This window comes from Bradyrhizobium sp. 76 (genome assembly GCF_023073025.1).
In the GTDB taxonomy this organism is placed as follows: domain Bacteria; phylum Pseudomonadota; class Alphaproteobacteria; order Rhizobiales; family Xanthobacteraceae; genus Bradyrhizobium.
The window spans coordinates 1-42,586 of record NZ_JADPIS010000162.1 but is presented as its reverse complement, the minus strand read 5'-3'; the positions used below and the strand labels follow the sequence as shown (position 1 = coordinate 42,586).

31 protein-coding genes and 3 pseudogenes are annotated in these 42,586 nt (G+C 59.7%); 11 read left to right on the top strand and 23 right to left on the bottom strand.

The window, feature by feature from the left end:
• A partial coding sequence (locus tag IVB48_RS40890) for a hypothetical protein (RefSeq protein ID WP_247408879.1) occupies positions 1-211 on the top strand: 211 nt, incomplete at its 5' end.
• Between the two features lie 1,106 nt (positions 212-1,317).
• On the opposite strand, the gene fni is transcribed toward IVB48_RS40890, so the two are convergent.
• From fni to IVB48_RS40850, 8 genes and pseudogenes are all read right to left on the bottom strand, one after another.
• Positions 1,318-2,352 (bottom strand): type 2 isopentenyl-diphosphate Delta-isomerase, encoded by a 1,035-nt coding sequence (fni, locus tag IVB48_RS40885; RefSeq protein ID WP_247408881.1) that lies wholly within the window; start codon positions 2,350-2,352, stop codon positions 1,318-1,320.
• A 99-nt stretch (positions 2,353-2,451) separates the two neighbouring features.
• Positions 2,452-3,353 (bottom strand): annotated as a pseudogene (locus IVB48_RS40880) (hypothetical protein).
• Positions 3,350-4,897: a hypothetical protein gene (locus IVB48_RS40875; protein ID WP_247408878.1), complete on the bottom strand. Its 1,548-nt coding sequence runs from the start codon at positions 4,895-4,897 to the stop codon at positions 3,350-3,352. Before IVB48_RS40875 ends, IVB48_RS40880 begins: the two are co-directional and overlap by 4 nt.
• A 250-nt stretch (positions 4,898-5,147) precedes the next feature.
• The gene (locus IVB48_RS40870) at positions 5,148-6,146 is read right to left on the bottom strand and encodes a polyprenyl synthetase family protein (protein WP_247347536.1); all 999 of its coding nucleotides are present in this window, start codon (positions 6,144-6,146) and stop codon (positions 5,148-5,150) included.
• 148 nt (positions 6,147-6,294) lie between these two features.
• A complete protein-coding gene (locus IVB48_RS40865) occupies positions 6,295-7,632 on the bottom strand; it encodes a cytochrome P450 (RefSeq protein WP_247347509.1) in 1,338 nt (445 codons plus the stop codon).
• A 5-nt stretch (positions 7,633-7,637) separates the two neighbouring features.
• Positions 7,638-8,473 (bottom strand): annotated as a pseudogene (locus IVB48_RS40860) (SDR family oxidoreductase).
• Positions 8,460-8,768: a ferredoxin gene (locus tag IVB48_RS40855; protein ID WP_247347507.1), complete on the bottom strand. Its 309-nt coding sequence runs from the start codon at positions 8,766-8,768 to the stop codon at positions 8,460-8,462. Before IVB48_RS40855 ends, IVB48_RS40860 begins: the two are co-directional and overlap by 14 nt.
• 1 nt (position 8,769) lies before the next feature.
• Positions 8,770-10,059, bottom strand: coding sequence for a cytochrome P450 (locus IVB48_RS40850; protein ID WP_247347535.1), 1,290 nt, complete (start codon positions 10,057-10,059; stop codon positions 8,770-8,772).
• Positions 10,060-10,476: 417 nt separating this feature from the next.
• On the opposite strand from IVB48_RS40850, the gene IVB48_RS40845 reads away from it, so the two are divergent.
• Positions 10,477-10,917 carry a hypothetical protein gene (locus IVB48_RS40845; RefSeq protein WP_247347505.1) on the top strand — a complete coding sequence of 147 codons (441 nt, stop codon included), beginning with the start codon at positions 10,477-10,479 and terminating at the stop codon, positions 10,915-10,917.
• Between the two features lie 317 nt (positions 10,918-11,234).
• On the opposite strand, the gene fdxB is transcribed toward IVB48_RS40845, so the two are convergent.
• The 9 genes from fdxB to IVB48_RS40800 form a co-directional block, all read right to left on the bottom strand.
• The gene (fdxB, locus tag IVB48_RS40840) at positions 11,235-11,519 is read right to left on the bottom strand and encodes a ferredoxin III, nif-specific (protein ID WP_018457679.1); all 285 of its coding nucleotides are present in this window, start codon (positions 11,517-11,519) and stop codon (positions 11,235-11,237) included.
• A 13-nt stretch (positions 11,520-11,532) separates the two neighbouring features.
• Positions 11,533-11,733, bottom strand: a complete 201-nt coding sequence (locus tag IVB48_RS40835) for a CCE_0567 family metalloprotein (protein ID WP_018457678.1) — start codon at positions 11,731-11,733, stop codon at positions 11,533-11,535.
• Between the two features lie 7 nt (positions 11,734-11,740).
• Positions 11,741-12,211, bottom strand: a complete 471-nt coding sequence (locus IVB48_RS40830) for a NifX-associated nitrogen fixation protein (RefSeq protein ID WP_018457677.1) — start codon at positions 12,209-12,211, stop codon at positions 11,741-11,743.
• Positions 12,212-12,221: 10 nt separating this feature from the next.
• Positions 12,222-12,617, bottom strand: coding sequence for a nitrogen fixation protein NifX (nifX, locus tag IVB48_RS40825; protein ID WP_247347502.1), 396 nt, complete (start codon positions 12,615-12,617; stop codon positions 12,222-12,224).
• Between the two features lie 22 nt (positions 12,618-12,639).
• On the bottom strand, positions 12,640-14,022 hold the full coding sequence (gene nifN / locus IVB48_RS40820) for a nitrogenase iron-molybdenum cofactor biosynthesis protein NifN (RefSeq protein ID WP_247347500.1): 1,383 nt from the start codon (positions 14,020-14,022) through the stop codon (positions 12,640-12,642).
• Positions 14,023-14,031: 9 nt separating this feature from the next.
• Complete coding sequence (gene nifE / locus IVB48_RS40815) at positions 14,032-15,666, bottom strand: nitrogenase iron-molybdenum cofactor biosynthesis protein NifE (protein WP_247408880.1); 1,635 nt, start codon at positions 15,664-15,666, stop codon at positions 14,032-14,034.
• 119 nt (positions 15,667-15,785) lie between these two features.
• A complete protein-coding gene (gene nifK, locus IVB48_RS40810; RefSeq protein ID WP_247347533.1) occupies positions 15,786-17,345 on the bottom strand; it encodes a nitrogenase molybdenum-iron protein subunit beta in 1,560 nt (519 codons plus the stop codon).
• An 80-nt stretch (positions 17,346-17,425) separates the two neighbouring features.
• Entirely contained in the window at positions 17,426-18,928 is a 1,503-nt protein-coding gene (nifD, locus tag IVB48_RS40805; RefSeq protein ID WP_018457672.1) for a nitrogenase molybdenum-iron protein alpha chain, read from the bottom strand.
• Between the two features lie 2,068 nt (positions 18,929-20,996).
• Positions 20,997-21,290, bottom strand: coding sequence for a hypothetical protein (locus IVB48_RS40800; RefSeq protein ID WP_247347497.1), 294 nt, complete (start codon positions 21,288-21,290; stop codon positions 20,997-20,999).
• Positions 21,291-23,316: 2,026 nt separating this feature from the next.
• Between IVB48_RS40800 and IVB48_RS40795 the strand changes: the two genes are divergently transcribed.
• Together IVB48_RS40795 and IVB48_RS40790 are read left to right on the top strand one after the other, a co-directional pair.
• Entirely contained in the window at positions 23,317-24,384 is a 1,068-nt protein-coding gene (locus IVB48_RS40795; RefSeq protein ID WP_018457668.1) for a cytochrome-c peroxidase, read from the top strand.
• A gap of 838 nt (positions 24,385-25,222) precedes the next feature.
• A complete protein-coding gene (locus IVB48_RS40790; RefSeq protein WP_247408877.1) occupies positions 25,223-25,387 on the top strand; it encodes a hypothetical protein in 165 nt (54 codons plus the stop codon).
• Between the two features lie 357 nt (positions 25,388-25,744).
• On the opposite strand, the gene IVB48_RS40785 is transcribed toward IVB48_RS40790, so the two are convergent.
• Positions 25,745-25,954: a hypothetical protein gene (locus IVB48_RS40785; RefSeq protein ID WP_247408876.1), complete on the bottom strand. Its 210-nt coding sequence runs from the start codon at positions 25,952-25,954 to the stop codon at positions 25,745-25,747.
• Positions 25,955-26,270: 316 nt separating this feature from the next.
• Between IVB48_RS40785 and IVB48_RS40780 the strand changes: the two genes are divergently transcribed.
• Positions 26,271-28,130: a hypothetical protein gene (locus tag IVB48_RS40780; protein WP_247408875.1), complete on the top strand. Its 1,860-nt coding sequence runs from the start codon at positions 26,271-26,273 to the stop codon at positions 28,128-28,130.
• Between the two features lie 219 nt (positions 28,131-28,349).
• Positions 28,350-29,891: a hypothetical protein gene (locus IVB48_RS40775; RefSeq protein WP_247408874.1), complete on the top strand. Its 1,542-nt coding sequence runs from the start codon at positions 28,350-28,352 to the stop codon at positions 29,889-29,891.
• 125 nt (positions 29,892-30,016) lie between these two features.
• On the opposite strand, the gene IVB48_RS40770 is transcribed toward IVB48_RS40775, so the two are convergent.
• The 3 genes from IVB48_RS40770 to IVB48_RS40760 form a co-directional block, all read right to left on the bottom strand.
• On the bottom strand, positions 30,017-30,226 hold the full coding sequence (locus IVB48_RS40770; RefSeq protein WP_247408873.1) for a hypothetical protein: 210 nt from the start codon (positions 30,224-30,226) through the stop codon (positions 30,017-30,019).
• A gap of 130 nt (positions 30,227-30,356) precedes the next feature.
• Complete coding sequence (locus IVB48_RS40765; RefSeq protein WP_247408872.1) at positions 30,357-31,289, bottom strand: hypothetical protein; 933 nt, start codon at positions 31,287-31,289, stop codon at positions 30,357-30,359.
• A 366-nt stretch (positions 31,290-31,655) separates the two neighbouring features.
• The gene (locus IVB48_RS40760; protein WP_247408871.1) at positions 31,656-33,062 is read right to left on the bottom strand and encodes a hypothetical protein; all 1,407 of its coding nucleotides are present in this window, start codon (positions 33,060-33,062) and stop codon (positions 31,656-31,658) included.
• Between the two features lie 1,289 nt (positions 33,063-34,351).
• On the opposite strand from IVB48_RS40760, the gene IVB48_RS40755 reads away from it, so the two are divergent.
• From IVB48_RS40755 to IVB48_RS40740, 4 genes are all read left to right on the top strand, one after another.
• Positions 34,352-34,573 carry a hypothetical protein gene (locus IVB48_RS40755; RefSeq protein ID WP_247408870.1) on the top strand — a complete coding sequence of 74 codons (222 nt, stop codon included), beginning with the start codon at positions 34,352-34,354 and terminating at the stop codon, positions 34,571-34,573.
• Positions 34,574-35,039: 466 nt separating this feature from the next.
• Positions 35,040-36,947, top strand: a complete 1,908-nt coding sequence (locus tag IVB48_RS40750; RefSeq protein ID WP_247408869.1) for a serine protease — start codon at positions 35,040-35,042, stop codon at positions 36,945-36,947.
• A complete protein-coding gene (locus IVB48_RS40745; RefSeq protein ID WP_247408868.1) occupies positions 36,929-38,263 on the top strand; it encodes a metallohydrolase in 1,335 nt (444 codons plus the stop codon). Before IVB48_RS40750 ends, IVB48_RS40745 begins: the two co-directional genes overlap by 19 nt.
• Positions 38,264-38,366: 103 nt before the next feature.
• Positions 38,367-39,521, top strand: a complete 1,155-nt coding sequence (locus IVB48_RS40740; protein ID WP_247408867.1) for a patatin-like phospholipase family protein — start codon at positions 38,367-38,369, stop codon at positions 39,519-39,521.
• A gap of 79 nt (positions 39,522-39,600) precedes the next feature.
• Here the strand turns inward: IVB48_RS40740 and IVB48_RS40735 are convergent, their stop codons facing one another.
• Both IVB48_RS40735 and IVB48_RS41510 read right to left on the bottom strand, forming a co-directional pair.
• The gene (locus IVB48_RS40735) at positions 39,601-40,740 is read right to left on the bottom strand and encodes a hypothetical protein (RefSeq protein ID WP_247408866.1); all 1,140 of its coding nucleotides are present in this window, start codon (positions 40,738-40,740) and stop codon (positions 39,601-39,603) included.
• Positions 40,741-41,181: 441 nt separating this feature from the next.
• On the bottom strand, positions 41,182-41,415 hold the full coding sequence (locus IVB48_RS41510) for a hypothetical protein (protein ID WP_346659034.1): 234 nt from the start codon (positions 41,413-41,415) through the stop codon (positions 41,182-41,184).
• Between the two features lie 956 nt (positions 41,416-42,371).
• Between IVB48_RS41510 and IVB48_RS40730 the strand changes: the two are divergent.
• Positions 42,372-42,586 (top strand): annotated as a pseudogene (locus tag IVB48_RS40730) (IS5/IS1182 family transposase); the annotation flags it as partial.

The following is a 42,586-nucleotide window of genomic DNA, read 5'->3' as shown; positions in this document are numbered from 1 at the left end:
GTCGGTTGTCCTTGCCGCTGCGGCCCGGATCTCCCGGCTTGCCAAGACAATGCGGCTCCATCTTCGCCCATTGGGCGTCAGTCAAAACGAATCGGTCCATCCCAAGCTTGAATCACAACCAAGCCCCGATGAGAATCCTGAATCCCAACAGACCCTAGAGCGGGCGAAGAGCACGATCGCGGATTGCCTGATGGTCGGTGCTGCCGGTTAAGAAATAGCGACCGCCCCTTTCTCCCCGTCCCCCGCGGGCGCATCTGGCCGCGACGAGCTCGAAAATTCGCGCCGAATGTTGATCAGCGCTACGAACGTACGCCGCATCGATGCTGATGACGAACTCTTTGCGCCGAGCTCCGGGAAGCTGCATCTCAAGGTGCCATCGGTCATCCGTTTGGGACCTCGCACGCCAGTTTCCTGCATGACCTGGTCGTCGAGCCGCTTGCCGATCCTGATCGTACCTTGCGCACGATCGCATGCGTCTCAGTCGGTTCAGTGGGCAGGAATCGGCCAGCACCTTTGGCGCCTGCCGGTAGGGCAGCATGCTTCCTAGCCGCGCCATCAGTTCCATCAGCTCCGGTGTCGTTCGATCGGCCCTGGATGGCATTCCCGGCACAGCATCCATCGGGGATTGCGAACCTCAATGGTGCCGCAGACGGTTCGGATCCGGCGTGTCGTGTAGTCGGTGACCGGTCGGAGTGTATGGCAGTCCGGGCAAAACCGGCGAGAAGGGCATATGTCTCCGCCTCATGATTCACGACCGCGCTCTGCAGCGCTGCCATGATCTTCTAGCTATCGGTTATCGACAAGCAGATGTCGAGTCGAACAGGCTCTCTCAGCTCTTGTCTATGCGGACCTCCTTCCGGCATGTGTCGTCAAATTCGTTCCGGCCCTCGATCATTCCACCGCCATCGCTTTGTCTCAAAACGATGCTGACGGGACTGCTAGAGCCTAACAACTCTTGTTTGACACCACAGAAATTACCGGTCTCCTCACGACGGATCGCCCATGACTCGGGGTCGATCGCTACTCCTTCATTGCAATGGACTTGCACCATCTACTCCTTGCCGGTCTCCCGGCGCACCTAGTTCCGGCCCCGTCAGAGGCTCAGCTCGTTCGGCGTGGCCGATCACCCCGATCAAAGCATCGACATAGGCGCCGGACGCGGCTTCACTCTCGGCTGTCCAGTCGGGCATGGCGGGGCGCCTCCCTGATCACGAAGCAGCACCCGAGCAAATCCGCCAGCACCGCGAATCCCCCGCATCCGCGACTTTCTAGCTGAGTAAGACTAGGCGCCCGCCGCAAGTCCGGGCGACGCCGCCATCAACCGGCGGGCAGATGCGCCGATGGCAACAAGCGCGCGTGACGCAACGCCGCCAGATCAGCCGAGCCGGTGCAGAAGCAGGCGACGGCCAACTGGCGGATGACGATCTCGAAATGCGCGACAACCGCCTCGGTGGATACCGTAGCCGCGCGCAGCACGCCGGCCGCCTGCCCGGCGATGTCCGCGCCCAGGCGAATGGCCTTGGCCACGTCGACGCCGTCGCGGATCCCGCCCGACGCGATCAGCTTCACCGTTGGCAGCGCCTCACGTACCGCCTGCAGGCTGGCTGGGGTCGGAATCCCCCAATCAGCGAACGCCATTGCCACTGTGCGGTCGGCGGCATCGCGGGCGCGCTCGCCCTCCACCGCGGCCCAACTGGTGCCGCCGGCGCCGGCGACATCGATCACCGCCACGCCCGCCTCGACGAGCGCACAGGCCACCGAGGCGGACAGGCCCGACCCCACTTCCTTGGCCACGATCGGCACGCCCACGCTGCGCGCGGCGCGAGCGATCTGCGCCAGGACGGCGCGCCAGTCGCGGTCGCCCTCCGGCTGTACCGCTTCCTGCAGCGGATTGAGATGGACGATGAGTCCATCGGCCTCCAGCGCATCCACCGCGCGGCGCGCCAGGTCCAGGCCGTCGGCCTCGCGCAGTTGCGCGGCGCCGATATTGGCCAGCAAGGGAATGTCTGGGGCTAGGCGGCGCAGCGCGCGCGTCAGCCCCTGGGAGTTGCGGGATTGCAGGCTCACGCGCTGCGAACCGACGCACATGGCAATCCCCAAGGCTTGCGCTGCCTCGCTCAGATGCCGGTTGATGGCCTCGGCGCGTGACATGCCGCCGGTCATGGAGCTGATCAGCAGCGGGGCACGCATGGTCTTGCCCAGCAGCGAGGCGCGCAGGTCGATCTGCGTCAGGTCCAACTCGGGCAATGCGCAGTGTTCGAAACGGACGTACTCCCAGCCGGCGGCGACCGTGGCCGGCGCCGTTCGTCGATCCAGCACGATGTCCAGATGGTCGTCCTTGCGCCGGCTCAGGCGGTGTCGCTCATGCTCGCTCCGTCCGTCGCGTCGGGCGACGGCGTTGCGTCGGATCGGACCGACGGCAGCGCGCGCACGCCGCCGCCTCCCGCGCGTTCAGGCCGGCGCACGCTGGCCTCCCCCGCAGCGTCGCTGCGGTAGCGGCTGCTCGAGGTCTGGTAGTACTGCGCGCGGATGGCCGCCATGGCCTCGATCAACGGTCCCCACGGCGCGGGAAAGCGTTCTTCCGCCATCACCCGGTGCAGCATGCGCGTATGGCCGGCCAGCTCGTCGTTGAGGAACTCCACCGCAGGCATAGCCGGATAGCGCTGCAGCAGCAGGATCGCCGCGTTGTCGGCCTCGCCGGCCGACCTGTCCTTGTCGCGTCCATGCAGATCGTTGTGCAGGCGCCCTATCGCGCAGATGAGCCGCAGGACCTCGCGAAACTCCGGACGCGCGCGCAAGGTCGCCATGTCCAGCCCCCACAGCAACGACAGGCAACAGAACACGTTCGTGTAGGCGATCGAATCGATGCCGTTGTGCAGGTACTCGGCGTAGGACCAGCGTTCCGCCCCTACCGCCTGCGCGTGTCCGCCGCGCAGCGCCGCGCAGTAGCACCGGGTATCGTCAAGAAGCTGAACATAGTCGCGACGATCGTAGGCGAGCGCGGCCAGCGAAGCGCGCAGCACAGCGCAGCCCTCGAATCCAGGCAGCGCGCACGGCACGCCCTGCCCCAGCGCCTGCTCCACGGCAGCGAGCTGCTCCGGCGCGATCAGGCCAAGGTCGTTGCAATCGTCGAGCCAGAACAGCAGCGCCAGTTCGCGATAGAACGCCACGATCAGCGTTTCGTCGTGCGGATCGCGGCCGGTGCGGGCGCTGGTGTCGCGCAGGCTCGCCTGGATGCGCTGCAGGATGTACTGGCCGCCCCTGACCGCTTCCACGGCATGCTCGTCGGCGAACCCGGTCAGGGAACGCCCCCACTCCAGCACCTGCTGCAGCGCGCGTTCGGTCTGGATCATGGCGCCGCTCCTGCTCCCTCGGCCGGGACGCGCCGCCCCCAACCAAGCGCCAGCCACAACCCGGCGAGTTCGGCCACGCGCACGACCCGGGTGGGGCAATACAGTTCCTTACCGATCCACAGCGGCGTCTGCGGCAATGCATGCGCCGCATGGCGGGCGAGCATCCACTCGAGCGCACGCGCCACCGCCTGCGCGATGCGCCGGCGCCCTGTCGGCTCTTCGCTCCGGTCCATTGCGTACAACGCGAACAGCGCATAGGCGGTTTCCTCGAATGTGGACGCGCGACCGGCGCCCCAGCCGCCGTCGTCGCGCTGCGCCTGCAGCAGCGCCGCCAGCGCGCGCTCGTCGCGCCACTGGGGCTTGCCTTGCGCCAGCGCAGCGACCGCATGCGCGGTGGGATACAGCCACGAAACGTGCCATTTTTCGTTGTCCCATACACCATGCGGGTTGCGATTGGCCTCGACGTAGGCACTGGTCCCGGCGGCGGGCTTTCCCAACAGTCGCAACGCATGCAGAGCATGGATGTTGGTCGACACCGAGGCATTGCGCTCGCCGGGGAAGGTGACGAACAGCTCGCCGAGTTCGAAATGGCGTAACACATCGACCGCCGGGTCGCGGCCTGCAAGGCGCAGGACGCACAGCGCAACGGCGGTGTCGTCCGCATCGGCCGCGAAGTGCAAGGCCGGGCCCAGACCGCGCACGCCCAGGCGCGCGTCGAGCTGCGCGACGATCACGCGCACCGCCTCGGCGAGCGCGGGATGCGCGAACAGCCCGGCCAGATGCAGGGTGTACAGCGACCAGCATGGCTCGAACACATTGATCGGCCAGACGTTGGGAACGACACCTTCGATGCCGCTGCGCGTCGCCCGCGATGCCGCTAGCAGATACGCGTCGGCGCGCCCGACCTGCGGCGTGCTCCCCTGTGTCACTGCGTGCGCACGACACGCGGCGGTGGCCGCCGGACTGATGCCGATGCTGCCGTCGTCATCCGGGCATGCGGTGGTCAGCGAGGTTCCCCAGGCTTCCCAGGAGTGCAGCAACGGATGGCCGCTCGGCAACGTCGCTACCGCCCCCAGCTTGACCAGGCACGCTTGCCGCAACGGCAACAGCGCCGGGTGGCGCGGAAACGCCACGCCGCCCAGTAAGGATGCGGCCTCGCCGCACAACTGCGGCAGGATCAGCTCCGCGGCGATGGGCGCGTCTTCCGGCACCGTATGCGCGTAGGGATCGGGCTCGCGCTCGAGGAACCGGGTTGCAGCCTGGACTGCGTCGGCAGCGCCGGGAAGAGGATCACCGTGCAATGCCAGCAACGCCGCCCAAGTGGGCGCATGGCGGAACAGCGGGAAGTCCGCGCTTCCCCATCCGCCATCGGCCTGTTGCTGCGCGATAAGCCATGCGTATGCGTCCTGCCGACCGGTGACGTTGCCGCGGAACTGTAGAGCTCGCGCCGTGTCATAGACCGACGGGCCGACGCTGCCGCCGTCGCTCATCTCGCTCAGCAGGTGGCGCAATTCGGAAAGGATCTGTTCGGAAAGCGCGTTCACTCGGGATGTTCCTTCTGCAGACGGTCCGGGCAGACACCGCGCACGTCGCCGCGGGCCCGTCGCGGCCCCGCGCATGCGGCAACGCGCCGATGCTGGCGCCGATCCGCCGCATAGGCTTGCGCGCAGCGCGCCGGGGCCGTGCTGGGCAACCGCTGCGATTGGCGCCGCGGACTCGGACACAGTGCAGCATGCACCGCTGCCGCCGGCCGATCGCAACGGCACAGGTGCGACTCCACGTAGACGGGCGCGTTCATGCGCATGGCGCGTGCTTGAACAGATACGCGTTGGCCCGCTGCAGCATCTGCGCCAACCGTTCCGCACGCGGCCCCAGTGGGGCGATGGCCTCTCCGGCGTCGCGCAATAAATCCAGCGCGAACTGGCGCGCTGCCTGCAGCCCCATGATCGACGCGCAGGTCGGCTTCTGCGCCGCCGCGTCCTTGCCGGGGGTCTTGCCCAGCGTCGCGGTATCAGCTGTCGCGTCGAGAATGTCGTCGACCACCTGCAATGCCAGGCCGAAACAGGCCGTGTAGCGATCGAGCGCACAGTACAGCGCAGCGTGCACGGCATCTTCGGCGATGGTGCATAGCGCGCCCATGCGAACGGACGCGCGCACTAGCGCTCCGCTCTTCATCCGGTGCATCGCCACGATCCTGTCCAGCTCGACGTGCTTTCCGACCAGCGACAGATCCATGGCCTGCCCGCCTGCGGCACCCTCGGCGGACACCGCCTGCGCCAGTTCGCGCACGAGCGCGATACGGTTGTCGCCCGGCACATCCAGCCTCGCCAGGGTCAGGAAGGCGTGCGCCTGCAGCGCATCGCCGACCAGGATCGCAGTGGCTTCGCCGAACTTGACGTGTACGGTCGGAAGGCCGCGGCGAAGCACGTCGTCGTCCATCGCGGGCAGGTCATCGTGGACCAGGGTACAGGCATGCATCATCTCGATGGCGGCGCCGATGTCGTCGAGCATGTGCGCCGGCGTGTCGGCCAGTGCGCCGGCAGCCAGACAGAGCAAGGCGCGGGTGCGCTTCCCGCCATTCAAGGTGGCGTAGCGCATCGCCGCCATCAGCTCGGCCTCACCATCGTCTTCGGCGCAGAGAAGACGCGCCAACGCCTGTTCGACCCGCTTTGCGCCGTCCTGCATCCAGATCTCCGGCAGCAGCCTGCCGGATGCGCCGCGCACCTGCGCGCCCAATCCGCCGAGCGCGGAAACGCCAGTTCGGTCGTCGTGTAGCGTAGAACCGGTCTGCATGTTGTTCATGTCCTTGTACCTGACACGGCGACGGCGAGCGCCGAGCCGCCGCGGTGTTGCCGGCGTCGCACCGAGCGCACGCGCCCAGTGCAGCAATGCCGCCCGTCGCCGGCGCCGCTGCCTCGCCACACGGGGATGCGATGCCAGCTCATGAGAAGCCGATGCGGATTGTCATGGACGGATGTGCGGTTGGGTAATAGCGCCGGCCTTTTTCGACGCCGCTGAGCAACCGCGGCCGCACCCCGGCCTTGTGCATGGTCAGCGCCAAGGCAATGCAGAACTGCACCAGTTCCAGCCATACCAAGTGGTAGCCGATGCAGACGTGTGGGCCGGTACCGAACTGCAGCATGTCCAGCGGCTGGATCGGCTCCGTGCGTTGCAGCCACCGCGCCGGGCGGAACTGATCAGGCGCCTCGTGCAGCAACGCCGAGGTCGAGAAATGGAGCAGCGGGATGCACAGATGGGTGCCCGCGGGAATGCGCCGTTGGCCGAGTTGCAATTCCTGCAGCGCGCGACGCGGCAGGAGCGTGGCCGTCGGATGCACGCGCAGCGTCTCGCGGAACAGCGCCTCGGCGACCGGACACTGCGCCAGGTCCGCGTGCCGGGTCGGCACCGCGCCCACGCGTTGCGCCTCCTCGACCAGGGCGTCCCACAGCACAGGCTGCCGCGCCAGCTCGATCACCATCCAGGCCATCGTCGAGGCAGTGGTGTCGTGACCGGCAAGCAGCAGCAAGCGGATATTGGCGACCAGGACGTCATCGGACATCCCATCATCGCTGCGATCGAAGGCGCTCACCAGGTCGTTGATCAACCCGGTGCGCGCGGCATGCGCGCGCACGTCGCGGACGAATTGGCGCAACTGCGCGTCGATCCAGTCGCGGGCGGCGCGGCCGCGCCGCAAGGGCAGTCCGGGCAGGTCGACCGGGGGCGCGACGATCAACTGCACCAGTTGCCGGTACTTGCGATGCCATTCCGGCAGGTCCTGCGCGGGGATTCCCAAGAGGCTGAAGATCAGCTTGAGCATCAGGTCGCCGGTTTCGCGCAGGATAGTTACGTCGCCGCGGTCGCGCCACGCCTGCACCCGCGCTCGGATGACGGGCACGAACAGGTCGCCGATGCCGGCCTGGGTCAGCCCCTTGGGCAGGAACGCCGCCTTGATCGCATCGCGCGCCTGCCGGTGCGCGCCGCCGTCCTGGGTAACCAACGTTCCGCCAAGCAATTCGGGCGCGATCTCTTCGATCAGCGCCGAGGACACGTCCTTGTGCCGGAGCAGTGCGAACGCATCCGGATCCACGCAGGTCATCATGTGTCCGGCAGGGCCGAAATCCAGCCAGAAGTGGCTGCCCAGCATCCCTTCCGCGCGCCGCAGCAGGCGCGGCAGGTCGCAGACGATGGCGGGAAGATGCCCCACCAGGGGGAAAGCGCCGGGCACGACCGGGATGTCGTGCCGCAGCCGGTGACGACGGTCCAGCGGGTTGAGCAGCATGTCCGTCAGCAGCGCGGCGCCGCGGCCGCTTCGGCGGTGTGCCGGCAGGCCGCGCGGCGCGGCTGTTGCCACGCTCGGCGTACGTCGGCACATGCGCCAGCATGCCGCCGTAGATGCACACGACCTGGCCGGCGATGAACGCAGCATCGTCGTAGAGCAGGAATGCCACCAGCGCGGCCACGTCCCTCGGCGCAGCCGACGCGCGGCAGGAGCTGGTGCCGCCGCAGATGCTGTTGCATGCACTCGTCCAGCTTGGCGAGGAGACGCTCGGTCATGACGAGACCCGGCGCAATCGCGTTCCAGCGGATCTGCGCATGACGGTACTGGGTGGCGAGCGAGGCCCACAGCATTTTCATCGCCGCCTTCGACGCGCCGTAGGACGTCTGCGCGGGGTCAGCGCTGAGCCCCTGCCACGACCCCATGTTGACGATCGCGCCACCGCCGCGAGCGATATGGCCTGCGGGCAGCAGAGCAGCGTGCCGCGCAGATTGGTCGCCATGGTCTCATCCGAGAGGGCCAGGTCCAGGTCGAGGATCGCGCAGTGGCGCGGGGTCAGATGCATGTCGCTCGCGTTGTTCACCAGCAGGTCAACCCCACCGAAGTGCCGCTCCGCCGTTTCGAGCAGCGCTGCCACCGACTGCGCGTCCGCGATGTCCATGGCCACGGCCAGCCGCGTGGCCCGCTTCGGCCGCGATCTGCGCGGTGCAGGCGATGCCCGCCGAGCCATCAATGTGGGCCACCACCACTCTGCCGCCCTCGCGCGTGATGGCGAGGGCGCTGCCTTGCCGATGCCGGCGCCAGCGCCGGTCACCACGGCCACCTTGCCTTCAAACCGCGCCATCGTGTCCTCCTGGATTGCGTTGTTCTTTCGCGGCATGCAGCTCGGCCTCCCCCGGAGAAGGCGCAGGGTCGGCGCTGGCGCGCTCGTCATCGCCAACGTCGCTTTCGATGACCCGAATGGCGGCGACTGGGCATTGGCTGGCCGCGAGCCGCACGGCGGCGTGCAGCGCCTGCGGGACCGTCGCCACGCACACTTCGGCCACGCCGTCCGGTTCGCGCTGGCGAAAGGCGCCCGGCAGCGTCAGCACGCACTGCCCGGTGGTTGCGCACAGATCCTGGTCGACCACGACGCGCATCTCAGCCCCCCTGCCCACGCAGCCGCACCGGCAGCGCGCGGAACGTCCTAAGGAACTCGGAGGGCTCCCGGGTCGGCGGCTCGGCCAATGCCAGCGTGGGGAAGCGCGCCTGGATCCGCGGCAGGCTCTCTGCCAACTGCACCCTGGCCAGTTGCGCACCGACGCAGAAGCGGATGCCGTGGCCGAAGCTCAGCATGATCTTTCCGTCCGTCGACATGCCGGGACTGGTGCCGTAGAACCGCGCGGGATCAAAGCGATCGGGATCGGCGAAGGCGTCCGGGTCGCGATTGCCGGCCGCGATCAGCACGCGCACGTCCGCGTTCTTCGGGATCACCACGCCGCCCAATTCGATGTCGCGCTGGGCAATACGCATAGTGGTGCTGAACATGACGGGCGAATCGCGGCGCAGGACTTCTTCGACGAATGCCTGCACCCCCACGGCGTCTCCCTGAAGCCAGTGCCGCTGTTCGGGATAGGCCAGCATCGCCAACACCGCATGGTCGATGGTCGCAGCAGTGGTTGAGAAGCCGCCCAGCAGCATGCCCCAAAGCATGCTGATCAACTCCGCATCCGACAGCGTGTCGGCATCGTCGTCGTGTGCGCCGACCAGCATCGACACGATGTCGTGGCGGGGATCGGTGCGCTTACGCTGTATGAGGTCCCCGAAGTAGGCCTGCACCCTGGCGCTGGCCGCGTCCGCCGCGGCGAGCTGGGGGTCGCTGGCGTGCGGGCCCAGGCCTTTCAGAATGGGGTCGATGACGGCGGCGAGCCCGAACATGTCGTCCTGGGGCATGCCGAACAGTTCGGCCAAGACCAGCATGGGCAAGGCCAGCGCGAATTCCCGATGCAGGTCCACCGGCTCCCCGCGCTCCAGCGCGGGCGCCATGCCGTCCAGGCGCGCTGCGACGTTGCGCGCGATGCTCGGCCGCAGGTTCTCGATCTGGCGCATGGTGAAATCGCGCGAGATCAGCCTGCGCAGACGCGTATGCGCCGGTGGGTCCTTCATCGCTATTGTAGACGCCAGCAGATTGAGTGACCGGCTGGTCGCCGCACGCGGAAAATAGCGCGCCAGTTCGCCCGGCGCTGGTGCCCGAAACGCATCGCCCGTGGCCTTGAGCGCCCAGTAAATATCGGCGTGGCGGCTCAATAGAAAGAGGCCCGACGCCGCGCGATGCACCGGATCGTGCTCGCGCAGCCACCGCATAAACGGATATGGGTCGTGGGTGCGCGCTGGCGACGCCAGTTCGGCGAAGGCGTCCCGGCATGCTGCCGTGGTTTCTTGCACGTCCATCTTCCTTATCTGTTGGCTGGCTGATCCGACCGGCGCGCGCCAGGCGCTCGGGCAAACTGCTGAGAACATCGGGGCGATTTCGCCGAGGCCCCCTTCCCATAGAATGCTGTCTGATGCGGATTTGACATTTTGCTTTTCTTTCTTCGTTCCATCGATGGCGGTGTCATCCACGAAATGAAGGTCGGTCGGCGGCTCCCGGCTCGCAACGAAGGAGCTTCAAAACTCGTGCCAATCTGGCCGACCCAGCAGAAGGAAAAGATTGTGATTGCTTTCAGCGGATTAGCCTGAGGCCAGACAAGAGCTCGCGAACTAGGCCAGTGTCGCGGACCAACAAAGGCGACAGAACAGTGTCGGATAGTCGCCAGACGCCAGACTGGCGACACCTTCTTTATCAGTTCTCCTGAATGACGATTCCAGTTGCTGGAATATATGCGGCCTCTCGCAAGTGGACTGCTGTTGCAGGCAGGCCATAATGAGATCCGCGCACACGCGTTCCCAATGAAGGTTTGGGGCACGAAGCCCGCTTTTTTGCACAGGGCTTACGGTATGCTGATCCACTGTTTCGTCATCACTATCGCGAACCTTGCAATCGAGCCAGAAGCGTCAGGCAAACGCGGGATCTCTGCCTTCGTCGCCACGCATCTGCTCGAAGCGCTAACAAAGACAGTGCTCCAGATCGACTTCACGTCCGTCGTGATGACCGGGACTGTTAGGTTCTTGCTCTTCGGGGGAGCGCTCCACGTCGATCTCGCAACGTTGGTAAGCCGCGCCGTACCCCGAATCGAGCTTGCCACCTTCGCCACGATCGTCGACGTTTATCCTTGGCTTTCTATTCTGGCAGCCCGCTGGTCTCCTTAGTTAGTCGCTGCCGCTGTCTTTGGCGCTGGTGTTTGGCGGCCTCATCAGCCTGACCGATGCGGTGGCGGTCATGGGTACGCTCAAAATGTAAAGGCACCTGAAAGTCTCGAGGTCGAGATGCAGGGCGAGTCACTTTTCAACGAGGTGTCGGCATTGTCGTTTTCACGATCCTGCTGGCCTTCGCCGCCGGCGGTCCATGCGAGGTCGCGGCCCGATTCGGCAACTGCCGGCTTCACGCCAGAACAGGTCGGATCTGGGAGTTCCCTACCAGCTTGTATCTGACAACTCACTCGTCGATCTCGTCGGAGAAAGCTGAATCAACCAGGTGGTGTGTGGGTCTGACAGTTTGTTGGGCACACCCGGGCGCAGGCGCTGCAGCCGATGCAAGCGCCTTCGTCCTTCAGCACCATGACCTTCTTTTCGAGCTCATCGTCGTCCTCGTCGAGATCGATGATCTCGCCACCCTCGCTTAGCCCCTTCAGCGTCATGACCTCACGGCCGCAGATCTTGTAGCAGCGGCCGCAGCCGATACACTTGTTGGGATCGATAGAAACCAGGTAGTCCGGCCTCCAATTGCGACCGTCGCGGGTCCTGAATGACATGGCTAACCGTCCGCTATGTTTTGTCCAGCGCCTCGAGATATTGGCGCTTGCTTTCGAGCTCGCTGAAGGCAGCGTGGGCCTTCTGGGCCACGCTCAGGATCGACGACCAGTTGACCGGCAGCTCCTCGGAGAGGTCGTGGAGGTCCATCTTGGCCTGGGTCGCCTTGGCCGACAGCTTCTTTATTTCCGCTTTCAGAGTTTCGATGTCGCTCACACTTGCCTCAACAACTCGCCACTTCCGGGAACTTACGGATCATCTCAACGCCACTGTTGACGAATTTGTCGCCTTGATTGGCGAGATCAGAGAGATGGTCGAAACCAAAGCGATGCACGTCGCGCAGCTGCTTGCTCACGACAACGAGCCGGCCGCCGATCAGCACGATCCGACCGAACCCTTCGTGATGCATCTTCAGCATTGGCGAGATCATCACACCGGTTGCCTTCTCGATAGAGAGCGCAACGGCGTCGAAGAACAGCTCCAGCCGCCATGTCGTGTCCGGGTCGGGATTGCCGACGATCGGCAGCGCACGGCGCTTGCGCTTGTCGAGAACGTAGGGTTCGAGCAGCTCAAGATCCTTTTTGCCCTCCCAGGCGCCGTGGGTGTCCTGGGCGCGCCAGATCTTGATGAGCTCTTTCAGAAATGGCCATTCCGCGGCGGCGGCGGCTGGAGTGACTTCAGACGGATCGGCCATCTTTATTCCTTCAGGCTTCGAAATCCACCGTACGATCCCGGCTTTTGGTGAGCAGCTTCCGCAGCCAGGGCGGCGGCGACCCCTTCAGCACGGTTTCGAGTTTGGCGCAAAGGTCGTGGATGGGCTCTGGCTGCAGCACCTTCATCGGATGGATGTTCCTGGCGACGACTCGCGCAGCACCCGAGCCGCCAATCGCCGCAACATAGAGGATTGCGCACTCCCTGATCGCCTCGATCTTCGGCGCGAGCTTATCCTCATTGCCGTCTTCGGTGAGGTCACCGTCGAATTGGATCGCCTCGATAAACCGATGCCCGTCCGGGCCTACCTCGTAGATCACGATGTTCTTGGCCCAGCCGAAGTGGGCATCGACGTGCTTCAAGTCCTGAGTGGCGAATGCAACTTTCATCCGGGTTGTTTTCTCTCCCTGCTCAATGCAACTGGGGTGGATGGAGCTGTGGGCCGCCGCAGCTTGATCGCCAGGTGTCGGGCGTCGGCCCATGGTTCGCTTCGCGGTCGGTGATGATCAGATTGGCAATGTCAAAGATCAGATCGCGCGTGCCGCGATAGCCAACCATCGTGAGGTGCGCAGCGCCAAGGCGATCGAACATCGGAAAGCCTACCCGGAAGAACGGGACATTGAGTCGCGAAGCGGCCTGGCGACCATGTGAATGCGACATCAAGAGGTCGCAGTCACGCGACCTGGCAAGCTCTTCAAGGTCCTCCAGATCGCCGATCAGGACGTCCTCGGTCCTGACCCGCTGGAGCACCGGTGAGTTCGTCGTCGTCACCGCAGCACTTACCTGTGCGCCGATCTCGTGGAGCAAGCTGGAGAGATCGAATAACAAGTCCGGCTCGGCGCCGATCGCGAGCTTGCGGCCGCCGATATGGAAATGTGCATCCAGCATGGCGTCTGCCAGCTGTCCACGCTGCCGGCGATATTTCCAGGGCACCGACCGGCCGCTGATCTGGCTCAGGAAGGCGATGAATTCGTCATTTGGGATAAGGCCACAGAGCCGCTCGAACAGGCGGAACGGCGCGCCTGTCCGCACCTGCATGGCCTCGGCCGCACGGCGCATCTGCGCGCCGATCGCGATCGTCCAGGCCACCTGCCCCATGGTCGCAATCTCGTCCACTCCAATGCCCCCGATCGTGGTGGGCGTGAATTCGTCGGGGATGTGACCGTCCAGCGAACCGGCGACGTCCGGCAGGAACGAGGGCTTGAGCCCAAAATCCTCAAAAATCGTGCGCAGCTCGTCGAGATCGCCGGGCGTGAGGTGGCATCCAGGTAGCACGTTGACGCGGGAGATATCGCGCGGTCTCGCCGTGTCGACGGGAGCCACAAGCATCTCGATCATCCGCGCCACTGTCTTGCCCCAGCCATCCTGAAAGGCATCCTTGAAATCCGGGGTCGAGACGTAGACAAGGGGGAGCTTTTCGAGCTTCGGATGCTTCTGTCGGATCAACCGGATGAAGGCTTCGACGTCATCGCCGTTGGTCTCGGTGACGCCAGTCGAATTGATACCAATGATCTCAGGCTCGAGCCGATTGTAGATGTTGAGGATCGCCTGTTCGAGATTCTCGTGGCCACCGAGCACGGTGGCAACCTCGCTCATGGCCGTCGTCTGCATCGGCACGGCTTCATTGAAATGGCGCACGAACAGCGTTAGCCCGAAGGAGGTGCAACCTTGCGGACCGTGCAAAAGCGGCATCGCGCCGCGCAGTCCCAGGAAGGCAAATGAGCCGCCGATCGGCTGGCTCATTTTGAGCGGATTGACCGAACAGGCTTTCTTCGAGGTAGTGACGACCGCCATGCCGTTCCCCTACTCGGCCGCCTGCAGCGCAGGGGGCTGCAAATCGGAACGAATGTCCTTACAAGCAACGCACCGTGCGGTGGAATTGGTGCATGGCTTGGCGAGGTTCAGGCCATGGGCCGCAATCGCGCTCTCGCCACCGCTGGCCTCATTTTTATTGGAGAGACTTATCGTATTGACGCCGTTCTTGCTCGCGTCTCGAACTGGATCAGCGGCTTGCGCATACATCTGCGCAAACGTCCTTGCCTGACGCATTCGGTCGAACTCATCCCATGGCGCGGCTTGGCGGAGCTGATCCCATATCGGATTGTAGAGCGCTTTCTCGATCTCCTCCATGAGTTTGACAATGCCGATATAGCCCATATAGGCGTGGCAGCGCTCCTGGTTGATATCGAGCCACGGCATCGCCGCCTTTAGTGCGACGAATTGCGACTTGCCGCCCGAGAGCATGATGTCGGCTTTTGCGTCCTTTAGCATCTTGTAGATCTCGCGAGGCGACATGTCCTCGATCATGTGGGCGTGCTGGCCCATTAACTCCTTGATACGTTCCTTGTCCTTCTTGGTCGATTTCTTCACGGACGTGCCGACGATCTCGAGCCCGGCCTCTTGCAAAGCGGACACCATCGACCAGGATTTCACGCCACCGGTGATGAGAACAACCCTCTTTGCGGCAAAGCGTGGCTTGAAACGTTCAATCGCAGCCCAGGCTTTGGTCTCTTCGCGTGCGATCAGGGCTTGCGTGCGTTCCATCAGCTCAGCCGGCGCGCCGCGTTCGATCAGCATGCGCGCGATCTGGCGTAGTGAATCGCTGGAATCCTCAATACCGTAGAACGAGCCTTCAAAAAACGGGATGCCGTAGCGCTGCCTCATCTTGCGTGCGACGTTGATCATTGCCTTTGAGCAGACCATCATCGCGGCTTTGGCTCGGTGCGAATAAGCCACCTCGCGATACTTGCCGTCCCCCGAGATGCACGACAGGATCCGGATTCCGAGCTCATCGAGCAGCGGCTTGACCTGCCAGAGCTCGCCGGACAGGTTGTATTCGCCGATGATGTTGATGTCATAAGCAGTGGTGTAATCGGGCTCTCCGGTACCAATGACGTGCTCCAGCAGTGCTTCGCCTGCGAGCTTGTTGCCAAGGTTCTTCGACCCCACAAATCCCGGTGCATTGATGGGAATGACCGGTTTGCCAAGTTTGGCGGACGCTGCCTTGCAGACCGCATCGATGTCGTCACCGATCATTGCGGGCACGCATGTCTGGTAGACGAAGATGGCCTGCGGGTCGTATTTCTCTGTGATCTCCTTGACTGCCCTGTACAGCCGCTTCTCGCCGCCGAACACGATGTCGGTCTCGCTCATGTCCGTGGTGAAGCTTCTGCGCCACAGATCGGAGCCGGAGGAGGCGGAACCGCGATTGTCCCAAGAATTGCCCTCACAGGCGATTGGACCATGCACAAGATGGGCGACGTCGGTGAAGGGCTGCAGTGCGACTTTGGCGCCATCGAAGGCACACCCACCGGCGACGCCGCCCGGCTTCAGCTGCTTGGTGCATCCATTCTTGCGCTCGACGTTCGACTTGCTCGCATTCCTGGCGCAGCCCGGTTCGTTAAAGACGTCCTGTATGGTCGTGGGAAGCGAAGTCATGGTGTCTCTTTCGGGGATGTCAAGACATTCGCACAGACCAAGAGGATGGCCCGGCGGATAACCCGGGATCCCCGCCACAGCGCTGCTGTTCCTGCGGACGATGAGGCGGGGCGCTCGCCTCAACGTATGATGTCGAAGCTGTAGTCCGTCTTGCCAACTGAGCTGGTTTTTCTATCGATCTCATCAAAGATCTTGTCGAGAATCTTGACCAGCACATTCATGCTACCCTGATAGCCCCACACTGGATAACGATGGTGATGATGGCGATCGAAGATGGGAAACCCGATGCGGATTAGCGGCGTTCCAGTGTCACGCTCGAGATACTTGCCGTAGGTGTTACCGATCAGGAAATCGACTGGTTCTGTGAACAGGAGCGAACGCATGTGCCAGAGATCCTTGCCCGGGAAGGCGCGGCAGTTTTTACCGAACGGCGAGCTCGCGAACAGCGCCTGCATCTTCTGCTCCCAGCCCTTACTTCCGTTGGTCGAGAGCACGTGCGTCGGCTCAGCGCCAAGCTCCAGCAAGAATGCGGCCAGGCCATAGCAGAGGTCGGGATCGCCGTAGATCGCGAACTTCTTGCCGTGAACATGCGCGCTAGAGTCAGCCATTGCGTCTACCAGACGCCCGCGCTCCCGCTCCAGCGCATTGGGAATTGCCTTGTTGGTGATACGCGACAGCGTCATCAGGAAATCGTCCGTGGCGCTGACACCCAGAGGGTGATTGAAGGAGACGACCTCCTGGTCGTGCCCCTTGATGAAGGGCAACGTCTTCTCCGTACAATATTGCTGCATGGAAATGGTTGCCTTCGCATGTACTGCGTTCGCGGCATCCTTTAGTGTCGTGCCGCCATCATACATGCGGAACTCGCCGTCGGTGGGGGTATCGAACACATCACTGTTATCCGCGAGGATCGTGTAGCCGATCCCCATCAGCTCGAAGATGCGCTTTATCTCACGGATGTTCCCGACAGTGTAGCCGTCGAAGCCACCGATGAAGTTGATCCAGTTGTTCGCTTTGCGCTGGAGTTTAGGCGCCGTGCCGGCTTTGCCATCCCAGAAATGCTCGAGGATGCCTTTGAGCGTGTTGTCGTAGCCGGTAATGTGGCTACCGACGAATGCAGGAGTGTGAGCGAATGGTACGTCGTAATCCGCGGGGACTGAACCTTTTTCCTTTGATGTTTTGATGAAGGCGTTGAGGTCGTCGCCAATGACTTCCGCCATGCAGGTCGTGGCGACCGCGATCATCTTCGGCTTGTACATGTTGTAGCTGTTGGCGAGCCCGTCGGTCAGGTTGTTGAGCCCCCCGAACACAGCCGCGTCTTCCGTCATGGACGAGGAGACGCACGAAGTCGGCTCCTTAAAGTGCCGCGACAAATGGCTGCGATAATACGCGACGCAACCCTGGGAGCCGTGGACGAACGGCAGTGTGCGCTCGAACCCGAGCGCGGCGAACACCGCACCTAGCGGCTGGCAAGCCTTCGCCGGATTGACGGTTAGCGCTTCGCGGGCGAAGTTCTTCTCGCGGTATTCGGGCGTCTTGGACCATTCTCCGATACGGTCGACTTCGGCGGGATCGTGCGGATTCTCAAATAGCGCCTTCTTATTGGCCAGCATCTGCTGGTATTCGTCTCCCCGGAAAAGCTCGGAGTGGTCGAGGATGTGTTCGGCGTTCTGTGTCATCATGGCACTCTTCAGGTTCTTGTGTTCGTTCTCCTGCCCTTCCCTCCTCTGCGGAGGAAAGGGCCCGAGCGTCGGCTTTCCTATTCCGCCGCCATGAGGCTCGGCCGCGGAGCGTCCTTCCAAGGTGCGGTGGTCTTCCCCCAGATCGGGGAGTTGATTGCCATGTCCATGTCTCGGGCGAAGATCGCGAAGCCGTCATAACCGTGGTAAGGACCCGAGTAGTCCCAGGAATGCATTTGGCGGAACGGCACGCCCATCTTTTGGAAGACGTATTTTTCCTTGATACCGGAGCCGACGAGGTCGGGCCGGATCTTTTCGACGAAGCGCTCGAATTCGTAGCCGGTGACATCGTCGTAGATCAGCGTGCCGTCCTTGACGTAGTGCTGGGCGGTGCGCTGATAGTCGTCGTTGTGACCGAACTCATAGCCTGTGCCGACAACATCCATGCCGAGGTCCTCATACGCGCCGATGACGTGGCGAGGACGTAGGCCGCCCACGAACAGCATTACGGTCTTGCCATCGAGCCGCGGCCGGTACTTCGCGGTCACCGCATCGACCAGCGGCTGATATTTCGCGATGACGCGCTCGGCGCCCTCCTTGATCTTATCATCGAAGAAGCTTGCAATTTTGCGCAGCGACTCCGCGATTTTGGAAGGCCCGAAGAAGTTGTACTCGCACCAGGGAATCCCGAATTTTTCCTCCATGTGCCGTGAGATGTAGTTCATCGAGCGATAGCAATGCAATATGTTGAGCTTCGCTTTCGGCGTCGCCTCCAATTCAGCGAGAGATCCATCCCCGGACCACTGGGCGATGACGCGCAGGCCCATTTCTTCGAGCAGGATCCGTGACGACCAGGCGTCGCCGCCGATGTTGTAGTCACCGATGATGGCGACGTCATATGCGGTCGGCTGAAATTTAGAGCTGGCTTCTGGGGCGCTCTTGTCGAAGATCCAATCTCGAATGGCGTCGTTCGCGATGTGATGGCCGAGCGATTGTGACACGCCACGAAAACCCTCGCACCGCACAGGCACGATGGTTTTGCCGCCATATTCCTTTGACTTTTCTCTGGAGACTGCCTCGATATCGTCACCGATCAAACCAATCGGACATTCGGACTGAATGGTAATGCCCCTGTTGAGAGGAAACAGCTCCTGTAGCTCGTCGATGAGTTTGGTGACCTTTTTATCTCCGCCGAACACGATATCCTTTTCCTGGAAATCGGAAGTGAACTGCAGTGTCACGAACGTGTCGATGCCGGTCGTGCCGACGTAGTAGTTGCGCCGCGAGCCCCATGAGTACTGACCACAGCCGACCGGACCGTGGCTAATGTGGATCATGTCCTTGATCGGCCCCCAGACCACGCCCTTGGAGCCCGCGTAGGCGCAGCCGCGGATGGTCATTACGCCCGGAATGGACTTGATATTCGACTTGACGCCACAATCGGACTTCCCCGCCTCGTGAACACTCAGATGCTTGGCGCGCCTTTTGGCGGTCTTCTCTGGGTAGACCTTCAACACCTCATCGATTAGCTGCTTGTTGCGCGCCTTGATCTCTGCGACGCTCTCGGTAGTTGCTCGGCTCATACAAATTTCCTTTCGATTGTCGTCTCAAATGAAGAAGCGGCGCTTTTCCGGTAGACCGACGGATTTCCGATCCGGCGTTGAGGTGTAAAGCGTGCAATCTCGCTGGCCGGTCCTACCGGACGCAACTCCGCGGGGTTCTGGATCATGCCGCAGCGATCGATCAGAATGTTGCAGCTCATCTCGGCTAAGCGCTTGCGAGCGCCATGTGTGACGCTGTTGATTTGTCGACGGAATCGGTGACCAAGACGCGTCTCGGTGATGTCATGCCTGCCCTCCAGCCTTGGTCATATCGGCTTCTTTACTCGCTCGCGTGCCATCAGGGGCGGCCTGCCCCTCTGCATGTCGATGCAAAGGGCTAACAGCCGCCTGTTGCGCAGGGGTTTGCAACGAGTGTGCCAGCGCTGGTTGAACACGAAAAACCCACGTCTGTAGAGCTAGATAGCTGGCAGGATGCGGATGTTATAAACCCGACCCTACGTGGCACCGACAGGCGTGCCCGCTAACGCTCTGTCTGAAACAAAACAATCACTTGCGCTCTCCGCCAGCGAGATAGGTAGAGTCTTCCCGCGCGCCGGCGTCACTCCGGTGCGCAGCTTTGCTTGGCGCCCCATCGAGCGATCGCAAACACGATCGGCTCGAGAGAGTTCAGCGCACGTAGATGCGCCCATGGTGTTTGCGATCGATACTGAGCAAGTGATGTTGAGCGCTGCAGCACCTCTTCTGGATGACTAAGAGAACTCAGGTGTCAGCAGAAGGCGTTGTTTCACTTACAGGCGATCTTTCGCTTCGCTCGTCATTCCAGTTGATCTCTCGTGGAGACGCGCTCTAAGTGGCGACACCCGATCTCGTGGAGAGCATTGGGGCTGATCGATTCTCAACCCGCGATAGCCTTAAAGGCGCAAGCTCCTGGCCCTTGCTCAATCGGGGTAAAGAGGTCGGCGTTCTGCGTCATTCGGCAGCCCAGTTGCAGCTCGCTTCAGCATCTCGGGAAGGCACGCCCCGACGCAATTCGGCGCTTGGATCGCTCGCCCGTCGACTTTTTTCTAACGCCGCTTGCGGGAGCGTGACGCGGTGAGCCGACGCCGGCACGCGGCACCGAGTGCAGCGACAACGAGGCCTGTCTGATGATGAGCGCGAGGCGCTGCTCCCACTACAGACGGACACCACTAGAGCGGCTCCATCAGCGCGGGCTGCCCTCAAATTCGCGTTGAGCGTTCATCCTCCGTCAATGAAGCTTCGCATATTCTCCGTTCGGCAAATAGGGCCCGTGGATAGCCTACTTTTATCTACTTCCCGGCGCGAAATTGATGCTTTCCAGCCTTAGGGCCAACGGCATGGGGCAAAACAAACCCGCCGGCTGGACGGCGGGGGCCTGAAGCGAGCATGATGGGTCCGAGATCTACGGAGCGGCTCGGCTGCTCATCGTCCGGCCGATGTTGCGGAGGTTGAGATTACACCGAGGGCGAGCCAGCGCTGCATTCCGGCGTCATCCTTCTACCAGCATGGATTGAAGCCGTTTCGCCGCTTAACCACGCTGATGCGTCCATCGCGTGCGCCATTCTTGGCATCGCGGAACCAGCGCTTCTTCTGTTCGCGCTTGCGCTCAGGGCTTTTGCTCGGTCGATTGGGGATGCATACCCCCCAATGCTCTCGCAGCGGCCTCGTTCTGGCAGAGTAGAATCCGGCGTCAGTCGCCACCAGCCGCGGCACGCCCCCTGGTAGGTGCGATGGCCGTGATCAACAGATCGCCATTGCGCCGCCGGACATAGAGTTAGTCGACAATCTTGCAGCTTGATCATCTTGCCGAACTCATTGGGCTTGCCGGCTTGTCCTTACGGATGATCTCGGGCCGGCGGCTCGAACACGCTGAGAACCTTATCTTCCACATGAGTGTCGCCGTGGAAGATGCGCGCCCAGGCTCTTGACGGATCACCCGCAGCACCAGCGGCAACATCCGATCGAGCTCCGCGCGGAGTCCCCTCCAGTGCGATCTGCTGCAGAATGTCCGTCGCCCTCTTCACTCCTTTGGATATTTCTGCGCTTGCGGAAATAAAGCGTAAGACACGAGTCACTTCCAAAAAACAGATTCTGGCCAATCTGTGAACTCCAATTCGAAGCTACGTAGGCCAGTAAGTTTGGTGGTGAATTTAAGGGTCTTCCCTGAAAGGGCTGCCAATGAGCCAGATGCGAACTTGAATACTGTCGTGCCGGAAGTTGCGACCGCAATGCCTTGCTCCCCTTCCATGCTAGAGAAGCCGGTCGCCTCGGAGAGTTGCCCAATTGCAACTCCCTCCAGCGCGCGGTGAAATTCCAGGGACGCTAGGTACGTTCCTTTATCAGCAGCCCACTCGCTGACCGACACTGCTGTAATCCCCGCGTCACGCGAGAGACCATCCGCGATCCGGCAGCCATATTGAACCGTGAGAATGACCCGCTCGTTCCGAACTCCGACCGGCTCTCGATCGGCGGCAGTGATCGTGCACGCGTACCGCCTTGTGTCCGCAACCGCGCTCGCGCTTAGCCCGAGCAGCTCGAGAGCGGAACATAATGCAAAAGCGATAGCGGCTCTTCTCATTCGGCTACACCTAGTCTGGAGTATCGTTCGCCTGCTCTGTACAACCTGACGCTACGGCCGATTCAAGCTTCTTCGATCGCTCTGTCGGATGAAAGCTACTCATGGTGACCGCGGTTTCGCAGAAACGGCGCAATCGGTGTCCCCCAGCCGTGGTCCTGGATGGCCGGCCCGAACGGTTTCATTATCGGCGCTCACCGTGCGCCGCGGGCCAGCACATCGGTGAAAAGGCTGAGGACCGACGCATTTCAGCTCGGCGGCGGCCATGATGGCGCGGCGGTCCGCGGCGACGGAGCCTACGTTTCTGACGCAGGCGCATGCGTTCTATGAGCCGACGCCATTTTGCGCGCCAATGACCTGCGGCTCCCGAATTTTGCTTGACAGTGTCAATGTAAAAGGAAACGTGGTCGCTAGGAGCCGTTCAAAGGCAGATTGCCGCTCAAGCAGGCGATCTTCGAGAACCTTACGCTCGAGATCACTCAGCTCGCTTTTAAGCCTTCTTCGACAGCGCCAAATGTCATTCCGCACGTGTCGGATCTCATTCAATCGATCGTCAATCGCAGCCATCACCGACGCCATATCTAACTTGAACCAGCCATGGACAACTGGTCAATCACGTCCTTCCCTCAGTAAGACGCGGATGAGATCTCACGACCTGGCCATCTGCGGACATGATGTAAAGATCTCCTACCAACATGTCCTCTTGTACGGAAGTCTTTCAACGCAAGAGCACGAAGTGACCATTGCTTCTGCAGAAGTTCAGCGATTCTTGCGACCAGCGCGCAGGATTTCAAAAGCTGCCACTCGGCCGTGAGTGGGTCGAAATGGTTATCTTATCCCAACCCACACGCGGCCCGATCAGGTGTCAGGCCGGCACTTCAGCTGGTCTCGAATGGGAATATCCGAGTAAATCGGACGGTCGTACCGTCAAACTCTAGTCTAGGTAACAGATTTGAGATGGGCAATTGCTCTGCCAGCGAACCCCAGGTGGGATTCAAGACAAGCCATGTTCAGGCTTCGGGGCTCGTCTGTTACAAACGAGCGCGATTTCGGAGGCGGCGCGCAAAGAGCCGACCCGAACTGAGTCGGCGAGCCTTCAGTCGGCAGGGCGAGGCGAAATCGTGAGCGATGCGCACCGCCGGGCGCCTCGGCTCAGTGTTTCGCCGTAGGCCAGCGTAGATCTTTGTACCGCCGTGCCACGTGTGGCCGGCAAGCCTGGCAATCGGATCTCATCACAAAACTTCCTGAGCGATGATGTCTAGCCGGGACTGGCGCTTGTCGCATCTGTGACACTGTATGTATTCATCAAAGCAAGACATCCGACGTTGTTCGGCAGCCCGGACTCGTTTTGTACCTAAATCAGCAGCTTGCATGTCAGATGCAAGACTGGCATGGGGGTTGCTATTGTCCAGCGACACCGTGAGCGCTGAGCGCGACCAGCGGTGCAACACGGATAGATCAACTTCGCTGGAGCGTATTGGCCACCCAATCGCTCAATGGAGAACCGATGCGGCCACCGGACAGATTATCCTTTTTCGGCACGCTTATTGTTGTCAGATCGGCCATCATTCCGAAGGTTGAGGCGCTAGTCTGATCTACCAAGGTCGTGATCTAAGCTCAAAGCGAATTCGCGAATCAAATAACGGCTTAAAGCCTCTTGGGCGAACGCCGGCAGCGAGCACCTCGAAATCGAACATTTGATGCAGCCTCGCTTCACAGGATCCGGTGCATGCTGCGCCGGCCCGTTGAGGGAACAGAGTGTGGCATCGCTTTCGACTGTTTCCTTCGTATCAATCAGAACTGATGAGGCGGGTGTATGAACAAATCGATCCGGGAGCTTCGGCTTGTGGCTGAAGCATCTGTTTTGGCGATTGGCCTGTTGATGTCGTCAGGAGCTAGCGCGGACGATGATCTGATGAGAACCGCCAGGCAGATCTTCCATCCGATCCCCTCAATCATTCCTGCGGTAAAGGACAATCCAGTCACGCATGAAAAGGTCGAGCTTGGCAAAATTCTGTTCTTCGATCCGCGGCTATCGGCAAGCGAGATCATTAGCTGCAATACGTGCCACAATCTCGGCAGCGGCGGAGTCGATGCCGGTCCGACCTCAGTCGGTCACGGCTGGAAGGTCGGCCTACGTCGGGCCCCAACCGTCTACAACGCGGTGTTCAATTCGGCGCAATTCTGGGACGGACGCGCCGCGGACCTCAAGGCGCAAGCAACTGGCCCTGTGCAGGCGAGTGCCGAAATGAATGCGACTCCGGATCATGTGCTCGACACCTTGAACTCAATGGCCAGTTATGTCGTCTTGTTCAAAAATGCTTTCCCGAACGAGGCGAGACCGGTCAGCTTTGAAAACTTTGCGAAGGCAATCGAGGCTTTTGAAGCCACTCTCATCACACCTGCGGCCCCGTTCGATCAGTATTTGGAGGGCAATACACATGCTCTCGATGATCAGCAGAAGTCAGGGTTGGCGCTGTTTATGGAGAAGGGATGCTCCTCTTGCCACAATGGAATCAATGTCGGTGGACAGGCCTACTTCCAGTTCGGCGTGATGAAGAAGCCGGACGCAACCCTGCTTCCGCAAGCCGATAAGGGCCGATTCGCGGTCACCAAGGCGGTCGGCGACGAATATGTCTTCCGCGCTGCGCCGTTGCGGAACGTTGCTTTGCGAGCCCCTTACTTCCATTCGGGCCAGGTTTGGAGCCTGAAGCAAGCTGTTGCCTTGATGAGTGAAATCCAGCTCGGCGCCAAGCTTAGCGATGGGGAAGAAAACGACATTGTCGCGTTCCTGAATTCGCTTACCGGGCGGCTACCTAAGATCGAGTATCCGATACTACCCACCCGGACGAACACGACGCCAAAGCCTTCAATAGACAGATAGGATTAACAGCACCGGCCTCATATCTTGCCGAATGATAACAGATGCGACGCAAGAACCCGGCGTCCCGCAATGACGTTAAAATGAATGATCCCGTGCTGTCACTCATAACCAAGCGATCGGGTAGGAGGAAGCCTCGCGGCTTCCCCCTCCCACACCACCCTACGTACGGACCCGTAAACCGCGGTTAGTCAAGCCCGATTGAGATGGCGGTGCAGTCCAATGAGGAACGGCAGACCGAGGTGCACGAAAAAGGCGGCGCGATAAGCGTCGTTCATGTGGCTGGCCCCGGCATTCCACCAGGCCACGGCCGTTGAAGGCCGACTGCCATGCCCGCTCCGGATCGAGCCCACGTTGCATCAAGCGCTTGGCAGGTGTCCATGGTCGCTTCCACGGGCGCCAGAGGCCCGCCTTGGGGTCGGACGAATAGTCGCGGCCAGCGTTGCGGTGCCGGCTTGCGAACGCGTCCCTCAGCGCCATCCAAAGCCGGTGATCAAGAGAGCGCGCGATTCGCTGTCCACGCCGCGGATGCCCTTGGTCAGTAAGACGCGGTCCACGATGGGCCCGAGCAGCTTCTCTATTTTTTTGGCCGACCCTCTCCCACATCTCCGTTACGGCCGCCCAGTGAGCTTCCTGCTCCTCGTGACTCTCAGTGTCCGGCGTCCAGCCAGCCGACACCCGGCGCATGAACTATGGCGACACTCCGGGCGCGGCTCTCGCTGTCCGTCCAGACGCGATGGAGTTCGCCTGCCAAGGCCGTTGCCTGGCGGTGGGTCGGATGCACGGGAGCGTCATTGCGGACGGCCTGCCAAACACCCTCTAGATAGGCCGCGGCGACTCCATGCGCGACTTCGCTTCGCTGGGCTCTGTGGGTGCGGAGGGAAAATCGAACGGCCTGAGCGCTCTCGCTAGGCGTCACAAAAACGAAATCATCACCGAGCGGAATAGCCAGCTCGATGCCCGCAGCCTTGGCGCGGACGTCCGCTGGAATGCGCCGCACGAATGAAGGAAAGCAAGACCCGTCCCAGCGCATCGGCCGAACAACCCTGAACAGCAATGTTACACCCCATTGTTACACAGTCGGGCCCAGCGCAACACTCTGAAAGAGCATAACTTCTCGAATTGCTGCACATCAAGAAGTTGATGGTGCCCAGGAAAGGATTGGGACCAACTCTAAAACAGTTCAGCAAAATCAACGGGTTAACCCCTTGCCTCAAGCGAGGCTTGTACCACCAAAATGTACAGCTGTCGACCAAGCCACAGCACGGATTTTCCCGAGGCGCGTCAACAGGCGCAAAAGCGCCCCGCCTTCGCAGGCGCCGCGTTCATTCCGGGCTCCAGATATGTGGCGATACGCATTGAACTAAACCTCCCCGACCGCAAGGCCAATCTTTCCCTCCAGAAGCTCAATTGCCCCCTCGATATGATCAAGATTGATGTGGCTGATCACGAAGAGGTCCAAGGCATTGTCCGGCGCCAGGCGGTCGCGGACACCGCTCACCGTGCTCTTACGCGCTGGCGGGCAGCTTTTGCAGTATTCGTCGCCGCGTTGATAGGCTGAAGAGTTGATCATCGCGCCCTCTGCAATGGGTGCGGGCGATTCAAGCTCGGATGCTTCACGGTCTCCTCCGTCCTCCAAGCTTCACTTACTCGGGACGAGTAGGCGAGAGGGCAACCTGTTCCGATTTTGCCAGGGCGTCATCAACCTCAATGTCAAGATATTGGACATGGTGCCGCTGACGCTTCAGTGCAGGATGTAGCGGCCTCACCGGACGTTCAGAGCTTCCAGCAATTTGAGTTGTCTCACTGAATAAAGCACCCTAAGGTTAAGTGGGTTGATTGCTAGTCTGCCTTTACTTTCTTCATACTCAGGTCCTTAGGTGCAGTTCATGAGCCACCAGTATCCGGCTCCCCCAGCACGCAGGCTTCGTGTCTACGCCTTCGATCCACAAACCGCCAGTAGGCTGGGGTCGGTCAACTATGCGTTCGCTACCATCTCGTTGCCCTGGGGAACAGCCGAGCAAGATCAGGTGCAGCCTGGTCCCATCAACGACTATGTCGAGGTCATCGACGTCGACCCGGCCAGCCGCCAGTTCTACGATCCTGTGGATCTCAACGATCCATACTTGCTTGCGCAGGACGGATTGACGCCGTCCGAAGGAAATCCGCAATTCCACCAGCAGATGGTTTTTGCGGTGGCGATGAAAATTATCCACATCTTCGAGCGCGCGCTCGGGCGTAAGGTGATCTGGGCGCCACACTGGAATCCAGCGCGCAACACATACGAGCCGGTCGACAAGCTGCGCATTTACCCTCATGCGCTGCGCGAGGCCAATGCCTACTACAGCATGGCCAAGCGAGCCCTACTGTTCGGTTATTTCCGCAGCACCAACGCATCAGCCGCCGCGAGTTGGATCTTTACCGCACTGTCGCACGATATCGTCGCCCACGAGACCACGCATGCAGTGCTCGACGGACTGCACCGGCGGTACGCAGAAGCGACGAGCGTCGACAGCCTCGCATTTCACGAAGCGTTCGCCGACATCGTGGCGCTCATGTCGCATTTCACACTTACCGAAGCCGTTTCCGCGCACATCCAGGACAAGGGCGGGTCGTTCGACCAAGCCGGCCTGCTGAGCGGACTCGCAGAACAATTTGCCCGCGGCACGGTCGGACGAACATCGCTGCGCCAATACGTGGGTCATGCCCCTAGGCCGGAACTGCTCGCCGTGACAACTGAGTGCCACGAACGGGGTGCCATTCTTGTCGCGGCCGTTTTCGACGCATTCCTGACGATCTACAAAGCGCGCACGGATGACTTGCTGCGCATCGGCAACGTGACACGCGGGGAGGGTAAGAGACTTAATACTGATCTCGTCGCCCGACTGACAAGGGAGGCGGTCAAATCGGCCGACCATGTCCTTCGGATGTGCATCCGGGCGCTTGATTATCTGCCGCCCGTCGATGTCCGGTTCGGAGAATTCCTGCGTGCCATCATCACCGCCGACACCGACCTCGTGCCCGACGATCTGCACAATTACCGGATCGCTTTCGCGGAAGCCTTCCGCGGGCGCGGCATTCTGGCCGAGGACTGCCTGTCAATGTCACCAGAAAACCTCCTTTGGGAAACTCCAGAGCAGATGTTCGGGTCAAATCCTCTCAGTGTCGACGACCTGCACTCCCTCAAACTGGACCTCACCCCGCACTACACCCGCAAGGACATTCACAACAGCTCGGAAGCAAATCGCAAGAAGGTCCATAAGTGGCTCCGCCAGCAGGACGAGGACAAAACCGTCGACCTTGCCTGGGAAAATGCACTTGGGGTCTATTTTATGTTCCGGGAGAGTGTGCCGCACAGTATCGCTTCCGGGAGACTCTACCCGAAGGTCGAAGTACATAGCGTGCGGACAACACGGCGGGCTGGACCTGACGGGCAAGACCTCCGGCAACTCGTCATCGAGGTGACGCAACGGCGGCGTGGCTATTTTGATCCCGAACAGCAGAAGAAGGCCGATGCCGGCGAGGAAGAGCCTGCAACAGCGGATTTCATCTTCCGTGGTGGCGCTACGCTGATCATCGATCTCAAGGAAGAACTGTTGCGTTACGTAGTCCGGAAGCCCATTGTCGACGATGCGCGCCTCGACGAGCAGCGAAAGATTTTGTCGAATCCCGAGGGTTTTGGATTCACGTACAATCCGAATCAAAGCGGCGAACGCGAGCCGTTCGCAATGATCCATCGCGGTCAATAGGAGGCGGCCGTGGCTCGAGAGGCAAGGACCCTCAAGAAACAGTCGAGCAAGAAGAAGGAAGCATCGAGGTCCACCTCAGGCCCCGGCAAGAGGAAACGCTCCGCCGCCCGGACAGCGTCCGGCAGGAAGTCGACGCAAGATGCGCCTCCCGCGCCAGCCGCGGATGGCGCCGTCGATCGAAACAGCCTTACGGCTCGGCGTTCTCCCGGAACTGGCACTGTGTCGATCCGGATGTACCGCGGATTGCTCGGCGATTTCTTCCTCGTCAGGCACGCCGCCGGCGGTCGCGTTTTCAAGATGCTGATCGACTGCGGCGTCTTGCAGCGTATTGGTACGGCGGAGGCGAAGCCGTCCACCTCCCTTGGCAAGACGCGTATGATCGACAACGTGGCGGATTTCATGAAGGAGACCGAGGAAGAGGTTGACCTAGTCGTGGCGACGCACGAGCATTATGACCACCTTTCCGGCTTCATCCTGGCAAGTGAAAAGTTCAAGGATTTTAAGATTGGCAAAGTCTGGATGGCATGGACCGAAGACAGGACCGACAAGATTGCGAATAGTTATCGCAATAAAACAAAGAAAGCTCTCGCGGCGCTTGCGGGCTTGGCACTGAATTCGGCGCTCGCGCCAGACAGTGACGCGATGCAGACGGTGAACAATCTGCTGCAATTCTATGGCGACAAAGAAGCTGTTCGAGCTCACGCCCTTGGTCTCGCAAAACGGGAGGCCGACGGGAAGCTCTCCGGCAACGCAAGCTGCGAAGCGGTTCTAGACTGGTTGCGGAAGCGCGCTGGCGCCGCCAACGTATCGTTCCTGAAACCGGGCGAGGTGGTGCACTGGGGGATCGATGACGCATTCCGCGCGTACGTCCTTGGTCCGCCGCGCGATGACAAGCTACTCCGCCAGCTCAATCCCTCCAAGGAAGACAGCGAGGTATATCTCGCCAGCCGTGACGAACTGTTTCTCGCGCGAAGCGGAGAGGTGGCAATGGTCGCGGGGCTCGCGGCGATCCACGGCGATGTCCATCATCCCGGAGCAGAGATCGACAACCAGCCCTTCACACGGAAGTATCAGCATCCTTACCCTCCCGGTAAAAACATTGCTGGCGACAGGAACGGCTTGGTGAAGCTTGTGCCACGTTCGCCTAACGATCCGATCGCCAGGCTTTACAGGTCGAAACAGATTTTCGATCGTTGCATCGATGACGAATGGCTCGGAATTGCCGAGAGTCTCGCACTAAAGATCGACAACGACGTCAAGAACACATCGCTGGCTCTCGCGTTCGAGCTGGCCGACAAGAAGGTGCTTCTGTTTCCCGGCGACGCGCAAGTCGGCAACTGGCTGTCGTGGGACCGCCAGAGTTATCCCGTTGATGACAAGCCAGGCGGACCGACTCTAAAGATCGACGACATTTTGGCCCGAGTCATCTTCTACAAGGTCGGGCACCACGCAAGCCACAATGCGACCATGCGGGAGCGCGGTCTCGAACTAATGACGAACTCCAGCTTGGTGGCGATGATTCCCGTCGTCGAGCTGACGGCTCGCGAACAGACGACCAGGACCTCGCCGAAAGGCTGGGCCATGCCCTATGACAAGCTCTACGAACGGCTCGACCAGCGCACGGGTGGCAAGATCATCCGCGGGGACGGCGACATAACTACGGAGCAGGGCAAGTTCAAAGGATCAATCTTCAAGCTGTCCTATGGAGCAGATTTCAAGGACAAGGATCCCTTGTGGGCGGAACTCAAGCTTGATGTCTAGCCGACGCGTTGAACACCAGAGTTCGAAGCGAGCTCCGATCGCCCTCTCCCCGCCGGAAGTGAGGACACTTTCGAGTCTGCGCGACCTGATGACATAGCCGCCGTGAACCGCCGTTGTCGAAGCGGTTATATCGGCAAGTCGATCTTCAAACCCCGCCAGCGATCGTACCAAGTTTGATCGGGGAATTGACGAAGCTCAATTCTCTTGCCTTGGGTGCTCGCGATGGTGCGGTCGACGACCCGATTTCCATACTCCCAGTATTCTTCAGCAATCTCCGCCTTCGTTGCGATGACACGGCGTTCCGCCACCGACTTCAGGAGAATCTCGACATACATGCTCTGGATCGCGCGTTGCTGCAGCGTCCGCGCGGCGCGGTGCGGTCGGCTGCCGATCGAAGTGCATGATCCAATAATCTGCTTCCTCGTCCTTCCAGATTTCGGGGTCGTCGGATGGATCGACGCAAGGCTAGCGACAAACCAGTGGCCTGCCTGTCGCTGCATCGACAAAGAAGAAGAAGCCCAGCTTGTGATAGAAGCGGATTCGAAGGAACTTCCGGATCTCCGCCTGCTGCTCAGACGAAAAGCACGCGGGTTCGGTTTTCAGTTGCTCGATCGTTGCGTCTACCGCATCAACGTCGAATCGCTCAACCTCCAGGATCAATGCCTCGTACTCCGGGAACAGGTCTGCCAGCACAACAACAATGTTCAGAAACAGAGCTTTTGCGAGCTCTCCTTCACGCCAGCATCGCTGCACGCCGACATAATTTACGTAAGCGAGTTTGGAATCATAGTCGTACGTAAGGAATCCGAGTCCGACAGCCTTGTTAGCAACACTCAGAATGAAGTAGCGGGAATCCAGCTGATATGAAATTCTTCCCAGCGCTGGCAAGTTGAACGACCTCACCGTTCCGAGATCGGTGTCGAATACCCAATGCACGATATCCTCCGGGTCGTCACGTTCGTTTGGCGGAAACAAACCGGCATACAGCTTGAAGACCTCGGTTTCGTTGAAGCTCTTTACGTCCATAATATCGCCGCGCGCGACCGTCAGCGTCGGGCGCATGAATCCGATCAAGGCTTTGCGCGCTTGCGGTTGTGTCAATTCGTCGAAGGATTGGTTCAGCGAAAGAACGTCGGTCCGCTCTCCCGTTTCGAAATCACGAACAGGAAAACTCGGTACTGTTCTGAGCTTTCGCCAGTCACCCTGTCTTGTAAAAACCTGGATTACAATTGGCTGATATCCGCCGGTCTCCCGTTGGCGGGCGCACGCAAGGCCTAGCTCCCGCTGAATGCGATCCGACGCGAGCGACTTGTCGCTAACCAAAAGTATGAAGAAGTGCGCCCCTTCGATCTCGTTCCTGCTATCGGCGTGAGACGCAACCGAAAACCCGGAAACCACAAGAAGGCTCTTGTACTGCTCGGCCTCATGATGATCTTCGTCGCAATGGGCAACGAAGACGGCTTGCTGGTAGGGCTGATTGTTCGCATGAAATCTGAGTCCAAAAGGGAAATCCCGGGCTAAGACAGCTTACAATCTCTCGATCGAGCTTCAACGCCAGAACAGCTTTAGCCCTCGCATGTTGAATTTCCTGAGTGTCTCCTCGGCCGGTGTGAACAAACCTACGCCGACCAGAACGTCGGCGCCACGCCATCCGAAGCAAGTGACGATCACATTAGTCTCGTTCGACCCAGTTTGCGCCATCGGGACGCTTGCGACGATTGCGCGCCCCTTTGAACTAAGCAGATCGGTGCTGTACCATCAGGACTAGATTGGCTGCATTGCTCGCGCACACATGAAGTGAAATTCGGTCTCAGCCCGATCGTCTACGACCTTGTATTGCTTTCCGGCAGCCTGGACCTGGCTCAGAGTATCTTCCAAACCAGCGATACGATTACGATCCCGAATGGTGGTAGCTACCGCAAGCGCAAGGCCGTCGAAATCAAGCACCTCTTCGTGGAAATCCTTCGACGAACCGTGATGCGGGAGCGACAGAACGCAAATCTGTTTGGAAAAAGGTTTGAAGAACGAGTGCCAAGGCTGACGCCTTGAGCTTTGTTTGAGCTTAGAGTCGCCGGTCTCTAACCAAGCTGCGGGCGACGGTCTCATACTGTACCCGATCGGAGTGTCGCCGGCAGGAACGAGCCAATCCGAACCGGATTGAGATCCAAGCGATCTTCCGGGACCTGAATAGAGCGACATCGATATCGCGTTCTGCCCTACTTCGAAATGATCATTGTATAGCGTGACGAGCCCTTTCCTATTTGAAGCCAGTTTGTCGAGCAGCGCGCTCGCGAACGTCTCGTTTTCAAAGGAATTGAGGCCCAATTCATTCATGATCGCTCGACGAAAAGCCCTTCTCATTTCGCATTCAACAGGGTGCACATAGGGCAGAAGGATCCAGTCTCCTAAACGCCAACGGTCACTCGCATCCTTTCGCCACTCAAGACGAAAATGCGAACCACATCCCGCCAACAACGATCCGCTTGATAGTTCGCGGTCAACATCGCGCGGCGTGTCATAAGGCACGGGGACAAAGCCTTTTGGGGGCAGCTTCCGCGGCTTATTTACGATGAGGGTGAGCCGTGCCTGAAGTCCCTCCTCCGAGGCGGGAGAAATCGGAAGCGGTCCTTCCGGATCAATCGGCTTGTCTGGCACCCCACCACCAGGTGGCTGGTCTTCTCCGTTTCCTGCTTCTACAAAGACGACGATATCTGCTCCATGGCGACGCCACCATCCGCCCGGGTCACGAATATAGTCGCGGATGGACGCGGTGGCGCTCCCGCCATCTACTTCGCGCATTAATAGTTCGGACAAATCTTCGGGTTCCAAATAGGGAAGCACCACTATCTTGGCGGGTGTCGTGCCCATGAGCCGATCGATCTTGTTTACATGATCGGAATCGAGATGTGATATGAAAAGCAGATCGGTTCGACCTCCCGTCATTCGTTCATGATTTCGGAGAGACCGATCAAAAGACTGAGGCGATTCCGACCCGCAGTCGTAGACGTAGAATTTTTCAAGGACCGCGGTCGACTTGCCCCTGGCATCCTTCGTGTCAAGCATCATCAATTCCGGTATGTGAAGTTCGTCCTTGCGGACCGTAATCTTGCCCGCATGAAACCCTCCATGACCTACAGCATATTGCTTCCTGACAACTGAAGCTGTGAACATCTTTGCCTTCCCTCGGGGTGGGGTGGACTAGAGTGCACCAAGTGCACCTTCCGGCCGGATACGATTCAAGAGGATCAAGCTTGCTTCACCGCTCCAGTGCATCCGATTGGCGCCCCGGGTGCTGCGCACGGCAATGACGTGAACGGTGTGGTGGGTGAGACCGTCCAGCCTATGGTCGCCCCGTCTAAATGCGTTCCTGGATGTTGCGCTGTTGCAAGAACATCCCGCGTTGCCACGCTGGTGCCGGGAGTACTGCCAGCCCAAGTGCCATGATCCCAAGACCGAGTTCGGTGTGCATTCATGGCGCCAACTGTCGGATGCTGCACCCCGGGCCTTCGCCCATGTCGGTTCCCAGGTCCAAATGAGTAGAGTAGACGCGCATACGCTGGCGGTCTGCTAGGAGGGATGCTGCTGCTTCCCATGTCAGCACCGTGATGAGGCACTACGATTGCGCTTGGGTTCGAAGGGGGTGTCCCTATCTCGTGATAGCCTGCATCTCCGGTCAGCAACCACTGCTTGCCCGAACTTGCGTCCTCCACAATGGCGGCGATCCCCGAACCGTTTCGGAGAGCAGCGGTACCCGTGCATCGTCGCAATTCGATAGACTGCCGGCCACTTGCGAGCGAGATGCGAAGCGTTGCCGGGGTTGTACCCCAAACCAATAGAGTTGCCCCAGCCTTTAGGATACGATTGACGAATGCAAGATGCTTCTTGGTAATTGATTGACGCGGGGCGATCCACGTCCTGGATCGAGCTTGCGGGTCCGTCAACTCTCCCGACCAATGATCCGAATCCCAGTGGCTCAGCACGATCGCTGCATCCACTCTCCAGCAGAATCGCAGCGGCTTCGGTCTGGTGGGCGCATTCCTATAGACGCCCCCGCCTAGATCGAAATATAGATGAACATCCTCATTAGCGTCGGCTAGACCTACCGCCGCACCCTGACCGACATCAAAGCCAATGAGATAGTCGAAAGAGGGAGCTGAGATCGCCCCCGAGAGCTCAGACGAAGTGGCGTCTGGAAAAGAGTCCATCGAAAACGCTGCGTCGAGTGCTGCCGCCTCAGGTATAACTCTCTGAACATCCTTGAGAGATGCGGTTACGGCTGCGGCGAGCAACCCACCAAAAACATCGACTTCGAAGTACCCAGAATCTTCAAGTTCAATTGTCACCCACTCGTTCTCAGTTATCGCAACGAGTAAGTCGAACCAGGCATCGCCCGGGCTAGCTGTAATCTCCACTCGATAGATCGGAAGCTGATCGTATGGATCCGGACCTACGATTGGATGATGTTTGAAAAGTCCTTGCCAGTACTTGGCATGGTCAATCTTCAGACGCGTCACACTTCCAAGATCGAAGAGGCCGCCATCGCCGAAGCCGGGCCAATCAGCATCGACCACGTCAAAGCAAAATACGGCCACCGACGCACCCTTGGGCGCAATCGGCTCGCTCTGGTCCAGCTTGCCGTAAGAACGTCTCGGAAAGCTTGGCCATCCCTCGCCAATTGGTGAGAAGATAGGATTCATTGCTTTACCCTGCCCGCACCGATTGCGGACACTTTCAGTCCTGCTCTCAGCCTCTCAACCGTTGTAAACGTTCGTGCTCGGCTCGCGAAGCCAACGCCGACCCGTTAGAGCGCGGAGATTAGTGGCACCGACTCTTCTCAAATCTTTCCCGGTCACAAACCCGATAACGACCACGTAAAATCTGCTTGGGGACGATCACTCAGGATCTGCCCGCCTACAATGTCATTAGCGCCATCAAACACCTTTCGCGCTCTACGTGCAACCTCCCCGAAGCACCTTTCTCAGGCAAAAACTTTCTGCGTTCGCAAGGCGGTCCCCACCCTAGGGACCGGATCGCTTGAAAACTCTTGCTCGAATTTTCCAAACATGACGACTATACTACCCGAGATTGTGCGTCTCTCGACTAGGGCCTCGATCAGGCGGAGCGGCGCACCCTCGCGAGGGAGCGAACATGGGGGCCAAGAAAACTAAGGCTCCTGCTGAAGCCAAGGCGAACGGCTCGGCGGGAAACTCCGATCGGAAGCTAACGCGCGCCACCTTAATTGAGCTGTATGCGGCCCGACGTTACCTGGGACTCGCTGCCCTAAAGGAGACCGGGCTGCGTTTGCCAATCGAGGTCTATTTCAAGGATCCGGCTGTAGCCAGCGCATCTGAGGGCGCGGGCTTCGACACCGAGTTCACTGCGCCTTGGGAGCCCGGGCTGCGCGACGGTCCAACCAGCGCGCGCTTTGCCGTCGTTGACTATGATGCCACAAGCAACACGCTTACCCCCCCTGCGGTCTGGGACCGCAAGTGTAACTGCTATCGAGCGCTCGACGGCTCCGTACTTAACAGCAAAACAAAGGATCGCTTCCAGTATCATCAGCTCAGCGTCTGGGCAAACCTGCAAAATACTCTTGAGTTTTTTGAGAGCGGCTTTGCGCTCGGTCGCAGGATCAGTTGGGCATTTGAAGGTAATCGGCTGATAGTCGTGCCTCACGCTGGATATGGCGAAAACGCTTACTACGACCGGACTAGCAAGTCGCTGCAATTCTATTGGTTCGGCGATGACAAGAACCGAGTCTACACTTGCTTGTCGAGCGACATCGTAAACCACGAATTTGGCCATGCATTGCTCGACGGGCTTCGGCCACACTTCTACGAATCGGTCGACGCGCAGACCGCCGCGTTTCACGAGTTTTTTGGCGATCTCACTGCTATTGTGATGGCATTCAGAAATAACGCTTTCCGCAAGGTTGTGCTCAAGGAAAGTAACGGCGATCTCAACACTGCCCAATTGCTTGCAGGCCTTGCTCGGCAGTTCGGTGAGGCAACATCTAACTCACCCTATCTTCGCAGCGCGCTCAACGACCAGACGATGGAGAAACTCAAAGGTAAGCTCGAGCCGCACGCGCTCTCAGAGGTCATGACCGCCACGATGTTCGACATTCTCAGAGGTGTTTTCGCCCAGCACCGCGAGCGCGAGTTAGAGCGACACAAGGAAGGCCGAAGCAGTAGACCCAGCGATGTGAGAGCGTTGGCCGACACGGTCCCTCGGATGCAGATGCTCGCCTTTCAACCACTTGACCTCTTACCCCCTTGCGCCGTTACCTTTCGTGACTATGCGTTGGCAGTACTGCGCTCCGAGCAGGTTGCCAATCCGACCGACCCTTCGGGCTATCGGGCGCTCATGCTCGATTGCTTCATCAGGCGCGGCATTCTGACCGAAGGCGACAGGACGGAGTTGCTTGAACCAGCGCCGGTGTTTCAACGGCCGCCCCTAGACGTATTTCACTCGATCGACGCTATCGCCGCATCGAGGGGGGGCGCCTATCGCTTCCTCGATGACAACCGCGCTAAACTACTGATTCCGCTCAACGCGGATCTGATCGTCAGCGAAATCGTGCGCGCCAGCAAGTTAGCGCGGGACGGCCGATCGTTACCCGAGCAGATCATCGTGCAATATATCTGGCGTGAGGATCTTATTCTCGCAGGTAAACAATTTGGCCGCTTCGACGGCGAGCGGACGGCCATGCTTTGCGGCGCAACCATGGTACTCGACCAGAATGGGAATCTGATCCACTGGGCCCGCAAGCCAGGCAGCGTCAGCGTCGGGACCAATGCGGCAGCCACGGCAGAGCAAGTCCAGGGCGCTGCTCGGCGTACTGAGCTTCTGGAGACAATTGCAGCGCGGGTCGCGGCAGGAGCCGTCGGCGAAGCGATCGGCAGTGAGATCGGCTTGGTCGAGCGAGCTACGCCGCCGTTTGGCTTTCAGAAGGTCGACGGAACAATCCGCTTTCAGCTGTCACCGCACTTTTCACTTCGTGGCGACGTCGAACTCGACGAAACGGGGGATCGGCAATGGCAGATAAGCTTCTGATCCGGATGTTCGATGTCGGTCTGGGCGACTGCATTTACTGTCGGATCCCCAAGGCTCATAAAGACGGGCGCGACTTTCACATCCTCATCGATTGCGGAACGCTGAGCAGCACGGATTATCTTTCGGCGGCGATAGAAAACCTCAAGACTTTACTGCCGTTGATCAAAGGCAAGCGCCGCATCGATCTCTTGGTCGTCACCCACGAGCACAAGGATCATATGACCGGCTTCGGAATGGACCTCTGGGAGGATATCTCGTTTGGGGCGATTTGGATGAATGCCGCGATGGACCCGAGACATCCTGAGGCGGAGAAAGCGAAGAAGCTACATAGTTTCGCCGCTGGCGCGATGGCCCAGGCATTGCGCCTCAACCTGGCGCTCGGACCTGAATTGACGGAGCTCGCGAATGTGATGGCGCTCAACGCAGACGCTATGCGGACGCTTCGCGTAACGCTGCCGAAGGCAAGCTGCATTAAACCGACCTACGTTCATGCAGATTCGAGCAAGGCTGATCTTTCGTTGCCGCTTAACAGCGCAACTATCAGCGTGCTCGGGCCGGAGCGCGACATTGATTTCTACTATCTGGGCGACGAGGGAAACCCCTCGCTCCGCCATGCTCTGGCGTTCATCGATTCGGAGCTTCCCCCAGTGGAGGCGGCAGTTCCGGAATTACCAGTATCAGCTCCTGGTAATCTTGATCCTGCCGACTTCCGTCAGTTGCGCTCGCGCATGCTGTCGACGGCACTCGCCTTTGCAGATCTAGACGGGAAAGTCTGTAACAACACGAGCGTTGTGCTTTTGCTTGAATGGAAGGGCAAGCGACTTCTTTTTGGCGGCGATGCCGAGTGGGATGGAGCATACAAGAGGGGGACCAAGGCAAACTGCTCTTGGAACGTAATGTGGAACTTGCGGAAGAACAAGCTCAACGGAGCGCTGAATTTCTACAAGGTAGGACATCACGGGAGTGTCAATGCGACGCCCTGGGGACAAACGGCCGCTGCCAGCAAGGGAGAGCCGCTCGCCATCCTCAATGCAATCCTTCCTGAGGCGTCGAAAGCCGGCGCCAACGCAATCGTTTCAACCCACAGGGCTAATTATCCAACGATTCCCTGCACGGACCTTCTCGCTGAAATTGGCAAACGAGTATCGAACACCCGAAACTACGCCGCTCTTTTCAAGAAGGCCAAGATGACGACCTCGGAAGTACCACGCTTCGCCGAGTACGAGAAGGAGTCATTCGCTGCCCCCCAGCCGGTCCGCACGGACCTTGAGCGGATGCTCGGCTCGCAAGGCTTCATCGACCTGGAGATCGAATAGATCGCGACGACATCGAAGAGGTCGAAAGCAAGATCACTACCATCAGAGCAAACCTTTTCATCCGGTCGTCGCCTCGTTAAACAACGCAAGATTGGAGCATCAAATGTCATTAGACGAATTCATTGACAAGCGACCCGCTCAGCCTGAAGACGGAATCGGCCTTGCGCTTTCGGGTGGAGGGTATCGCGCTATGGTCTTCCACGTTGGTGGATTGATCCGCCTCAATGAGCTTGGACTTCTGCGCAAGGTCAAGCGGATATCCAGCGTCTCGGGCGGATCGATCACCGCCGGCGTACTCGGAACGAGTTGGAAGGATCTGCAATTTGCCGATGACGTCGCCGTAAACTTTGAACTCGTCATTGAACGGATCAGGCAACTCGCAGACACTACAGTTGATGCTGGCGCAATCATCGGCGGCATCTTTCTCCCGGGCTCGATCAGCGACAGGGTTGCCAAGGCGTACGACAAGGTACTCTTCAAGGGCGCGAGGCTGAATGATCTGCCAGACGATTCTCAGCCAGGGAACCCCCGTTTTCTCATCAACGCCACAAACATTCAAACGGCTGCGCTTTGGCGTTTCTCTCGAAACTACATGGGCGACTACCGCGTCGGCTTGGTCGAACGGCCCAACATCCTTCTAGCCGTCGCAGTTGCAGCATCTTCTGCGTTTCCGCCGGTGCTTTCTCCCTCCGAACTCGACATCGAGCAGCCAGTTATCAACACGCCTGGAGCAGATCTGCACAAGGAGCCTTACACCGAAAAGGCAATCCTGAGCGACGGTGGCGTGTACGACAATTTAGGGCTTGAGACGATAACGAAGCGCTACGTCACACTTCTGGTCAGCGACGCCGGTCAAAAGATTGCCCCAGATCCAGATCCTCATCGCGACTGGGCGAGACATTCGCTGCGAGTCCTGGATACCGTGGACAATCAAGTCAGGAGTTTGCGCAAGCGTCACCTCATAGATTCCTTTGAGCGCAAGGATCATAACGGCACCTATTGGGGTATCCGCACATCTTTCGCAGACTATAAGTTGGCGGACGATCCTCTGAAATGCCTGGGAAGAAATCCGGTACCGCTCGCCGAAATTCAGACCCGGCTCGAGGCTATGCCTCGCAACGTCCAAGATCGTCTCATGAACTGGGGGTACGCCATTTGCGACGCCGCACTACGTGCTCACATTGACGAAGCCCTGCAGGCCAAATTGGGCGTGAAAATCGGCCTGCCAACAAAATTTCCCTTCGATGGAGGCTATTGAGGATCGCGCGACAGGTACTCCGTCGCCCTGCGAGAGAGGCCTTGGTACAATCGACTCATTCGGCGGACGCTTGAGCAACCTACTCTTTGAGGATAGCCACTGGCGGCACCGTCTTCGGCAAATCACCTTCTTGCGTGGCCGCCTGCACGGTCTGGAGCACGAGATCCAAAGTCTGGAGCGACCGTTCCTCAGTAGGAGATCCGAAGTTGGGTCGAGGAACGTACCAGGTTGTTCCATTGTGCCGAATGTTGACGGCAGCGCCTGCCAATGGCTCACCGTGCATCACGACGAAAAGAGGCACATCGACGAAAACCCGAGTCGGTCCAATAGACCGTCCATATAGAACCAGGGGTGTAAAGGGCTCCTCGATATAGTTTTGAGCCGCAATCAACTCTCCCAGGTAGCCAATCATCTCAAGAGGCGACCGTTCCTTCGCAAGAAGACACTGCGGAGCAGGTCTTTCGCTGCAAACTGGATAGTTGGTGAGCCTGACCTCCTCTAGAAAGAGTCTGAACCGAGTGTAGTGACAATAGTTGACCGCCGTATTGTAGTATATTCCACGATCATTGCTAAACTCGCCAATGCGAGCGCTTACGTCGACAAAATGTGAGTTACAGCGTGATGTAAATTCCGCAATTTGCTCGCTCATCCTTTCGCAGCGTGACGCTGCGCCGGTAGTTGTTGGCGCGAGGCATTGGCTTCTGCGTCTAGCATCAACAGCTCTGAGGATCTGTTCTGTCGGTTTAAACTCTTGGAAATAGACGAGGTCCAATAGCTGGCGGGGCCATCCCGTACTTTCGCGAAAGGCTGCCGTTATTTCTTTTCTAACAGGCGCTCTCATGGCCAACATAAACTTCTGGGCATTCAGATTTCCGAGGGAAAACTGACTGTAACCAGCGCCGGCACTAGCCGAGGGATTGAGAGAGTACGTTTGCAAGCCAGCGAGAGATGTGAAGTTCAACGTGCTAGCAAGACTGCCCGATATCGGTGGGCTGGCGGCAAGTTGACCGACTGACGTAAAGGATTTTGGATAGTGCTGGCTTGCTCTGACAGCATTTAAAAGGAGGAGTTGATTGGCCGTATCCGCGATTGCGTTGTCGTACGTTAATACGTTGTAGCCCATCTGCACTTCGGCGCAGCCACCTAAAAAGCAAGATGCAAGTGCGACATACAGAGATCGAATTGCGACTCCACTCACATTCCGGACCAAGCTGAGCATTGTAAGCCTTCAGCGTTCGATTCTAAATGAAGACGGTTCACAACAGTGAGCGCCGATGAGGGAGACTCAAGCCAAATCGATGATTGGCTGTTCGGTTAACCGCAATGTGAGAAGGCTGCGTGGCCGAAGGTCATCCATCGAGAACGAAATTCTTGGAGACGAACAGGAATGTAGTATTGGTTCACGACCTGAGAATTCATACCCAGCGGCACACGCTTTCCAAAATAGCTGTTGCCATATCGTGCGCCCTCTATTGAATTATAAGCTCATACAGGCCAGGGGCGCAACTGGTGGTTTAGTCCAAATGCACCGGCTTCGGGTCAGGCAATTGATCGGAGCGTCGGCGCCAATAGTAGTAGGCACGCAACTTGCGGAAGTTCGCGTTCAGCGATCTGCAGCGTCCCGCATGTCTAGACCGGTGAATATGCTCAGGGACTCATCTTAGCGCTCGTGGCCGGGCCTATCCGGTGGGATGTGCCTAAACGTCTCCACGAAAGCAGGCCCCATCTTGGGCGAGATGAAGAACCGAACATTGGGGCTTGCGGTGACCGAAAGCCAGCTTCGCCAGAATTTGTTGTAGGAAATGCCAGACGATGCGTTCAGGCTCAGTCTCCGCCTTGAATCTTCTCGCGGATACGCAATGCGATACCCTGGCGAGGGGAATGCCTTGAAGATTTTCGTGACGTCCAGACAGGCCTCATCGAGCGACAGAGGTTCGACGAACTTTTGTGTACTCGGCGAAGATCTCTCGCGTATTGCCGGCTGATCGCCCTGTACACCTCGAAGCGCGGCCTAACGAAGACCAGGTCAGTGACATGGTCACTTCACGGTCACCGAGGGCATTGCAGAGCGAACCCCAAATTTGCGGGCTTCGATCGCGGCCGCCTCGCCCCCCACTCCGCCGAGCCGCTCACCGCGTTCGGATTGTCGTGGATTATTCGGCGGGTACGCGAAGCGCACGGCGCAAAGCGTCAGTCTTGCGCAATTGCGTGACACCGCAGCTCATTTTCACGCGCGCTATCAGGACAAAACACGATTTGCAAACTTAATGCATGGGGAAAAAGACCCTGCGCCTCTCGGCGTTGCTGGGAGACCCGTTCGAAGAACTCACCAGCGAAGACAAGTTGTTTCTTCTTGTCTTGTCGTCTTCCGATACCGTAACAATATTTTTCACGGCAACAAGGGCGTCGAGTCGTGGCTGCTCTACCGCGAGCAAATTCGACATTGTATTGAGTCCATGCAAGTCTTGATCTCTCATGCCGAGCAGACCAACCCAACCATGAACGACGAGGCGGCGTAAGAGTGTGCTTCAGAGCGCCTCATTGAGCAAAGAGGCTCGCTTATCAGCGCTAGGTGGCGGCGCAGCCTCAATTGTCTTCGCTCTTTGCCTCGTTCCTCCTGGACACTTGGGTCGCGCCGGCGCTAGGACGAGGCCGCTGCCCTGCCGACCACCATGGCGAGGAGGCTCAGAACGCTTCCGATGTCGCTGGGCTTCTACGATCTCGCGGTCAAGGCGCTAGAGCGCGCTTCCGTTTGGCTCGATAATCGCTCTAGCAGTCTGCTGAAAAACCCCCTCGCCAGGGAGGGGACTTGATGATTCACTTTATCATCTCGAATCGGCGGAGACGATCATGCGCGGCAGGTTTACGGATCAGGGCGGCCTGTTTTCGTACATCGCGCCGGATAAGCGAGTGCCAGCGAACCATCCGCTGCGGAAGGTCCGGGAACTTGTCCGGGATGTTTTGAGTGATTTGAACCGCAGCCTTGGAAAGCTATACGCCAGCGAGGGACGTCCTTCGATCCCTCCGGAGCAATTGCTGAGCGCCTTGCTGCTGCAGGTGTTCTA

Coding starts and splice junctions, on each gene's coding strand:
- IVB48_RS40870 (WP_247347536.1), bottom strand. CDS start 6,146: ATGCAGACCGGTTCTACGCTACACGACGACCGAACTGGCGTTTCCGCG.
- IVB48_RS40865 (WP_247347509.1), bottom strand. CDS start 7,632: ATGCTGCTCAACCCGCTGGACCGTCGTCACCGGCTGCGGCACGACATC.
- IVB48_RS40855 (WP_247347507.1), bottom strand. CDS start 8,768: ATGCGCGTCGTGGTCGACCAGGATCTGTGCGCAACCACCGGGCAGTGC.
- IVB48_RS40850 (WP_247347535.1), bottom strand. CDS start 10,059: ATGGACGTGCAAGAAACCACGGCAGCATGCCGGGACGCCTTCGCCGAA.
- fdxB (WP_018457679.1), bottom strand. CDS start 11,519: ATGTCATTCAGGACCCGCGACGGTCGCAATTGGAGGCCGGACTACCTG.
- IVB48_RS40830 (WP_018457677.1), bottom strand. CDS start 12,211: ATGGCCGATCCGTCTGAAGTCACTCCAGCCGCCGCCGCCGCGGAATGG.
- nifX (WP_247347502.1), bottom strand. CDS start 12,617: ATGAAAGTTGCATTCGCCACTCAGGACTTGAAGCACGTCGATGCCCAC.
- nifN (WP_247347500.1), bottom strand. CDS start 14,022: ATGGCGGTCGTCACTACCTCGAAGAAAGCCTGTTCGGTCAATCCGCTC.
- nifE (WP_247408880.1), bottom strand. CDS start 15,666: ATGACTTCGCTTCCCACGACCATACAGGACGTCTTTAACGAACCGGGC.
- nifK (WP_247347533.1), bottom strand. CDS start 17,345: ATGACACAGAACGCCGAACACATCCTCGACCACTCCGAGCTTTTCCGG.
- nifD (WP_018457672.1), bottom strand. CDS start 18,928: ATGAGCCGAGCAACTACCGAGAGCGTCGCAGAGATCAAGGCGCGCAAC.
- IVB48_RS40795 (WP_018457668.1), top strand. CDS start 23,317: ATGAACAAATCGATCCGGGAGCTTCGGCTTGTGGCTGAAGCATCTGTT.
- IVB48_RS40790 (WP_247408877.1), top strand. CDS start 25,223: ATGCGCGACTTCGCTTCGCTGGGCTCTGTGGGTGCGGAGGGAAAATCG.
- IVB48_RS40785 (WP_247408876.1), bottom strand. CDS start 25,954: ATGATCAACTCTTCAGCCTATCAACGCGGCGACGAATACTGCAAAAGC.
- IVB48_RS40780 (WP_247408875.1), top strand. CDS start 26,271: ATGAGCCACCAGTATCCGGCTCCCCCAGCACGCAGGCTTCGTGTCTAC.
- IVB48_RS40770 (WP_247408873.1), bottom strand. CDS start 30,226: ATGTATGTCGAGATTCTCCTGAAGTCGGTGGCGGAACGCCGTGTCATC.
- IVB48_RS40760 (WP_247408871.1), bottom strand. CDS start 33,062: ATGTTCACAGCTTCAGTTGTCAGGAAGCAATATGCTGTAGGTCATGGA.
- IVB48_RS40755 (WP_247408870.1), top strand. CDS start 34,352: ATGTTTGAAAAGTCCTTGCCAGTACTTGGCATGGTCAATCTTCAGACG.
- IVB48_RS40750 (WP_247408869.1), top strand. CDS start 35,040: ATGGGGGCCAAGAAAACTAAGGCTCCTGCTGAAGCCAAGGCGAACGGC.
- IVB48_RS40745 (WP_247408868.1), top strand. CDS start 36,929: ATGGCAGATAAGCTTCTGATCCGGATGTTCGATGTCGGTCTGGGCGAC.
- IVB48_RS40740 (WP_247408867.1), top strand. CDS start 38,367: ATGTCATTAGACGAATTCATTGACAAGCGACCCGCTCAGCCTGAAGAC.
- IVB48_RS40735 (WP_247408866.1), bottom strand. CDS start 40,740: ATGCTCAGCTTGGTCCGGAATGTGAGTGGAGTCGCAATTCGATCTCTG.